Annotated in this window: 42 protein-coding genes and 1 pseudogene; 24 read left to right on the forward strand and 19 right to left on the reverse strand. The window is 70.7% G+C overall.

Features of this window, described 5'->3' with window-relative positions; genetic code table 11:
- The 3 genes from IG74_RS54475 to IG74_RS48225 all read left to right on the forward strand — a co-directional run.
- A partial coding sequence (locus IG74_RS54475) for an alpha/beta fold hydrolase (protein ID WP_030685547.1) occupies positions 1-1633 on the forward strand: 1633 nt, incomplete at its 5' end.
- Between the two features lie 74 nt (positions 1634-1707).
- Positions 1708-2946, forward strand: a complete 1239-nt coding sequence (locus IG74_RS0135055; protein WP_051856006.1) for an MFS transporter — start codon at positions 1708-1710, stop codon at positions 2944-2946.
- A 50-nt stretch (positions 2947-2996) separates the two neighbouring features.
- Positions 2997-3479: a hypothetical protein gene (locus tag IG74_RS48225; RefSeq protein ID WP_051856008.1), complete on the forward strand. Its 483-nt coding sequence runs from the start codon at positions 2997-2999 to the stop codon at positions 3477-3479.
- A 435-nt stretch (positions 3480-3914) separates the two neighbouring features.
- On the opposite strand, the gene IG74_RS0135070 is transcribed toward IG74_RS48225, so the two are convergent.
- Complete coding sequence (locus IG74_RS0135070) at positions 3915-5324, reverse strand: M1 family metallopeptidase (protein ID WP_051856009.1); 1410 nt, start codon at positions 5322-5324, stop codon at positions 3915-3917.
- A gap of 715 nt (positions 5325-6039) precedes the next feature.
- Between IG74_RS0135070 and IG74_RS0135075 the strand changes: the two genes are divergently transcribed.
- From IG74_RS0135075 to IG74_RS0135090, 3 genes are all read left to right on the forward strand, one after another.
- A complete protein-coding gene (locus tag IG74_RS0135075) occupies positions 6040-6945 on the forward strand; it encodes an alpha/beta fold hydrolase (RefSeq protein WP_030685556.1) in 906 nt (301 codons plus the stop codon).
- 526 nt (positions 6946-7471) lie between these two features.
- Positions 7472-7936: an NUDIX domain-containing protein gene (locus IG74_RS52340; protein ID WP_051856010.1), complete on the forward strand. Its 465-nt coding sequence runs from the start codon at positions 7472-7474 to the stop codon at positions 7934-7936.
- Between the two features lie 819 nt (positions 7937-8755).
- Complete coding sequence (locus IG74_RS0135090) at positions 8756-10738, forward strand: ABC transporter ATP-binding protein (RefSeq protein WP_030685561.1); 1983 nt, start codon at positions 8756-8758, stop codon at positions 10736-10738.
- Between the two features lie 1067 nt (positions 10739-11805).
- On the opposite strand, the gene IG74_RS0135100 is transcribed toward IG74_RS0135090, so the two are convergent.
- From IG74_RS0135100 to IG74_RS0135110, 3 genes are all read right to left on the reverse strand, one after another.
- Positions 11806-12528 carry a dienelactone hydrolase family protein gene (locus IG74_RS0135100; protein WP_030685564.1) on the reverse strand — a complete coding sequence of 241 codons (723 nt, stop codon included), beginning with the start codon at positions 12526-12528 and terminating at the stop codon, positions 11806-11808.
- Between the two features lie 431 nt (positions 12529-12959).
- A complete protein-coding gene (locus IG74_RS0135105) occupies positions 12960-14021 on the reverse strand; it encodes a hypothetical protein (RefSeq protein WP_030685565.1) in 1062 nt (353 codons plus the stop codon).
- 55 nt (positions 14022-14076) lie between these two features.
- Positions 14077-14748, reverse strand: a complete 672-nt coding sequence (locus IG74_RS0135110; RefSeq protein ID WP_078869301.1) for an alpha/beta hydrolase — start codon at positions 14746-14748, stop codon at positions 14077-14079.
- Positions 14749-15152: 404 nt separating this feature from the next.
- Between IG74_RS0135110 and IG74_RS0135115 the strand changes: the two genes are divergently transcribed.
- Together IG74_RS0135115 and IG74_RS46515 are read left to right on the forward strand one after the other, a co-directional pair.
- A complete protein-coding gene (locus IG74_RS0135115; RefSeq protein ID WP_030685569.1) occupies positions 15153-15989 on the forward strand; it encodes a hypothetical protein in 837 nt (278 codons plus the stop codon).
- Between the two features lie 318 nt (positions 15990-16307).
- Complete coding sequence (locus tag IG74_RS46515; RefSeq protein WP_051856012.1) at positions 16308-17369, forward strand: hypothetical protein; 1062 nt, start codon at positions 16308-16310, stop codon at positions 17367-17369.
- Positions 17370-17431: 62 nt separating this feature from the next.
- Here the strand turns inward: IG74_RS46515 and IG74_RS0135125 are convergent, their stop codons facing one another.
- Together IG74_RS0135125 and IG74_RS0135130 are read right to left on the reverse strand one after the other, a co-directional pair.
- Positions 17432-18850 (reverse strand): flotillin family protein, encoded by a 1419-nt coding sequence (locus tag IG74_RS0135125; RefSeq protein WP_030685575.1) that lies wholly within the window; start codon positions 18848-18850, stop codon positions 17432-17434.
- 57 nt (positions 18851-18907) lie between these two features.
- Positions 18908-19417, reverse strand: coding sequence for a hypothetical protein (locus tag IG74_RS0135130; RefSeq protein ID WP_030685577.1), 510 nt, complete (start codon positions 19415-19417; stop codon positions 18908-18910).
- Positions 19418-19683: 266 nt separating this feature from the next.
- On the opposite strand from IG74_RS0135130, the gene IG74_RS0135135 reads away from it, so the two are divergent.
- Positions 19684-20445, forward strand: a complete 762-nt coding sequence (locus tag IG74_RS0135135) for a MerR family transcriptional regulator (RefSeq protein ID WP_030685580.1) — start codon at positions 19684-19686, stop codon at positions 20443-20445.
- Between the two features lie 156 nt (positions 20446-20601).
- Positions 20602-21780: an acyl-CoA dehydrogenase family protein gene (locus tag IG74_RS0135140; protein ID WP_030685582.1), complete on the forward strand. Its 1179-nt coding sequence runs from the start codon at positions 20602-20604 to the stop codon at positions 21778-21780.
- 38 nt (positions 21781-21818) lie between these two features.
- Here IG74_RS0135140 and IG74_RS48230 read toward each other — a convergent pair whose 3' ends face one another.
- A complete protein-coding gene (locus IG74_RS48230) occupies positions 21819-22202 on the reverse strand; it encodes a potassium channel family protein (protein WP_199818933.1) in 384 nt (127 codons plus the stop codon).
- Positions 22203-22325: 123 nt separating this feature from the next.
- On the opposite strand from IG74_RS48230, the gene IG74_RS54275 reads away from it, so the two are divergent.
- The 5 genes from IG74_RS54275 to IG74_RS0135175 all read left to right on the forward strand — a co-directional run bounded on the left by IG74_RS54275 (position 22326) and on the right by IG74_RS0135175 (position 27917).
- Complete coding sequence (locus tag IG74_RS54275) at positions 22326-22457, forward strand: hypothetical protein (protein WP_267885628.1); 132 nt, start codon at positions 22326-22328, stop codon at positions 22455-22457.
- Positions 22450-23196 carry a phosphotransferase family protein gene (locus IG74_RS0135155; protein ID WP_030685587.1) on the forward strand — a complete coding sequence of 249 codons (747 nt, stop codon included), beginning with the start codon at positions 22450-22452 and terminating at the stop codon, positions 23194-23196. The genes IG74_RS54275 and IG74_RS0135155 overlap by 8 nt, the downstream gene beginning before the upstream one ends.
- 1145 nt (positions 23197-24341) lie before the next feature.
- The gene (locus IG74_RS0135165) at positions 24342-25358 is read left to right on the forward strand and encodes a hypothetical protein (RefSeq protein WP_030685590.1); all 1017 of its coding nucleotides are present in this window, start codon (positions 24342-24344) and stop codon (positions 25356-25358) included.
- A 103-nt stretch (positions 25359-25461) separates the two neighbouring features.
- Positions 25462-26988 carry an amino acid permease gene (locus tag IG74_RS0135170; protein WP_030685592.1) on the forward strand — a complete coding sequence of 509 codons (1527 nt, stop codon included), beginning with the start codon at positions 25462-25464 and terminating at the stop codon, positions 26986-26988.
- 128 nt (positions 26989-27116) lie between these two features.
- Complete coding sequence (locus IG74_RS0135175; protein WP_030685595.1) at positions 27117-27917, forward strand: GNAT family N-acetyltransferase; 801 nt, start codon at positions 27117-27119, stop codon at positions 27915-27917.
- 168 nt (positions 27918-28085) lie between these two features.
- On the opposite strand, the gene IG74_RS0135180 is transcribed toward IG74_RS0135175, so the two are convergent.
- From IG74_RS0135180 to IG74_RS0135190, 3 genes are all read right to left on the reverse strand, one after another.
- Positions 28086-28361 carry a hypothetical protein gene (locus IG74_RS0135180; RefSeq protein WP_030685598.1) on the reverse strand — a complete coding sequence of 92 codons (276 nt, stop codon included), beginning with the start codon at positions 28359-28361 and terminating at the stop codon, positions 28086-28088.
- A gap of 158 nt (positions 28362-28519) precedes the next feature.
- Positions 28520-29074 carry a hypothetical protein gene (locus tag IG74_RS0135185; RefSeq protein WP_030685601.1) on the reverse strand — a complete coding sequence of 185 codons (555 nt, stop codon included), beginning with the start codon at positions 29072-29074 and terminating at the stop codon, positions 28520-28522.
- Between the two features lie 133 nt (positions 29075-29207).
- Complete coding sequence (locus IG74_RS0135190; protein WP_030685603.1) at positions 29208-29543, reverse strand: hypothetical protein; 336 nt, start codon at positions 29541-29543, stop codon at positions 29208-29210.
- A gap of 121 nt (positions 29544-29664) precedes the next feature.
- Between IG74_RS0135190 and IG74_RS0135195 the strand changes: the two genes are divergently transcribed.
- Positions 29665-30780 carry an acyl-CoA/acyl-ACP dehydrogenase gene (locus IG74_RS0135195; protein ID WP_030685606.1) on the forward strand — a complete coding sequence of 372 codons (1116 nt, stop codon included), beginning with the start codon at positions 29665-29667 and terminating at the stop codon, positions 30778-30780.
- An 89-nt stretch (positions 30781-30869) separates the two neighbouring features.
- Here the strand turns inward: IG74_RS0135195 and IG74_RS0135200 are convergent, their stop codons facing one another.
- On the reverse strand, positions 30870-32342 hold the full coding sequence (locus tag IG74_RS0135200) for an FG-GAP-like repeat-containing protein (RefSeq protein ID WP_030685609.1): 1473 nt from the start codon (positions 32340-32342) through the stop codon (positions 30870-30872).
- An 89-nt stretch (positions 32343-32431) separates the two neighbouring features.
- Positions 32432-33058, reverse strand: coding sequence for a hypothetical protein (locus IG74_RS0135205; RefSeq protein WP_051856016.1), 627 nt, complete (start codon positions 33056-33058; stop codon positions 32432-32434).
- A gap of 358 nt (positions 33059-33416) precedes the next feature.
- Between IG74_RS0135205 and IG74_RS0135210 the strand changes: the two genes are divergently transcribed.
- From IG74_RS0135210 to IG74_RS0135230, 5 genes are all read left to right on the forward strand, one after another.
- On the forward strand, positions 33417-34766 hold the full coding sequence (locus tag IG74_RS0135210) for an MFS transporter (protein ID WP_078869303.1): 1350 nt from the start codon (positions 33417-33419) through the stop codon (positions 34764-34766).
- 156 nt (positions 34767-34922) lie between these two features.
- Positions 34923-35255 (forward strand): hypothetical protein, encoded by a 333-nt coding sequence (locus IG74_RS0135215; RefSeq protein WP_030685615.1) that lies wholly within the window; start codon positions 34923-34925, stop codon positions 35253-35255.
- 234 nt (positions 35256-35489) lie between these two features.
- On the forward strand, positions 35490-36017 hold the full coding sequence (locus IG74_RS0135220; RefSeq protein WP_030685617.1) for a hypothetical protein: 528 nt from the start codon (positions 35490-35492) through the stop codon (positions 36015-36017).
- Between the two features lie 333 nt (positions 36018-36350).
- Positions 36351-39449, forward strand: coding sequence for an AfsR/SARP family transcriptional regulator (locus IG74_RS54280; protein ID WP_158857879.1), 3099 nt, complete (start codon positions 36351-36353; stop codon positions 39447-39449).
- 71 nt (positions 39450-39520) lie between these two features.
- Positions 39521-42478: an AfsR/SARP family transcriptional regulator gene (locus IG74_RS0135230; protein WP_030685621.1), complete on the forward strand. Its 2958-nt coding sequence runs from the start codon at positions 39521-39523 to the stop codon at positions 42476-42478.
- Positions 42479-42639: 161 nt separating this feature from the next.
- On the opposite strand, the gene IG74_RS0135235 is transcribed toward IG74_RS0135230, so the two are convergent.
- The 7 genes and pseudogenes from IG74_RS0135235 to IG74_RS0135265 all read right to left on the reverse strand — a co-directional run bounded on the left by IG74_RS0135235 (position 42640) and on the right by IG74_RS0135265 (position 46751).
- The gene (locus IG74_RS0135235) at positions 42640-42903 is read right to left on the reverse strand and encodes an SH3 domain-containing protein (RefSeq protein ID WP_234334549.1); all 264 of its coding nucleotides are present in this window, start codon (positions 42901-42903) and stop codon (positions 42640-42642) included.
- Between the two features lie 268 nt (positions 42904-43171).
- Positions 43172-43282: pseudogene (locus IG74_RS52345) on the reverse strand (VOC family protein); the annotation flags it as partial.
- Between the two features lie 38 nt (positions 43283-43320).
- Positions 43321-43698, reverse strand: coding sequence for a hypothetical protein (locus IG74_RS0135245; protein WP_030685626.1), 378 nt, complete (start codon positions 43696-43698; stop codon positions 43321-43323).
- Positions 43698-43937, reverse strand: a complete 240-nt coding sequence (locus tag IG74_RS0135250) for a hypothetical protein (RefSeq protein ID WP_030685628.1) — start codon at positions 43935-43937, stop codon at positions 43698-43700. The genes IG74_RS0135245 and IG74_RS0135250 overlap by 1 nt, the downstream gene beginning before the upstream one ends.
- 236 nt (positions 43938-44173) lie before the next feature.
- Positions 44174-44590, reverse strand: coding sequence for a DUF6924 domain-containing protein (locus tag IG74_RS0135255; RefSeq protein WP_030685630.1), 417 nt, complete (start codon positions 44588-44590; stop codon positions 44174-44176).
- A 13-nt stretch (positions 44591-44603) separates the two neighbouring features.
- Positions 44604-45665 (reverse strand): DUF6461 domain-containing protein, encoded by a 1062-nt coding sequence (locus IG74_RS0135260; protein WP_030685632.1) that lies wholly within the window; start codon positions 45663-45665, stop codon positions 44604-44606.
- A gap of 504 nt (positions 45666-46169) precedes the next feature.
- Positions 46170-46751: a TetR/AcrR family transcriptional regulator gene (locus tag IG74_RS0135265; RefSeq protein WP_030685634.1), complete on the reverse strand. Its 582-nt coding sequence runs from the start codon at positions 46749-46751 to the stop codon at positions 46170-46172.
- Positions 46752-46952: 201 nt separating this feature from the next.
- Here IG74_RS0135265 and IG74_RS0135270 point away from each other — a divergent pair, with 201 nt between their 5' ends.
- From IG74_RS0135270 to IG74_RS0135285, 3 genes are all read left to right on the forward strand, one after another.
- On the forward strand, positions 46953-47531 hold the full coding sequence (locus IG74_RS0135270; RefSeq protein WP_030685636.1) for a TetR/AcrR family transcriptional regulator: 579 nt from the start codon (positions 46953-46955) through the stop codon (positions 47529-47531).
- A 535-nt stretch (positions 47532-48066) separates the two neighbouring features.
- Entirely contained in the window at positions 48067-48762 is a 696-nt protein-coding gene (gene ureA / locus IG74_RS0135280; RefSeq protein ID WP_030685638.1) for an urease subunit gamma, read from the forward strand.
- The coding region (locus IG74_RS0135285) for an urease subunit alpha (protein WP_051856024.1) at positions 48759-49975 on the forward strand (1217 nt) is incomplete at its 3' end. The genes ureA and IG74_RS0135285, both read left to right, overlap by 4 nt.

Genomic DNA, 49975 nt, shown 5'->3' on the forward strand with positions numbered 1-49975 from the left:
CACGGTCCCGATCGGCCGTCCGGTGTGGAACACGCGCCTGTACGTTCTGGACGCACATCTGCGCCTCGTCCCGCAGGGAGTCGTCGGCGAACTGTACGTATCCGGTGAGGCGTTGGCGCGCGGCTACCTCAAGCGCCCGGGTCTGACGGCCGAGCGTTTCGTGGCTGATCCGTTCACGATGGGTGAGCGGATGTACCGCACGGGCGACCTGGTGCGCTGGGGCGCCGACGGGCAGCTCGTGTTCGTCGGTCGTGGCGACGACCAGGTCAAGCTGCGCGGCTTCCGCATCGAACCCGGCGAGATCGAAGCCGTACTCCTGCGACACGAGAACGTGCGGCAAGCGGCCGTCGTCGTCCGCGAGGACCGGCCCGGGGACAAGCGCCTGGTGGCGTACGTCGTACCGGAGACGACCGACGCGGCGGACCCGGCCGGGCTGCGCGCGTACGCACTGGGCCTGCTGCCCGACTACATGGTGCCCTCGGCCTTCGTGACCCTCGACGCCCTGCCGACCACGCCCAACGGGAAGCTGGACAAGCGGGCCCTGCCCGCGCCCGTGCTCCCGGCCGGGGGTGGGCGCGGGGGCGCGGGGCGTGCTCCGAGCACCCCGCAGGAGCTGGTGCTCTGCTCGCTGTTCGCCGACGCGCTCGGCGTGCCGGAGGTCGGTCCCGACGACGACTTCTTCGTGCTCGGCGGGCACTCGCTGCTCGCCGTACGCCTGATGAGCACGGTGCGGAGGACGTTCGGCACCGAACTCGGTCTGCGGGCGCTGTTCGAGACCCCGACCGCCGCCGGAATCGGCGCACGGCTCGGCGAAGGAGCCGCCGACAACGCCCTGGACGCGCTCCTGCCGCTGCGCACCACGGGCAGCGCGGCACCCCTCTTCTGCGTGCACCCCGTCCTCGGCCTGAGCTGGAACTACGCGGCCCTGCTCGAACACCTGGACGCGGAGCGACCGGTGTACGGCCTACAGGCGCGCGGCATCACGGAGCCGGACGCCCGGCCCGCCTCCATCGAGGAGATGGCCGAGGACTACGTCGCCCGCGTACGGGCCGTGCAGCCCGAGGGCCCGTACCACCTGCTCGGCTGGTCGCTCGGCGGCACCGTCGCGCACGCCATGGCGCGGCTCCTGGAGAAGGACGGCGAGCAGGTCGCCTTCCTCGCGCTGCTCGACTCCTACCCAGTCGACGACGCCGCCAAGGACCCGGCCGTCCTGGACGCGGAGGCCGAGGACGAAGTGCTCGCCGCGCTGCTTCCCGGAGCCGGAAGCGCGGTGCGCGACCTGGTCGAGCGCGGCGCGGACCGCCGTGACGTCTTCGCGCTGCTGCGCGCGGAGCAGGCGCAGCGGCTCCACCTGGACGAGGGCACCGTGGCCGCCGTCCTCGACACGGCCGTGCACAGCAGCCGCCTGATCCGCGACCACACGCCCGGCAGCGTCGACTGCGACGTCCTGTTCGTCACCGCCGCGCGGAGCCGCCCGGCCGACGCGGTCACGGCACGGGAGGCCTGGCAGCCGTACGTGGCGGGCGCGATCGTCGAGCACCGCGTCGACTGCCGCCACGCCGACCTGCTCGGACCCGAGGGGACCGCCGCGTTCGGCCCGGCAGTCGCCGAGGCCCTCGACGGCGACGCATGACCCTCTAAGGGCTCTACTCAGGGCTCCGCGCGACCCTCAGCACCGCGCAACCCTTCAGAAAGGAAGCACACCGCATGGGACGGCTCCTGGCCGACCGCACTGTCCGATGGCTCATCCTGGGACAGCTCTGCGCGATCCTCGGCGACACGATGCTCTGGCTCGTGGCGGGCATCTGGGTCAAGGAGCTGACCGGCAGCAACTCCGCCGCCGCGGTCACCTTCTTCCTGGTGATCGTGGGAACGCTCTGCGGACCGGTCGGCGGCATGACCGCCGACCGGTACCGCAGACGCCCGCTCCTCATGGGCCTGTACCTCGGTACGGCCGCCGTGGTGGCGTCGCTGCTCCTGGTCCAGGACAGCGGGCAGATCTGGCTCATCTACGTGGTGATGCTGCTCTACGGTCTCTCGTACAGCTTCGTCGACCCGGCGCAGGCGGCCTTCCTGCGTGTGCTCGTGCCCGAGGACCGGCTCGCCGACGCCAACGCGCTGACGCAGACGGTCAAGCAGGGCCTGCGCCTGATCTCCCCGATCGCGGGCGCCGGCCTCTACGCGGCACTCGGCGCGCACGCCGTGGTCGCAGTGAACATCGCGCTGATGCTGGCCGCCGTCGCCTTCCTGACGTTGGTCCGTCACCAGGAGAGCAAGCCGGAGCGCAGCGGCGACAGCTGGCTGCGGGAGATGACCGAAGGGGTGCGGCACCTCGCGCGGACGGTCGTCCTCCGCCAGCTCGCCATCGCGAGCGCGCTCACGATGGTCGCCATGGGCCTGGCCGAGACGGTCGGACTCGCCGTCGTCGACGACGGCCTCGGACGGGCCCCGTCGTTCCTCGGCGTGCTGCTCGCCGGGCAGGGCGCGGGCGCCATCGCGGCCGGGCTCACGGCGGCCCGCATCGGGCGGCGCATCGGCGAGGGCAGGCTGGTCGCCCTCGGCATGACGGCCTTCGCCGCCGGGGCGCTCCTCCAGACCGTTCCCTCCGTGGCCGCCGTCGCCGCGGGCATGGTCCTGTGCGGCGCGAGCCTGCCCTGGATCGCGGTCGGCCTGACCACAGTCGGCCTGCGCCACACCGCGCCCGAACTCGTCGGCCGGGTCTACTCCGGGTTCAACCTCATGATGACCCTGCCGCAGCTGCTGGCCATGGCCTGCGGCGCCGCCCTCATCGCTGTGGTCAACTTCAAGGTGCTGCTCGTGGTGATGGCGGCGGTCGTCCTCACGGCGGCCGGATACCTCTTCACCCGCAAGGAGCAGCGGTGGACGGCCCCCGCCGCACCCGTCGACACCGCGCCCGAGCCGGTCCGCGAGGCCGACCCCGTGTGACCGGCGAGCCGTCTCCGGCCGCGGGCGGCGCCAAGAGGAGGAGTGACCACGTGCACCAGACGAGTGGCGAGCAGGCGCGGCGGCGCGCCGGGGGGCAACCCCCGGCGCGCCGCCGCGCGCCGCGCCTGCCCCGCGCCCTGCGCGCGCTGCCCCCCGCCCCCCGCGCCGCGATCGTCTTCATCGCCGCCGTCATGCTCTACGGCGCATGCGTACACGTCGTCGACCTCGCGCTGTGGGGCTTCCGCTCCCGTACCTGGGCGCCGACGTGGCTGAACGCCTTCTGGAACTCACTGATCGTCCTCGACTCCCTCTCCGGCGCCCTCCTCCTCAAGGCCCGCCGCAGCGGCCTCCACCTCACCTGCCTGACGATGCTCGCCGACCTGGCGTCCAACCTGTACGCGGTGTACGGCGTCCGCCACACCACCCTCGGCACGGGCGCGGCCGACGTCATCCTCCTCCTCGCCTTCGGCGCGTTCGTCCTCACCACAGCACCATGGCTGCACCGCCACCTGCCCGCGAGAACACGCCCGTGACGTCGAACGCTGCGCTCTGCGGTGCGCTCAGCCCTTACAGCGCTGAGGCCATGGGTAACCAATTTGCCTGGCGAACTCCCTTGATCCCCCAGAGAGTTCGGTCCTCCTGGCGCACCGAACCGCGCCAGCCAGTACGGCATCGACTACACCCCGACCTCGTACGCGGCAACGAGTGCTGACGACAGCTTCACGAAGTGCTGCACGGCATCTCGGGCCCGCGCGCCGAGTTCATCCAGTTCCGTCTCGCCGGATGCCTTGTGCACCCTGGCGGTCAGCCTCACGTGCGGCTGCTCTGCGTTGGAACAGATGCGTCATGGCGGCGCCGAGCAGCGTCCCCAGGACTGCGATCAAGGTGGCGAGAACAGTGTCCACGGGGGTAGGACACCACAAGGCCGTCCGCGCGCCCAGGTGGTTGACGGGCGCGCGGATCCGCTCTCAGGTGTCCTTGGGCTTCGACTCACCGAAGAGCCATGTGTCGAAGACCTTGGTGAGATCTTTCCCTGCCTTCGCTTCGCACAGGGCGATGAAGTCTTCCGTGTCAGCGTTCTTGTGTCGGTGGCGCTTGGTCCAGCTCCGGAGGATGTCGAAGAAGGTCTTGTCGCCGACGGCTTCGCGCACCTTGTGCAGTGTCATGGCGCCTCGGCCGTAGACCGGTGAGTCGGAGACCCGGTCGGGGCTGGGCGGGTCAGTCGGTGGGAAGTCCCAGATGCCTTCGCTCTCGGGGTGGGTGCCGTCGTAGAAGGACTCAAAGATCTCCTGGGCGCTCTCGCCCTCGTGGTCCTCCTGCCAGAGCCATTCCGCGTAGGTGGCGAAGCCTTCGTTCAGCCACATGTCCTTCCACCGGCGTGGAGTGACCGAGTTGCCGAACCACTGGTGTGCGAGCTCGTGGACCAGCAGCGTGTCCTCGGGAGCCGAGTCGAAGTACGGCTTGGTCTGGGTCTCCAGCGCGTAGCCGAGGTCGGGAAGGTGATCGACGACCGCACCGACGGAGGAGAACGGGTAGGGCCCGAAGCGCTCGTCGGCCCAGTCGGTGATCTCGGGCACCAGGTCCTTGACCTCTTCGGCGTCCTCGGACTCGTCAGGATCGACGGCGACGTAGACGGGCAGGTCGTCGGAGGTCCAGCCCTTGTGGATCTCGAAGTACCCGACGGCCACGTTGGCGAGGTAGCTCGCCATGGGCTCATCGCTGTGCCACCTTCTGGTGACGCGGCGGCCCGTGTCCTCTTCCTTCTTCAACTCCCCGTTGCTGACGACGTCGTACGGATCGCCGTCCTCGTCCTTGGGCACGCTGACCGTGATGTCGTACGTGGCCTTGTCGGAGGGGTGGTGGTTGCCCGGGAACCAGGTCATGGAGCCGGTGGGCTCGCCCAGGGCGGTCGCCCCGTCGTCCGTCTCGATCCAGCCCTCGGTGCCTCCGTCGGAGTGCTCGATCATCTTGGGCGTGCCGTCGTACGTGATGGTGGTCTTGAAGGTCTCGCCGTTCTTGATCGCCTTCGTCGGCGTCAGGGTCAGCTCGTTCTTCTCGCGCGTGAAGCGGGCGTCTGTGCCGTTCACGGTGGCGGTACGCACCTTGAGTCCGGCGAGGTCGAGGTTGAACCGGCTCAGTCCCTGGGTGGCGCGCGCGGTGAGGGTCGCGGTGCCTTGGAGGCGGTTGGTCTCGGGAACGTAGTCGAGGGTGAGGGCGTAGTGGGAGACGTCGTACCCTCCGTTGCCGAGGGTCGGGAAGAGGGCGTCGCCCACTCCGGCCGCCCCGGGCCTGGCAGTTGGCGAGGACGAGCCGGTGGTGTGGGGTGCGGAACCGGTGCAGGCCGTGGTCATGGCCGCGAGCAGCACAGAGGCCGCCATCCAGTACACGGGACGGGGGATGACGGAACGCTCCTTCACAGCGACTGGACGGCGATGCGCCGCTCTGGTCCATCGAGAACGACGTGCTGCCCTGGCGAGTCGGAGGCACGCTTCTCTGCTGACTTCGCTGTGCTGTCGCTGCCGCACGCCGAGTCGGCCGGCGTCCCCGCAGTCACAGCGGCGGCTGCGGCTGCGCATCGCCGCCCCCGCCTCCTGCCTCCACCTGGGTTCATTCCCGTGCTCTCCCATCGATCGTGCGGCACGAAGAGGTAGAGCCCCGTGGCCTCCACCAGGTTGTCTCACGGGACGTAAAGGAATCTTTACGCTCGATCACGTCGGTCAGGTCCTGAGTACTCACGGCTAGGCAGCACGACACGGGGACCCCGGTTGGTTCCCATCCTGCCGGGAGCCTCGCGCGATCCAATCCTTGGCCCGTGCCAGCGGGAGAGCCGGTGCGGAGGGCTCTGATCCGTTTCCCTGCCGCGGGGTAGCCGGCCCAGGCTCTCTACAACCATCGAGGCGTCCTCCTGCGTCTGTAGCCGTGTGCCCCCTCACCTGCGGCAGGGCATGACCTAGCAGGCCCCGCCGCACGGGGACGCGCCAGGTCACCACCGCCCGCAACCGGAAGCCGCGCTGCCGCATCAAGCCGTATCAAGCTGCATCGAGCTGCATCGAACCGCAGCAAGCCGTATCGAGCCGCATCAAGGAGACGTCCGTGCCCGAGACCCCCTGCACCTACGTCGGCCTGCCGCGGCCCGACGGCGCCCGCCTTGCCCTGGAGCTGCACGGGCCGTGCGACCCCGACCTGGTGCTCGTCCTGGCCCACGGCTGGCAGGCGACCTCCGCCATCTGGGACAAGACCGTGGCACAACTGGCCCGGCCCACCACCCTCGTCGTGCGCTACGACCAGCGCGGACACGGCCGCTCCACCACCGGTACCGCCAGGCCGACGATGTCGCTGCTGGCCGACGACCTCCAGGCCGTCATCGACGCCACCGCGCCCGAGGACGTGCCGGTCGTCCTCGTCGGTCACTCCATGGGCGGCGCCGCGGTCCTCGCGCTGGCCGAGGCCCGCCCGCACCTCATCGGGGACAAGGTCACCGGGGCCCTGCTGGTCGCCACCAGCAGCGGTGGCCTGGACCTCGCCGGCGCCGGGCACCCGCTGCGGTCGCGGCTGGTCGGCCTGTTGCGCCACGCCATGGCCGGCGTGTGCGTACGAGCCCCCGGCATGGCGTACCGCCTGCACAACCTCTGGCAGCCGCGGCTGAGTACACAGCCGCCCATGGATGTCGCCGCCCGCTGGTTCAAAGCACTGATGCGCCACAACGTCACTCAGCTGGAGGCCTTGCGGCGCGTCCCCGTACACATCCTGGTCGGGGAGAACGACCCCACCATTCCGCCCGCCCATTCGCACCGCTTGGCCGAGCAGATCCCCACCGCCCGGCTCCACGTCGTTCCGCGCGGCTGTCATCGTCTGCCCACCCGCCACTCGTCGTCCGTCGTCGAGGTCGTGGAGCTCGCCTGTTCCGAAGCGCTCCAGCACCTCCATGAGGCAGGCAGTGAGCCCGTCGACACCACGACCGGCTTGGGCCCGGCGGAAGTTCACACGCCGCTCGTATGACCGACCGGGGGAACGTGAGCCAAGGCCTCCGAGCCACCGCCGACCCGGCCGCCCTCGCCCCGGCAGCGCGGCCTCGTCGGGCTGCCCGGTCGGCCCCCGCGCGCGAGGCCTGACGCCGAAGAGCCGGGCCGCTCCGAGGACCGCACACGAGGCCGCGCAATCACTGATTCGTGTTCGGTTCACGGTCAAACACCCATCTGCGTGATCGAACATGTGCGACTGCCGCTCCATGTGGGCCCTGAACGCCAGAAGCGCACATTCACTCGAAAACTTCGCTCTCGCCGCCCCCGAACGTGCCCCGCCCGAGACCGTTAGTCCGAGCACCTGTCCGAGAGTGACGTCAATTGGGAGGCGCCATGCACCACGGCACGCACCGCACACGCGAGCAGCGGACCTTCGAACAGAGCTGTCCCATCGGACGGCCCGTGCGCCTCCTACCTCCCCCCGGAACACGAACGGCGAGCACCTCTGGAGCGCGTGGGAGCCGTACAGCGGGGACCTCCGAAACAGGGCTGGGGGCGCAGGCATGACCCCGACCACCACGCCGTACACGTGTGTCGTACAGGTCCTCGTCCTGCTCTACCGGCAGGACGGCCGCGTGCTTCTGCTGCGCCGGGCCGAGCCGTCCTACCGCGGACAGCTCACCCTGGTGGGAGGACACCTAGAAGACGGCGAGTGGTACGACCAGGCGGCCTGCCGGGAGGTACGCGAGGAGGTCGGCGTCCGCGTCGACCCCAAGCACCTCGAACTCGCCTGCACCGCCCACCTGCAGACCCCGGACGGCCAGCGGCGCCTGGCGCTCCTTCTGATGACGCAGTCCTGGTCGGGCGAGCCGCGCAACTGCGAACCGCTGCGGCACACCGCCCTGGTATGGGCCGATCCCGGTGAGCCGCCCGCACAGGCCCACCCGTTCACGCGCGCCCTCCTGCGGCAGTTCGTCACCGGGGCGCCGCGCGCCAACATCAGCCTCGCCAAGGAGGGTTGGACATGAGCGGTACCTCCGGCCCTTCCGGTCCGCCAACCCCCGCGGCACCAGCTGAGCCGGGGCCCGCCCGTGTTCTGACGGCACCCCCGGGTCCCACGACGTGGGCGAGTGCGCTCGTCTTCGACGACGCCGACCGGATCCTGGTCGTCGACCACCAACTGCCGGACGGCGATGGCGAGGGCGAACCCCTCGGAGTGGCGTACGTCTTCCACGCCGGTCCACTCACTGAGGAACCGGTCGCGCGCCTCCGCTCCGCCGGGGAAACAGGGCGGGCCGTGCGGTGGCCGACGCCCAGCCAGGCCGCCGGACGGTTGCCGCGGCAGGCTCGGTGCCGTATGCGCGCAGGCGTGGCGGCCCTGCGCGATGGGAGCGTGGCCCACTTGGAGGCGGGCGTACCGCACCGCGGCTCTCCCGTCGGGTTGCGGCCCGGCCCCAAGGCCCTGACCGCGGCGTCGAGGCGCCCGAGCTCGCCCCTCACAGGCAGCGAGAACCTGGCCGAACCGCTCAGCTGTTCGCCGCCCCGCGCGAGCCGGACGACGACCACCCGATGCCCCCGCACCTGCGGTCCGTCGTCGACCGATGGCTGCACTCCTGCGCACCCGCGGGCGCCACAGCGTGACGGGACCCGCCCGCGAACCCTCTCATTCCCGACCGTGAAGGAGCCCTGGTGGCCCGGCCCCTGGACCTGATCGCCCACCACCATCCGCCCACCTGCGACGGCCCACCCCGCCCCCTGCCCTCGTACGGAACGAGACCCGTCCCCACGGCGCAGCAACCGTCCGCCCCGACCACAACCATGGCCCCTGCCTCAGCCCGGAGGTTGCCATGAGCAAACGCACCACCCGGCCTGACAGCGAACAGCCATCGGTCTCGGAGTCCGAGCGACTGCTGTTCGGCGGGCAGCTGGAGTACGACATGGGCTGGAACACCCACCACGGATCCTGGCTGCGCCTCTCGCTGTGGGCGATGGCCCGCAGCCTCCCCCGACTGGTGATCACCGCGATGAGGCTGGCCCGCTGGGCGGACCGGCGCGCGCTGCGTACCGTGGCGGTGGCCGAGATCGCCCTGGGGATCCTGCAAGCGGTCTCCCTGGTGGCCGTCAACGCCGTGCTGGGCCGCATGCTGACCACCGGAGCGATCACCGACCGGATCACTCAGGCCCTGCCCGCCTTGGCCGTGGTCTCCGGGGCGGCGGTGGCGGGGGCGCTGTGCACGGCGGCGTCGACCGCCGCGACCGGCACGCTGGAGCCGAAAGTGCAGCGCGTGGCCACCGAGCGCTACCTCACCCTCGTCTCCCGCGTCGAACTCAAGGCGATCGAGGACGACGAGTTCCACCGCCTCCTCGACTCGGCCGCCTGGGGCGCGGAGTCCGCCCGCCGGATGGTCAAGTACACGACCAGCGTGGTCAACGCGCTCATCTCCCTCGTCGCCGCCGCGGGAGTCCTGACCGTCCTGCACCCGGCTCTGCTGCCGCTGCTGGTCGCGATGACGCTCCCCAGCGCCTGGGGAGCGATGACCAAGGCCCGCAGGAGGTACGTCAGCTTCCACCAGTTCGTCCAGCACGCCCGCGCCGCGCAGCTGCTGATCCGGCTCCTGATCGACCAGAACGCGGCTCCGGAGATCCGCCTGCACGCGATGGGCCCGTTCCTGCTGGAGCACTTCGAAGGAATGGCCGACACCAGCGAGCGCGAGCAGGCCAGACTGGCCCGGCTCGACGCACGCACCGGCCTGCTGGCCGCCGCCGCGACGGGGGCGGCGACCGCTGTCACCTACGGCATGCTCGGACTCCTGCTGTGGACCGGAGCGATGCGCCTGTCCGTGGCCGGGACCGCGGTCCTCGCCATCCGCACCGGCTCCGAGGCACTGCGCCGCTGCGTCCTGCAGATCTCCGACGTCCACCAGGAGAGCCTCTTCGTCGGCGACTACGAGCGGCTGTGCGAGGAGGCGGGCCGTCGGGCCATTCCCACCAGCGGGCAGAGCCTTCCCGAACGCGTACGGGAGATCCGCTTCGAGGACGTGTCCTTCACCTACCCCGGCAAGGACACTCCGGCGCTCACCGGGATCGACCTGGTGCTGCCCGCGGGCCGGACCATCGCCTTGGTGGGCAGCAACGGCTCAGGCAAGTCGACCCTCGTCAAGCTGCTGTGCGGACTCTACGCACCGGACGAGGGGCACATCTGGTGGGACGACGTGGACGCCGCCCAGGCCGACCGGGCGCAGATCTTCGACCGCGTCGCCGCCGTCAACCAGGACTTCTACCGCTGGCCCTTCACCGCCCGCGTGAACATCGGCATCGGCCGCCCCCGCCGCTCCTTCGACGACGGGCCCATCATGGCGGCCGCCCGCTACTCGGGAGCCGACGCCGTCATCGACGAACTGCCGTCCGGCCTCGGTACGTTGCTCCAGCGCGGGTACAAGGGCGGGCAGCAGATCTCCGGCGGCCAGTGGCAGAAGGTCGGCATCGCCCGCGGCCGCTTCCGCTCGGGCGAGGTCCTCGTGGTGGACGAGCCCACCAGCGCCCTCGACCCGGTCGCCGAACAGAAGATCTTCGACCAGATCCACGCCCTGGCCGAACAAGGCCAGACCGTCGTCCTGGTCACCCACCGCCTGCACAGCGTCCGGCACGCCGACACCATCGTCGTCCTCGACCACGGCCGCGTCATCGAACACGGCACCTTCGACCAACTCATGGACCCCCACACCTCGAAGGGCGCCTTCCGCACGTCCTACCTCCTGCAGTCCAGCGCCTTCGACCAGAGCCCAGCCCCACAACACGACCACCCACCAGCCGCCGCCCAGGACGGCTGACAGCCACAGATCCACCGCCCCGCCCGCGCCGCCACAGCGGCACGGGCGGGGCCCATCGCCATGTCTCGACGCCCGCGGTGACGGTTCCGCCCCCGCCCACCCAGTCACTGCGACCACCAATCCGGCGCACCTACGTGGTCACAGCACTAGCCAGCTCTTCCCGCTGCCTCCTCGCAGGCCTGGCTGTCCCGCAGAGCCAGCAGTGACAGGTAGTCGCCTCCCTCGTGCGTGCGGTGCGTTACTTGAAGGTTCCAGGACCCCTTGGTGAGCGACGTCAAGCCGGACTCCTTGGAGGTGTGGCGATCAGTGACCTTCCATCCGAGCTTGCGGAGAGTGCTCACGACCGCGTCGACCTGCGCATCCTTTGTAGGTGAGAACGTGGCCCAGTCCACTGCGCACCTCTTCATGGCGTCGTCCATGGGCACGTCTGTCTCCGGCCCTGCACCGGCGCCCTCGGCAGCAGCCCTCAGATCTGAGCGGACAGCCGACTGCCCCCACTTCCTTGAAGCCGAATCCGCCGGTGTGGCCTCGGCCTTGCCCCCAGCGCTTCGAGGCTGATCCTCACTGCACCCGGCCACCAGCAGTAGTACAGCGGCAGCCACCCCTAAGCCAGCAACCCGTCTGTGCGCTCGATCGCCCATCGTCTTCCCCACCCCTATCCGACACCCCGGCACCCCGACACGCTGCACGAGGCGCCATGGAGTGTCGCACGACCTTACGGAGGGCTCACTCGCCGCCTAGCCCTGCCTAGAGGCGACCTGGTCGAGCGTCTTCGCCACGAACATCCAGGACTGGCCTGGCGCTTGAGCCCTCATCCGACGCGAAGAGCGCTCCCCTACAACTACGGCCGAACCTGGCGGTTGTGTGCAGCAGGCATGAGCACATCGACGGTAACGAGCAACAGCAGCCCCAGCCCGCCCAGGACGATCAGCGCAAGCCTTGCTCATCCTGCCGCCTCGATTGTCGCCCCGATCGGCCTGTACCGCCGCGATCGGGGCGGCCGCGCATCCACCGGCCGCCGCCATCGAGGAAGGCCAGCACCTGCCCTCGATGGCGGCGGCCCGGTCTCACTTCAGGTGCCGGTCGTAGAACCGGTTCGCGTCCTCCCCCTCGAACCACGGCGTGCCGGTGTGCCCGCCCAGATTGGCGTGCAGCGTCTTCTCCTTGGTGCCGAAGGCGTCGAACAGGTCAAGGGCGCGCTGCCGGGGGTTTCCTTCGTCGTCCCACTGCAGCAGGAGGAGCAGCGGAACGGAGACTCGCCGGGCCTCCTCGCGCTGGGCGCGGGGTACGTAACCCCCGGCGAAGAACCCGGCGGCCGCGATGCGTGGCTCGGTCACCGCGAGCCGGATACCGAGGGCCATCCACCCCGAGTACCCCACTGGGCCGCCGATCTCGGGCAGCGCGAGGAGGGCGTCCAGGGTGGTCCGCCATTCCGGGGCCGCCTTTTCGACCAGCGGGCCGACGAGGGACTCGAAGATCTCGTCGACCGGCTCACCGGCCTGCATCGCCCGCCGCAGCTCGGCCCGTGCCTGCTCGTCGGCGGCGGAACGGGGCCGGTCACCGCACCCGGCGGCGTCGATGGTGGCCACCGCGTATCCGTACGCCGCGGTGTGCCGGCCCCGGGCCACCAGCCGGGCTTGGCTCTTGGGCAGACCGTTGTTGTGGGCCATCAGGATCAGCGGTGCCGGTGCGGCGGATTCCGGAGTCCACAGGGTGCCGGGGATCTCGCCGAGGGTGAATTCGCGCTCAACGACGCCGACGTCGAGGCGTTGCTCAGAAGTGAAGCGCATGGTCGTGCCTTTCGGGAGTGCGCAGAGCGGCGCTCCCGGACGACCTATCGCCCGACCGTGACCCCGGAGGGGAGCACCCATGTCAATGGTGTGTTCACGGGTACCACCTCCTCGTTCTCTCGCACGGCCTCCGGAAACGTAGCAGCGGTCGTCGCGGCCCGCCAACAGGTTTTCGCGGAGGCTCCGTGGCCGGGTGAAGCACCCCATTAGGAATCCGGCTCGCTCCGCGAGCCGTTGGGAGCTATCTGTCTCATTCCCGACCCCAGCCGCGAACCCGGAGTGGTCGGAGCGGCTGCCGACATGGTGTGCCACTCCGGGCCGGTCCCTGCGCTACCCCCTGATCCCGTACGGACGAAGCTGGCCGCCGCCGCACAAGCGTTGCGGACGCAGCGTACGTAGAGTTACTAGATCAGTACGGTGAACAGCGTTGGTCAGAAGGCTGCTTCGTGTGCCGACTTCGGCTGCTTCTGCCGGGGAATGGCCGAGGTTGTCCACCGCACCCTGCAGGCCGCGGCCAGATGGCCCGGGGCCAGTCCCAGCAGCAGGCCGTGGGATCCGGCGGCGGGAGGGCGCTGGTGGAGGCGAGCCAGCAGTTGGAGCACGGCCGCAGCGCCCGAGTCGCCGTCTTCGGCGATGCCGACGATGGAGGGTTCGAGCGCCTGCTGAGGCAGGGGCCCTGCCTGGGACAGGGAGTGCAGCGGGGCCGGGCCACCGGGGTGGACGAGCGCGAAGCCGGGCGGCGTCTGCCCTGGCCGCAGCCAGGGGAGCGCTGAGAAGCCCGGATGGTCCTTGACGAGACAACCGAGCTGCTCGGCCTGCGCGGAGACCTGGGTGTCACGATGGGCGTACTGCCAGGTCGCGTCGATGACCAGACCCCGTTCGGCGAGGGCCCCACCGCTGACGACGACGGCCGCTGCGCCGTCGCTGACCATGAGCTGACGGGCGAGCGCGGCGGGGGTGGCGGTGTCGGAGCCGATGGCGGTGAGCGGCTGGTGGATCCCGGCCGCCACCACCAGGACGGGCTTGCCGAGCCTCGCCATGTCCTCCGCCACGATCAGCGCGTGCACGGCGCCGGTGCTGGATAAGCCGGTCAACGGCACGCGTGCGGTGGTGGACGGCAGGCCGAGGGTGAGCACCACGTCGCTGTCGAGGAACGGATCGGACTCGGCGGATGGCGGATCCTGGACGACCACTAGCCCTCCCACGTCCTGGGCGGCCGTACCGGCGCTCGTCAGCGCGCGGCGGCATGCCTGCCCCATCAGCACGCGCAGATCGCCGTGGCGGTCTTCCGCCGCGTACGGCTCGTGCACTCGATCGTCGGGGCACGGCCGGATGCGTCTGCGGCGCCGCCCGGTCACCGCGCGGGCCGCGGTGAGGAAGTCCGGGTGTCCGGCGAGCTCGGGGTGGCGCCGGCACAGGACGGCGGCGACCTCGTCCGTGGTCATGTCGTACTGTCCGTGCGCGATGCCGGGCGGGCTGACGTGGATCTGCACGTTTTCTCCTGCTGGTCACTGAGGTGCGGTGGGCCGACGGGGGCGCACTGCCGGGCTACGTCGTCACAGCCGCGGGGAGGTGCTGCTCGTAAGTCCAGCGTGCGGCCTGCTCGGCGAGCTGGAGGACGCGCGGGGGTTTTCGGCCGTCGAGGTGAGCGTATTCGGCGCCGGTGATGATGACGACGCGCTCGGGGGCACCCATGTCCGGATAGAAGCCGCGGGCCAGGATGTCGGCGGCGGTGCGGTAGGACCCTTTCTCGGGTACGGCGTTGGCGAAGCCGTACCGGAACTGCGCCTTGTTCAGGGAGACGGCGCGCTTGGTGTTGCCGGGATTGCGCAGGAACGCGAACGTCGACTTCGCCTGGGCCGGGCCGACGGCTTTGACGCCCTTGATCTGGCCGGGGCAGATCGCGACCGCCGCCGCGCCCAGGCCCTGGCCGAGCAGATGCTGGGCGATGAAGCCGCCGACGGAGTGCCCGACGAGGACGGGCGGGGTGTCGAGGGTCCGGATGACTCGGGCGTGTGCTGCGGAGATCTCCGCGAGCCCGACGCCGGCCTGGTCCTCGGGGCGGCGTCGCGCCTCGGCGACGGTCGCCGGGACGCCGGGCCACTCAGGCATGATCGGCTCGTACCCGGCGTCACGGAACGTGTCCGCCCACCCCTGCCAGCTCGTCGAGTGGAGCCACAAACCGTGGATGAACATCACGGGAGTGCGATGCGTGGTCATGGTGGCCTCCTGGAAGGCGGCAACCGCTGGGCGGCATGACCTGGGGCCGTGAAGCACTGAGCGGCTACCGCTCTTGAGGAGCAGAGTCAGCGTCCGCTCTGCCCCACACGGACCATCTCATTCCATCCCATCAGGGGCCCAGCCGCACTTTCGCAGGCCCTTCGTGGCTCGCGTTCGGCTTTCCCGCAACCTGGTGTCCCAGGACCCCGCATCGAGGCCACCGCACGCCGGGCGGGGAGCCCTGCCCACAGATTGTTGACCGCATGCGCGAAGATCTCTGGCGCACAGCCGGTAGATTCTCCCGGAAGGGCGGGCTGCGCGACAGTGCAAACAATCTCACATGATTGAACATTGAATAGCTATCTGGGTCGGCTTCGGCCGCGGATGGCTCCTGGGGAGGGTTCATGGACAGCGAACGGGTCGGCCAGATATTGGGCAACGCGCGGGAGCGCACCGACGCGGCCCAGTACGCGGAACTGCCGGAACTGCGGCACAAGGCCGGTCTTGCCGCTGAGCGGGGACCGGGCGGACGCCGCCTGAGCTGCCTCTCCCAGGTGGAGGTGTCCCTGCTGCTGGGCTACGACCCCGCTCGCGGGGTCTACGCGCGACTGGAACGGGGCAAGATCGCCAACCCCGACCCCGGCCTGCTGCGCCGCGTCGCCACGATCCTGAACCTGCGGGAGCACCAGTGGCACGACCTCTACATCTCCCTCTTCGGTCACCGGGCCCCCAGCCCGCTGCGCCCGGCCACCTCGCTCGACTTCCGCGAGAAGTGGGAGTGGGTGGTCCGGAGCCAGCGGCACGCGGCGTACGTGAGCGACGGGGCCTGGAACGTCGTGGCCCACAACGAGGCCGCCAACGCCCTGTTCCACCCCATGCCGCAGAACGTCATGAGGTGGATGCTGTCGCTGCCCCCGCACCAGGACAGCCGCGCCGCCATGCCCGACTGGGCGGAGAACTGGGGGCCGGTGGCGCTCAGCCAGCTGTCCGCCGCGCTCAAGGAAAGGGACAACGAGGCGCACGAGGAACTGCGTCAGATCGAGCGCGAGGTGCTTGAGCAGCCCGAGCTGAAAGCGCTGTATGAGAGCCGTCTGGACTCCTACATCCACCCCGACGGCTCCCGCCGCCTCATGGTCCACGGCTCCCGTCAGGAGGTCGGGGTGATGAACGCCGCCGCCGCCACACCGATGGGTGCCATCCACGGGCGATTCATCGTCATGACATGGGTGCCGCTCGTCTAGCGGCGTTCTGCTGCGGCCAGGGACACATCGGATGCGGCTCACCCTGGCACGCACTCCTGAATTATCTAATCCGCTTCAGGTCCGGGGCAGTTCACGCAGATTGGCCGCAGAGTGCGCCGATCTGCCCCATGTAACCTGCGAGAACCCCGCCCCTTGCGACAACCTCCCGGTCGGGGACCTCGACCAGTCCGCTCCTGTGGACACGCGCCGCCTTCGTACCCTCCACGGCTGGAACACCGTCGGAACAGAAGGAACGGGCCCGCGTGCTGGGGGACGGCTACAGACCACATCCCCGCGCGTGCAGAACGGAGCACCCCCGTGGCCTACGTCACCCGGCCCTCAGTCGTCATCCCCGCTTTCGAGATACCCACGTCGGCCGTCGTCAGCGACATCATCGACTCCCTGCCCCCGGACCCCCAGCTGCCCTCTCCCGCCGTCATCAACCGCTGGGCCCGGAACCTCAAGATCGACACCCGGTACTTCGTCACGCCGCTGGAGGTCGTCGCCAAGGCCGGCACCGTGACCGAGCGCAACAACCACGCCCTCCCCGCCATGTACGAGATGGCCACGACGGCGGCGTACGACGCCCTCAAGGCCGCAGGCCTGGATCCCGCCGACATCGACTGCGTCATCACCAGCCACAGCACCACACCCGCGACCCCCGGGCTCGACGTCCACCTCGTCAACCAGCTCGACCTGCGGCCGGACGTCATGCGCATGCCCGCCACCCAACTGGGCTGCGTCGGCGGCGCCCACTCCCTGGCCTGGGCCGCCCGGCTCGTCGAGGCCATGCCCGGACTGCGCGTCCTGGTCGTGATCGGCGAGGCACTGAGCACCGTGTACCGGCGCGAGAAGAACGATCCGGCGGGGATCCTCTACCGGATGCTGTTCGGCGACGGGGCGGGCGCCTGCATCGTCTCCGGCGACCCGCACAACGCCTGCCTGGAAGTCCGCGGCAGCTGGCAGCACCTCGTGCCCCACACCATGGACTCCTACACGCTCGAGGTCGAACCGACCGGCATGCACTTCACCTCCGAGAAGTGGGCCCCCGACGGGATCAACCACTTGATGGGCCCGCTGTGGGAGTGGCTGCACACGACCGACCCGTACTGGACGCCCGAAGTCGTCATCGCGCACCCGGGCGGCCCCAGGATCCTGGAGGACGCCACCAAGGGCCTAGGGTGCGCCCCCGACCTCCTCCAGCACTCCTGGGAAAGCCTGCGGACCCGCGGAAACCTGGGCGGCGTCGCCGTCCTGGACATCCTCGCCCGCACGGCGGCCAGCGGCCCGCACCACGGAAGCCGCACCCTCCTGCTGGGCATCGGCCCCGGCCTCACCGGAGCCGCGGTCGAGGGCCGCTGGCACAATCCGACGGCCTAGCGCGAGTTCTGTGGAACGTAACGCTACGTTCTAGGTGCGAGCGCCGCAGACTGCGCAAGCCCTCATTTCGGGATCTCGTCAGGGCTTTCGCCACTGCCGTTCCCGGTGTCGGATGCCTGGCGAGTGATGCCGCGCAGCAGTTCGGCGAGGTCGACTCCAGTGGTGGAGTTGAGCAGCTCCATGCCCTGGACGACGTTGCCGGCGACCGTGCGGGTCAGGTGGGAGGCGCCGTCGGTGGAGATCACCGTCATCTTGTCCACGGCGCTGAGCGGCTCCGACGCCTTCGATACGACATGCGGCAACACCTCGACGAGCATCTGCAGCACCGCCGCGTCGCCGTACTGGGTGAAGGCGTCGGCCTTCTTCCGCATCACCTCGGCCTCCGCGGCGCCCCGCGCGTCGATGGCGGAGGCAGTGGCCTCGCCCTCGACGCGTACGGCGTCCGCAAGGGCGGCCCGGCGCTGCCTCTCGCCCTCACCGGTGAGCCGGGCCCGCTCGGCCTCCGCCTCGGCCTTCTTGACCCGGGCGACCCGGCGGGCCTCGGCCCGCTGCTCGGCCTGGTAGCGGGCGGCATCCGCCGGTTTGCGGACGCGGGAGTCCAACTCCCGGTCGGTGAGGGAGGCTTGCCGCTGTGCGACCTTCTCCTGCTCGGTGAGGATCTCCTGCCGACGGGCGGCCTCGGTGAGCGGCCCCGCGGCGGCGGCCGTCGCGGCGGCCTGGTCGGTCTCCGCCTTGATGGCGGCCTGCTTCAGGGCGTACGTCCGCTCGGCGATGGCGATCTCCTCGGCCGCCTTCAGCCGGGCCTGCTCCGAGGTCCGCTTGGCGACGGCCTCGGCGATGTCTGCCTCCTGCCGGGCGCGGGCGGCCTCGGGCCTGCCGAGGTCCTCCAGATAGGAGCCTTCCGTCGTGATGTCCTGGATCTGGAAGGCGTCGATGACCAGGCCCTGCCCGGAGAGACTGGCCTCCGCCTCCTCGGCGACCTGCCCTGCGAAGGCGGCGCGGTCGCGAATGACGTCCTCGACGGACATCCGTCCGACGATGGCGCGCAGCGCGCCGGACAGGACCTCCTGGGTGAAGCTGACGATCCCCTCCTGCTGCTTCAGGAAGCGCTGGGCGGCAGCCCTGATCGAGTCCTCGGTGCCGCCGACCTTGACGATCGCCACACCTTCCAGATTCGACTTCACTCCGCGCAGCGTGACCGCTCCGCGGACCGCTACCCGGATGTGCCGCGAGGACAGGTCCAGGGTGTATTTGTGCTGCACGAACGGCACGACGAACACACCGCCGCCGATGACGACCTTCTGGCGGCTGTTGTCGGTGAGGATCCGGCCGGTCTCCGGGTCGGCGGACCGTTTGCCGCGTCGGCCGGTGACGATGAATGCCTCGCTCGGTCCCGCCACTTTGTAGCGTGTGGTGACGGCGAGGGTCAGCAGCACCAGAAGAACGGCGGCTCCCACCACGGCAGTGATCACTGGACTCATTTCGAACTCCCCCCAGTCGCGTCCGTCCGTACGCACGTACCGTCGGCGACGTGCTGTCTAGCGCTCCACCGGCCGCACCGCGACCGCGGTCTCCGACAGCGACGCCTCCACCCAGACCTCGGTGCCGCGCGGCACCGGCAGCACACTCCTGGCCGAGAGCTTCACCCGCTGCCCGGCAAGCTGTAGCAACACCTCTCCGTACCCGTCGGCGGGGATCGCCGTCACCACGGAGCCCGCGCTGCCCACCAGGTCGCTGCCGCGCGGAGGCGGTGGGCTCTCGTCGCGCATCAGCACCCGGCTGCCCTGCCAGGCCAACCAGCCCGTGACGGCCCCGGCCCCCACTCCTACGGCTGCGCCCGCCCAGGCGCCGAGATCGGTCAGGCCCAGAGTGAGCGCGCCGCTGAAGCCGAACATCGCGACGAAGCCGGCGAGCACGGGCAGGGAGAACAACCCTCCGAAGAGGCCTTCCAAGACGGCGCCGAAGAGCCCTTCGAAGACTTGGCCGAGGGCCAGTGAGACCGCGAGGACGGAGACGCCCGCGATACCGAGATACAGGAACAGCGTCACAGGGTCCCCCTCCCTGCGCCCGCCGGAGCGTTTCAACTGCCCGGCCTTTAGCGCATGTTCCCATGTGATCATGGTGTACGTCAGTACAGGTATGGCCAGCACTTCCAGTGCGGCTGAGGCTCTCGTGATCACCATCCGGGCGGTCGCCGATCGGCGTGCGGCCTGGGAGCCTGAAAGCCGGGCTTGAACCTGCCGCAGCGGCAGCCTCTACCGTCCTGAACAGGGCCGGAGATTCCGGCCCTGTGAAGCAACCCGTGGGGGCGGCGATGGCCTGGCCGATCGCGGAGGTCGCCCGGATGTCGGGTGTGACGGCCCGGACACTGCGGCACTACGACGAGATCGGTCTGCTGCCGCCGGCCTGGATCGGCACCAACGGCCACCGCTACTACGAGGAACGCCAACTGCTGCGGCTGCAGCAGGTCCTCGTGCTGCGGGCGCTGGGTCTCGGGCTGCCCGAGATCGGCCGGATCCTGGCCGCGCAGGTCGAGGAGGTGGAGGCCCTGCGGGGTCACCACCGCCGGCTGCTCGCCGAGCGCGACCGGCTGGACACCCTGGCCGGCACTGTCGCCCGCACGATCACCGAACTGGAGCAGTCCAGGAAGGACGGCACAGACATGATCACCATCAGCCGACCGGAGAACCTGTTCGAGGGCATCGGGCCCGCCCGCTGCATGAAGGTCCTGCACGACTTCCCGGAGCTGGTCGGGGCCGTCGAGCGGCACACCTTGGCGTTGAGCCGGGCCGAGATCGAGGCCGACGAGCGCAAGCGCACGGCGCAGCTGGTCCGGCTGGCCGAGCTGATGGCCTCCGGCCTGCCCGCTGACGCCGACGCGGTGCAGGCCGAGATCGGCAGCCAGTACCGGACGCTGGCCCGGAGCCGGGCAGCCACCGCCGAGGAGTACCGCGCGATCGGGCGTTGCTGCGTGGAGAACGAGCACTGGCGCGCGGCGTACGAGTCGATCGCACCGGGCCTGGCCGCGTACCAGCGGCAGGCCATCGAGGCGTACGCCGCAACCCGGCTGCGCTGAGCCGGGACGGGGCCGCCACCGCGGGGGAGTGGCGGCCCCTGCGGGGCGGCGCCGAGGTCAACAGCCGGATGCGTAGGGCTGGTTGGGGCCTCCGGACCGGGCCGTCGGGCGGGTGCGTGAGACGATCGGGGAACAGGCCACAAGGAGAGGAAATTCATGGGAGGCAAGGGGCGGCTGCATGTCAGTGCGGAACTGGCGGGGGTGCTGGAGCGGATCGACGCGCTCGGCGGGATGCTCGACGAACGGGCCGATGCCGCCGAGGAGTTGGGGAAGCTGCCCGATGGCACGGCGCGGGCCCTCCTTGACACGGGGATCGTACGGGCCGAGCTCCCGCTGAGCCTCGGCGGATACGAGTTCGCGCCGCGGCAGCTGATCGAGACGGCGGAGCGGGCGAGCTATCACGACGCCTCGGCCGGGTGGACGATGTTCGCGCTGCAGACGATGACCGGGACCACCGCGGCGTACCTCGCGGGGGACGCGGCGGCCGAACTGTTCCCCGACGTGCCGAACGGGAAGTACGCGCTGCTCTCCGGGCACGGCACACGCCCCGGCCGGGCCGTCCCCGTGGAGGGCGGCTATCGGGTCAGCGGCCAGTGGCAGTTCGCCTCCGGGATGGCGCACGCCACCCACATCCACAGCGCGATCCAGGTCGAGGGCACCGACGAGGTGCGCGTCCTCGCCATGCCGAAGTCGCAGGTCACCCTGGACGGCAACTGGGACGTGCTCGGCCTTCGCGCGACCCACAGCATCGACTACCACTGCACCGATGTGTACGTACCGCACGAGTACACCTACGTCGCGACCACGGACACCCCGGTCAACGGCGGCGCCGTCTACCGCCTCGGCCTGGTCAACATGTCGGCGATCGGGCACACGGGCTGGGCCCTCGGCGTCGGCCGACGCCTCCTGGACGAGATGAAGCGGGTCGCCGCGGCGCGGAGTGGTTCGCGGGGCGCCGCGGTCGACACCTCCCAGTTCCACGCCGAGTACGCGACGGCGGAGGCCAGGCTCCGGGCGGCCCGGGCCTGGGCGAACGACGTCTGGCAGGACGTCGAAGAGACGCTGGACCAGGGCGAGTTGCCGAGCACGGAGCAGGACACCCTGATCCGTCTGGTGCTGAACCACACGACCTCGACCGTGTTCGAGGTGGGCCGCACCGTACACCGCTGGGCCGGCTCGGCGGCGATCCGCCGCGGCCCGATCGACCGCTTCCTGCGCGACCTCGGGACGGGCACGCAGCACATCACGTCGAGCCCGGTGGTACTCCAGAACTGCGGCAAGTGGCTGAGCGGCGCCCAGCCGGACGCCCGGTGGACCTTCCTCGACCTGACCTGACCTGACCTGACCTGACCGTCCGGGCTCGTGCCCTTGTGTCAGCTGCTGTCATGCCGCCGTTTCGCCTTCCCTTTTCGCGCCTTGAAACGGGCCGCCCGGTCGGCGTGAGTCGTGGTGAAGGCCTGCGCGAGTTGAGTGGCCAGCGCGGCGAACATGCCCACCGCGAGGAGCCCGTAAAGGATCGTGAAGACCTTTCCGAGATCCGTGGCGGGAGCCAGATCCCCGTAGCCGATCGTCAGCCCGGTGCACACCGCGAAGTAGAACGAATCCAGAACACCCCATCTCTCCTGAGCCGAGTAGAAGAATGTCGCTGAGGTCCACAGCAACGCCAGCGTCCAGGCCGTCCCGCGAAACGTGGGCCTTTCCCAAGCCGTACGCAGCGCACTCCCGATCCGCACAAACATGACCACAAGACCGAACACGCCCGCACCGTAGCCCTCGCCCCGCAGCGTTGGTCGCATTGGTGCGGCCACCGTGCGTGTCGCCCGGAGCCGCCGGGCAGCGGAACGCGGTCAGCCGCGTCGTCGCACGTGATGAAGCCGCACGTGATGAAGCCGCACGTGATGAAGCCGGACGTGATGAAGCCGGACGTGATGAAGCCGGACGTGATGAAGTCGCACGCGATAAATCCGGCGACGTCGGCGATCATCCCCGGGATACTGGTCGCCCATGGATGAGGTCAAAGTCGTCGTCGCCCATTCCGAGCGTGCGACTCTGCGCGTCGGTGACGTGTTCTTGAAGGTGGACGCCGATCAGGCGCGCATGGACGCCGAGGTCGAGGCGATGTCGCTCGCGCCGGTCCCGACCCCGGAGGTCCTGTGGCGCAAGCCGTCCGTGCTCGCGATCGCCGCGCTCCCGGGGACGACGCTCGGGCGTCTCGGCGGGCCGTCGACCGGGTCGCCGACGGCGTGGGCCGCGGCGGGCGCCGCCATCCGGAAGCTGCACGAAGCGCCCCTGCCGCCCCGCACCGGCCGGGCCGGGCGGAGCGTCGACGCGCTGGCGGCGGAACTCGACGACGAGTGCGGGCTGCTCGTGGCGAACGGCCTCCTGCCCGCTGACCTGGTCGCCCGCAACCGCCAAGTCGCCGAGGCCGCGCTGCGGCCGTGGACTCCGGCGTTCACGCACGGCGACCTGCAGATCGCGCACGTCTTCGTCGACGGCGACGAGGTCACCGGCATCATCGACTGGTCCGAGGCGGGCCAGGGCGATGCCCTGTACGACCTCGCCACCTTCACGCTCGGGCACGAGGAACACTTCGACGACGTCATCGCGGGCTACGGCACCGACATCGACCTCGACGTGATCCACGCGTGGTGGTCGTTGCGCAGCCTGCTGGCGGTTCGCTGGTTGGTCGAGCACGGCTTCGACCCCTTCGCGCCGGGCTGCGAGGTCGACGTGCTGAAGGCCCGGATGTGAGGCGAGCCGAGCTTGTCCGGGACGGCTGGTGCTACCCACCGAAATGGCCGGATGCCTCCGTGTCTGGGAGACCGTCACCGGGACCCATGAACGCCTGAAACGCAGTGCTCCTCACTGCCCTTGCGTACCATCGGCATGCCTCAACGTGCCTGCCCGGCAAGCAACGTGACAGCGCCTTTCGACCGGTCAGCGCCGTGCCGGTGCGGCACGGCGTCGACGAAGAAGATCGTCTCACGGCAGTCCGCCGACGTGACAGTGCCCATGCAAGATCTTGCTGCCAGGCCCACAGTTTCCGTCGGTGACCAGGAAGCGCTGTCCGGCCAGATTTGACGGGTCCCCGACGAGCTGGGCGGGCTCGTGGTGAGCGGTCGTGTGGTGCGTCGTCAGGTCGTGCGGCCGGTCCGGCTCGTGATCAACCGTCTGCCCGCGGCGCGAGCCGACCGGCGCCGCCTCTGATGTGCGGGCCGTCGTTCATTCCGTCGGACCGGAGTACGGCCAGGTCACCGGGGGTATGCCTGCTTCCGCTTAGGGCGGTGACCCTGTTTCACATGTCCGTGAGCGCGTGGCCGCGAGCTGCCGAGCCGCGATGGCGCGCCGTTTGAGCGTGGCGCCTCGCGGGTCCGGTCACGGATGGTGACGGTCGTTCGCTGCATGGCTGAAACCCGTCTCTGGGTAATCGATCAATTTCTGGGAATCGCTGGTCATGAGCCTCTCCAGGCACTTAAGTAACTGTCAGGCGTTCGCTACCAGCCATGAGCGACAGCCTCCGGCCGGGCGATGCGCCAGCGGCCGGCTCAGCCCTGCCCGCCAACCCGTGCCGTTGTCCCTCGTACGACCGTCCCAGCCCGTCCCAACTGCCCAAGGGGTCCTCCGCCTATGGCCGCCAGCGCACACCGTTCCGGTGTCGTGCTCACACCACCCGGCGAGCCGCAGCGCAAGCCCAGCGCAGCCGGGCTGCGGCGCGCTGCGTCACGGGGACGCGTACGAGGACACCAACGACCTGCCGCCCGTCGGGCGCGCCACCAGGTCTCGGCAGCGCCGTCTGATGCGGCCGGTTGCCGCGTGAAGGCGCCCGGACTGTCAAGCCGCCGCGCCCGGAAGAATCGGCCGACTGCCCCGTGCCGGGCCGGTCGAGAGGGGCGCTGATGGCGAGTTCGAACCCGGCCGGTCGCGACACGGACCTCGCCGCAGCGGTGCTGGACATACAGGCGGGCTACTGGATGCAGATGCGGCAGGTGCTTGCCCGGACGGGCAACTGGCCGCAGTGGACGTCCCGTACCCAGGTGCTGGGGGTCGTCGCAGCGCAGACCAACGTCGTGGAGCTGTGGCTGAAGGAGGAGCCGGGGAGCCTCGCCGCCCGGGTGATGTACGCCAGGGTCGCCACCGAACGCGTGCTGCAGGCCCACCGCAAGCACTGGGCGCAGGGCTCCCAGCAGGCACGGGACCTGGAGACGCTGGCAGACCGGGCCCGGCAGGCGTGCCACAAGGCGGGCGAGGGGAATCCCGACGACTCGGTGCCCTGGATCTGCCGTCTGGCCCTGGCCGAGACGGACACGACGGAACGCTATCCAGAGCATCACATGGCTCCGCCGCCCCATGAGTATCTGATGCCTCGCGGGCCCTGGGGCCTCCTTGGGGAAGTGCACCGACGGGATCCGTTCAACCGCGAGGCATGGCACCGCATGTCCCAGGCGCTCCAGGCCCGCCCGGGTCCGGCGGGCCGCCAGGCAGTCGCGACGGACTTCGCCCGCTGGACGGTCTCTTTCGCTCCGGCCGACTCGCCCCTGCTACTGCTGCCTCTCTACGCCCGCGTGCAGGAGTTCAGGGAGCGACGGGACAAAGGCGCCGAGGTCACGCTGAACCTGCTGTGGACCAGGGAGGACACCACCCGGGCCGTCACGCAGGCCTTCGAGGGCTGGTTCCGCAAGTGCGATCCGGCCACCAGTTCCCAGCTGGATCTCAACTACCTGGCCTACGCCCTGGCGAGGGGCGGCTTCGCGCAGTGGGCGACCGAAGTGTTCGACGCCATCGGCGACTTCGCCACGCCCGCCCCGTGGCAATACGACGCCCGGCACCCCAACGACCAGTGGCGCAAGGCGTTCGAAGAGGACCGCGTCGCCTGCCTGAGATCCCACCCGCGGAACACGGGAAAGCGCACATGACCGCCGACCAGGCCCCACGGCGGGCGCCGCCACGCCCCGGCCGACGGCCCAGCAGCCCCCCACCGGCACGCCCTCCCTTTCAGCTTTCCTGTGCGGAGAACCAATGACTTCGGTAAGACCACCGAACCAGCAGCCGAACCCGGTCCACGACGACGGGGAGGACGCGCGCATCCTCCAGTCGCTGGGCTACACCCAGCAACTGCACCGCCGGATGGGCGCTTTCGGTAATTTCTCGGCCTCCCTGTCGGTGATCTCGATCATGTCGGGGACCTTGCTCCTCTTCGGCTACGGCCTGAACTCGGGCGGCCCCGCGGTGATCACGTGGGGATGGCTCGCCATCGGGCCGCTGGTGCTGTGCCTGGCCGCGGCCCTGGCGGAGATAACCTCCCGCTACCCCACCAGCGGCGGCCTGTACTACATGGCCCGCCAGCTCGGCGGCGAGCGGTGGAGCTGGTACACCGGCTGGCTCAACCTCCTGGGCCTGCTCGGTGGCATCGCCGCCCAGGACTTCGGCATCGCGACGTTCACCGCCGCGTGGCTGAACCTGCAATTCGACTACACGGCGTCCTCGGGCTCCTTGCTGGTCATCTACGCGGTCATCCTCGCCCTGCACGCGATCCTGAACCTCTTCGGCACCCGGCTGATGAACATCCTGACGTCCGTGAGCGCGTGGTGGCACCTGGCAGGGGCCGTCGTCATCATCGGCTCCCTGGCGCTCGTGCCCTCCGACCACCAGTCGGCCGGCTTCGTCTTCTCCGAGTTCACGAACAACACCGGCTGGAGTTCCCCGGTGTACGTGATCCTGCTCGGCATGCTGCTGCCGGTCTTCGCCCTGGCCGGTTACGACACCTCAGCCCACCTGAGCGAGGAGACCAACCACGCCTCCGTCGCCGCGGCCCGCGGGATCTTCCGTTCGGTGGCGGTGTCCTGGATCGCCGGCGGCATCCTGCTGACCACCCTCCTCTTCGCCATCCAGGACTACGCCGGGACCCTGGGCAGCGAGACCGGCGTGCCCGTGGCGCAGATCCTCCTGGACGCGCTGGGCATGGCGGCGGCCAAGGCGCTGCTCCTCGTGATCATCGTGGCCCAGTTCCTGTGCGGCTACACCGTGACCGCGAGCGCCAGCCGGATGATCTACGCCTTCGCCCGGGACGGCGCCCTGCCCGGTTCGGAGCTCTGGAAGAAGGTCAGCCGCCGCACCGCCATCCCCGCCAACGCGGTCTGGCTCGCGGTCGCCGTGGCCTTCTTGCTCGCGCTGCCGTCCTTGTACTCCTCGACGGCGTTCGCGGCGGTGACCGCCATCTCGGCCGTGGGATTCACCTCGGCCTACGCCATCCCCGTGCTGCTGCGGCTGCTCCACCGCGACCGGTTCACCCCGGGGCCCTGGCACCTGGGCCGCTGGAGCCGTCCGATCGGCTGGGTGGCGGTGCTGTGGGCGGCCGCGGTCACGGTGCTGTTCCTGCTGCCGCAGAGCAGCCCGATCACCGCCAACACCTTCAACTACACGCCCGTGGCCGTGGTGGTGGCCTTCCTCATAGCCGCCGTGTGGCGGCGCTTCGGACGTGGCTCGTACCACGTGCCGCGCTCGCACACCTCCACCGAGGACAAGCAGTTCGAAGGCATCATCTGATGACAGCGGAACCGAGTGCCGCAGGTGCGGTTCCCCCCGGCCCTGAGGCTCTGGGGCCGCTCGCTCCAGGGTCCGGGGCTTCTGGGCCCTCCACGCCCTCCACGACCTCAACACCCCCTGGGAGTACGGTGACAGGCCTCACGGAGTCCATCGAATCGGCACAGCAGCTCACCGTGGCCTGGCGTGCCCTGGTGCTCGACCGCGACGCGGACGCGGATGTGCGCGACCTTCCCGGCATCGCCGTCCGCTGGGCCGACTGCCGATTCGGGTTCTACAACTGCATCACCCTGACCGAGCCAGGAGCAGGAGCCGATCTCGTCGCGCAGCGTCTGAGCCAGGCGGCGGACATCATGCGCGCGAAGAAGCACCCGGGCTTCCTGTGGCTCTTCGAGGGACTCCTCGACGACGAGGCCCGCACCGCGCTGCCCACGGCGGCCGAGCAGGCCGGCCTGCAGCACGCCTTTCCCGGTACGGGCATGGCCGGAGACCTGCTGCCCATCCCCGACCCGGTCCACCCCGACCTGACGTTCGTACGCGTGCGCACCGACGAGCACTTGCAGGCCTATGCGGACCTCCAATCACGCGCCTACGGGCTCCCCTTGGAGGACGGCCGCGACGGCCTGGTCGGCTCTGCCCACTGGAAGAGCGAGATGTACGCCTACCTGGGCATGCGGGGCGACGTCCCGGTGGCGAGCGCCGCTACGGTCGAAGCGGAAGGGCGCCTCTTCGTCGCCTTCGTCGCCACCGACCCGCAGTGGGAGCGCCGGGGCTACGGCGAGGCGGTCACGCGCAAGGCCCTGCACGAGGGCGCCCGGGCCACCGGCCTGACCCGCGCCACTTTGCACGCGACCGTCGCCGGGGCACCCGTATACCCGCGCATCGGATTCCTGCCGAACTCACCCATCCACTTCTACGCCCTGAAGGAGTGACCAACGAGGTCGGCGCGTATGGCGAAGGGGCGACTGGCTTCGCTCAGCGCCCGTAGGCGGATGCCTCGTCCTGCAACAGCCGGTTTCCCACCTGAAGGGCCCGAGGGCGGAGGCCGAGGGCGGGAAACCAGGTCCCGGCGGCATCCGCCACTCCGGCCCCGACCCCGGTCAGGAGGGCTCGGTGAGGACCCACAACTCCCAGACTCCGGCGGCCCGGCACTCGTAGGCGCGTACGCCGTTCTCCAAGTACCACCGGCCGCGCTCATGACAGCGGTTCTCCTCGGCCGGAGGGAAGTCCGCCACGTGGTGCCAGCCTGGCCCGGGTGTCGACGTGGACTGTACGGGCGTGGGTGCGGGCGCGGAGGCCGCGGCGGTTGCGCCGTGGCCCGCCACCAGCAGTGACGCGGCCGCAGCCGCGAGGAGGACGCGTTTCGTGGTTCGCATGGAACGCATCCTTCCGCAGCTGGCGGGCCCACATCGAAGGAGACCGCTCCGCCTTCCCCCGATCGGCCTAAAGGGTGATGCGTGCAGCCTGACCGCGGGCCATGACGCGGTTCTTGAGGGTGCGGCGGTCTGCGCGCCCGCCGATCGCCACTCTTGACTCATCGCGTTCTCAGCTTGCGACTACCGGCCCGGTCTTTCGCGATGTTTCGGATCTTCTTGCTGCACCCTGACCCGGCGAGCAGGGTGAGTACCTCCGGCGACGTCGACTGCTCGGCGAGGACGCGCTGCATCCAGTACGTGACCTTCGCCAACTCGACCGCTGTCGGCACGTGACCGTCCTCGACGGACAGATAGAACAGCCAGTCGTGGATGCGGCGGCGGATGAACTCGCGGTACGCCTCCGCTTCGAGCTGGTCGATCTCCGGCAGCAGTTCGGCCGACCACTGCCGGAACTCGGCAGGACCGGTCATCTGCATGACGATCCTGTCCACGAGGGCGACCACCGCCGTCTTGGACCCCATCTCGTGGGGGTCGCGCAGGATCGTGGCGACGATCGCGCGGTCCCGGTCGCGGCTCCGCGAGGAAGCGGTCACTGAGACGACGCGCTGGTACGCGGACGATCGGACGTGCTCGTCCGCGAGGGCCTCGTCGACGTCCACGTCGAGGATGCCGGCCCCCGCCAGCAACTCGGCCACATCGGAACGCAATGTCATCGCTTCGTCCCCTCTCGCAGGGCCGGACTCCCCACTGTGGGCACCATCCTCCGGCCCGTCCGCACGCCGAACCAAACGGAACGGGCCTGTGAGCCGGCCGAGGGCGAGCCCCGAGCGGGAGCCGGGCGGATGGTCAGTCGCCGACGAACCACAGATAGCTGCCTGGCGTCTGCGAGCAGGATCGCAGCAACTGCTGAAGGTCCAGGACGGCGGCCCTGTGGGATGGACCGGAGCAGTCTTCGAACAGCTCTGGCACCTCCCGCAGCGCGGCTTGCGCCTGCTGCTCGTTGAACAGCGTGTCTCCGTACGGATCCACCCGCCCAAGGCCGCCTCGGGTGGTCTCGTCGATGCCGAGCAACACCTCGGCAAGCGCGTCGCCATGCTCGTACGACCCATGAATCAGAGTCGTCCTGGACCGTTTCCAGTCCAGGACGGGTCGCTCGGCATGCAGTTCTATCTCGACGCCCACGGCGTACCCTGCCTTCCTGGAAGAGCCCGGGGGGATATGGCAACGTCCTTGTGCCTCCCGGGTGTTGAGAGCAAGTTTGGGCTATCGGCCGAGTCGTCGTCCCGGAGGGGTGGGGGAGGGCATGCGATTTCTGGAGCGGGAACGCGCCACGGTGGAGAAGCTGCTGCCGGGCCTTGACGAGAGCCTGCGGGCGGTATCCCTCATGGAGCTGGAGAGCCCGAGCGGCTCCGGCATTCAGCTCTTCCAAGACAGCGGCGGCCCCGGGCTGCTGGCGCCGGCGGCCGATCGCGGGCTGGGAGGCACCGCCCTGGACGCCTTGCGGGTGCAGCGGGCGCTGGGCAGCAGGTCACCGTCGTTGGCCATGGCCACCACCGTGCACCATTTCTCGATGGCCACCCTGGTCGCGCTGGCCGCTGTCCGCGATGACCTGGAGTGGATGCTGGTCGAGGGTGTGGCCGCCAGCAACCGCCTTGTGGCGTTCGGTTTCGCCGAGGAGAGCCCCGACGCCGGAATCCTCTCCCCATCGATGACCGCCACGGTGGAGCCCGACGGGGTGAGCGTCAACGGGGTGACACACCTGGGCAGGCTGGTTCGGTCGATGGACCTGCTCATGGTGAGTGTCATGGTCCCCCGCTCGGAAGGCCCGGGCGGGGAGTTGGCCATAGCGCTGGTGCCCGCGGAGAGCGAGGGCGTGAGCGTCAGTGAGGCAGGGGCGAAGGCGGGCAGCCAGCAGGTCACCCTCCAGGACGTACTGGTGGCGCCGGAGCTGCTGGTGCGGTCCTCGGACCTCGACGGGCAGCTGGGCGCACTGCTGACCGCGGGCTTCGCGTGGTTCCAGCTGCTGATGACCGGCAGCTGCCTCGGGGCCGCCAGCGCACTGATCGAGCGCGTGCTGCTCGACAACCGGGTGCCCGAGTCCGAGCGGGTCCAGCTGCTGGTGGAGGCCGAGGGCGCGATGTCGGCCGCGGAGGGCATCGCCCGCCGGATCGACGACGGCGCCCCGGACGAGTCGACGCTCGCCCAGTCGCTGTACGTCCGGTACGGCGTACAGGACACCCTCTCCCGTGTGGTCCCACGCGCGGTCGAACTGCTCGGCGACCACAAATCCACGGCCTCCGAAGAGGCCGACTACCTCGCCACCTGCGCCAACAAGCTGGCCCTGCACCCGCCGACCCGGTCCCGGATGACCGGACCACTGGCCGCGTACCTGGTCGACGGACCACTCACCCTCGCCTGACCCCAGGCGTCACCGCCGGGGCCACTATCTGTCTGTGCCCCCGGCGGGCGGCCGACAACAGCAGATGCTGACCGCCCGCTGGTGATGCGTCAGCCCGCGAGCATCGCGCCGAACCACGAGTACTTCTTGGACAGGCCGAGCTGCCCCGGCCGGAAGCCCGTCGAGTCCGTCGTGGAGTACGGGACGGCGCCCCGCGCGCCCGGCAGGTGCCAGATCGCGCCCTCGTCGGCGTTCGCCTGGGACGAGGCGATCGTGAGGTCGGCGCGGCCGTCCCCGTTCACGTCGGTGGCGAGCAGCGCCTCGCCGAAGCTGTTGGCCGTCTCCCGCGTACCGGGGACGCCCGCGCTGTCCTGGTGCACGGCCGTCGCGCCCGCCGTCGTCAGGCCGGATGCCGAGCCGCGCAGGTAGACCACGGCACCCGCGCTGTCGACATAGGGGTCCTTGCCGTACGTCTCACCGGGCACGCCGACCGCCAGGTCCGCGCGGCGGTCGCCGTCGAAGTCGCCGATCGCGACGGCCGAGCCGAAGTTGTCCCCGGTCTCCGACGTGCCGGGTACCCCCGCACTGTTCTGCGTGAGGGTCTTGCGACGGGTCTTGCTCGGCCCCGACTTCGTCCCGTAGATCACGCTGATCTCCCCGCCCTTGGAGCCGGACGGCTCCTCGTCCGGGTCGTCGGGGTTGCCGAGGGCGATGTCGCCGTAGCCGTCGCCGTTGAGGTCGCCGACCGCGGCCGTCCTGCCCGCGCGCAGCTTGGCGCCCTTGGCCAGGCCGGACGCGGTGCCCTTGTAGAAGACGGCGGCGCCCAGGACGTCCTTGCCGGTCTGCTGGCCGGTGACGATCAGGTCGGCCTTCTTGTCGCCGTTGATGTGCCCCGCGGTGAGGCCGGGCCGCTCCAGCGGGGCCTGGTAGGTGGTGACCTTCCCGGTCCGGCCCTGCTTGGTGAACGGGCCCCGGATCAGGCGGATCCGGTACGCGTTGCGGCCCGTGTCGCTCTGCGCGGCCACGGCCAGGTCCGGCTTGCCGTCACCGGTGAAGTCGGCGGCGGCCAGACCGATGCCGAAGGAGCTCCCCCAGAGGGGCTGGGGGTTCTTCACCGTCGTCGCGCCCGACAGGCCCGCGCGGGAACCCCACACGATCACCAGCGCCCCGGCGGCCTCTTTCCGGCCCGCCTTCTCCTTGGGGGCGGCCACGGCGAGGTCGCTGTAGCCGTCGCCGTTGAGGTCCGCGACGGCGATCTGCCGGCCGAACTCGTCGCCCTTCTCCGCCGCCCCAGGGACGCCGGGCGAGTTCTGACTGATGACACTCCGCTTCGACGTCGAAGCCAGGCCCTGACCCGTGCCGTACGTGACGACGACCTGCCCCGCCCACTTCTTGCCGCCGACGGTGGCCGCCGGGGCGGCGATGGCGACGTCCCGGTAGCCGTCGCCGTTGAAGTCGCCGCTGAGGCGGGAGGGGGAGGGGGCGGCCGCGGCCGTGGCCGGTACGGCGAGGAGGCCGGCCGTCAGGGCGGCGGCCACCGCTGTGGCGGCGGCGAGGCGCCTGGGGGTGGTGCGGGTGGTCATGCGGGAGGTCTCTCCTGAGGTATTGGTCTGGACCTAGGGGAGACCGGCGGGTGGGGGTGAGGGTTGCACCCGGGAGTCAGGGACGTGCGTCACATCCGGGGAGCGCCAGGAGCGGGGCGCGTCGTGGGATGACGCGCCACGGCGCACCGGCTCGCACCGGCCGCAGCGGCACCGGAGCGCCACCGGCCCCGGCCCCGGGCCCGGCGCAGGTGGTAGGCCCGTGTCACCACGGCCAGCAGCGGTCCCCAGGCGAGGATCGGGGCGTAGCAGGCCCACAGGGCCCACGCCCCCGGGCCGCTGGTGGGGAACGCCTCGCCTGTGTCGTTCAGCGGGGCGACGAAGTTGAACACGTAGTTCAGGGTGACGTACGCGGCCAGCGCGGTGACCAGGGCAGCGCCGATCGAGGCGGGGACGACGACCGCGCGGACCGGCACCGCGCGGCCGCCGACGAACGGCACCCAGGCGGGCAGGCGTTCGCCCCAGGGCCGGACCAGCCCCAGGGCGAGCAGCGCCAGGCACTCGGCGACCAGCGAGAGCGAGAGCACGTACGGCCGTTCCCCCGGCAGCCAGACGTGCCCTGCGTACCAGTCGGGCCAGCCGACGACGAGCGCGATGCGCCACAGCCCCGACGGCAGGGCGCACAAGGGGATGGCGTACGCCGCCCACTTGATGCGACGCGGCACGTCGAGGACGGTCTGGTGGTGGGTGGCGCTCATCGTGGTCTTCCTTTGCAGGGGAGTTACGGCATCCCCATGCTCGTTTCACCCCGGGCGGCCCCGCGTCCTTCGGCGGTGCGGAACGTCTCCTCCGCGTGGGGGAGACGCGGGGGCTACCTGAGGCCTGCCGGGCCCGGCCTCGCGTCGACAGCTAGAGTTCCGGCGTAGCGAGTCACCTACGAGGAGGCGGGACATGCCCGGTCTTCCGAGCGCGCGTTGACGTGTTGGCCGTGACCGGCCTGTCATCGCGTGCTGCCCTTGATGTTGCGGCACAGCGAGCCCTTTCCTGCCCGAACTGCCGGTGCGCCTTTCATGCGCTCGGTGGCGGGCCTCGTAGTCGGCAACCCAAGGGACCTCCGTGCCGTCCGCTTCTTCCTCTTCCTCTGCTGCATCCGATTCCGGTCGACCTGTTCCGTCAAGGCTGTGGCGGGACGCCGACTTCCGCGGACTCTGGGTGGGTCAGACGGCCTCCCAGTTCGGTGAACAGGCAAGTCTGGTGGTGCTGCCGCTCTTCGCCGTCCTGACGCTCAGCGCCGGCGCCGGCCAGGTGGGCGCCCTTCGCGCGGTGGGGCAGGCGCCGATCCTGTTGCTCTCGCTCTTCGTCGGCGCGTGGGTGGACAGGTGGCGTACGCGCACGACGATGGTGCTCACGGACGCCGGGCGGGCCCTGGTCCTGGTTGCTGCCGCCGTGGCCGGTCTCCTCGGCTGGCTCGCCCTGCCGGGCCTGCTCGCGCTGGCCTTCACCGTCGGGGCCCTGTCCGTGTTCTTCGACGTGGCGTACCAGACGTCTCTCGTACGGCTGGTGGCACGCGACCAACTGGTGCGAGGCAACAGCGCGCTGGAGGGCAGCAGATCCGCGGCGCAGGTCGGCGGTCCCGCTCTCGGCGGTGCGCTGGTGTCCCTGCTGTCGGCACCGATCGCTGCCGCCACCAGCGCGCTGTTCTTCGCGCTGTCGTTCCTGTCGATCCGGCGGATCCGCCGGGCCGAAGCGCTCCCCGAGCGCCCGGAATGCCCTCCTCGGGTCTGGCGGCGCATCCATGAGGGGCTGCGTTTCGTCGTCGGCGACACCACGCTTCGGGCCGTGTGTCTGGCCTCGGCCGCCTTCCAGTTCTTCTTCGCTGCCGTGATGACCGTCTACCTGCTCTTCCTGCCACGGGAACTGCACCTGTCGGGCACCGCCGTAGGACTGGCGCTCGCGGCGACGGGGCCGGGGGCGCTGGTGGGGTCGGTGCTGGCTGCCCGTCTGCCGGGCCGGTTCGGTTATGGCGCGGTGCTCGTGTGCGCGGCGGCCGTCGGCGACGGAGTGTTCTTGGGCGTGCCCGCGCTGCGCGGCTCCTCCGCCGTGACGGTTCCCTCGCTCCTTGCGGTCAGCTTCGTGTTCGGGATCGGCGGTCAGTTGGTGAATGTGGCGGTCATGGCGGTCCGGCAGGCCGTCACTCCGGATGAGATGCAGGGCCGCGCGGCCGCGACGATCACGTTCGTCGGCATGGGGCTCACCCCGCTCGGCTCCCTGCTCGGCGGGTTCCTCGCGGAGGAGTGGGGGCTGCGCCTCAGCCTGCTGGTGACGGCGGCAGGCATGATGCTGTCCCCGGTGGTGATGGCCTTCTCTCCGCTTGCGCGCCTGGGGCGAGAGCTCCCGGCCTCGCATGACGCGCCGCCGACGGCCGCGCGCTGTGAAGTCCAGAAGACGGCCATCCGTTGGTCCTGAACGTCATCCCGCGCGGCTTCTGTGCTGTTTCACCAGTGCGTATGTCGCCTGCCGGCATCAATTCCTCGCGCTCTCCCGGCCTTCCGTGCCGCGTGATGTGGCATGGTGGATCGACTCATGATCCGAATGTCTGAGCGTCTGCGTAGGGGGATCTGAATGCGCTTTCGTACCGTCGCGGCCTCTGCCGCACTCGTCTTGTGCGCTACGACGGCCGCGACTGCCTGCTCATCTTCCTCGGACGCCAAGGACACCACCCGGCCCGCAGGTCCTGCAGCCCCTGAAAAGCCCACCTCTGCCGAGGGCTTGAAGGGGCACATCGAGACGGGCAAGCGCCAGGCGGGCGCACCGAAGATCGGTGGGCAGGACGAGGCGGATGCTACGGAGTGCGCGACCTCCGCTGCTGAGATCCCGGAGAAGTGCGCCCTCGATCTCTCGTTCTCCGAGAGCACCGACGGCGAGCCGGGTGCCGGATCGCCTGATGAGCAGTAGGTTCCGTACGGCATGTCGCTCTGCGGTCATGACTGCCTGGAGTGAGTGAGTGAGTGAGCGAGCGACGCTAGCCGGTGATCTGCGCGAAGAGGCATAGGTCGCGAGACGGTGTGGAGGAGCGGCCCGGTGGCTGGGATTGCTTCCACCGAGTGTGAAGATCTATTAACCTCACGTCCTGTTCAGATTTGAATCAGTGGCCTCGAACCAGAGGTCAGGGGGCGGGGGTAGTGGATCGTGCGCGCGAACTGGTCTGTGAAGTTGAGCGTTCTCGCTGGTGCGTCAGCACTGGCACTCTCGGTCGTCGCTTCGGCGCCGGCCCTGGCTGAAGACTCGTCGGGGGGCCTTCAGGAAGTCCAGATGCCGGGAGACGTGGAGATAATCGAGGGCACCGCCCCGGCGCCTGGGACCGCGGATCCCCTCAGCGGAGGAACGTTCAAGACCGCCGCGGCATCCGGCGCGTGCCTCGGAACGACTTCCACCTACGGTGTCAAGGGTTGTTTCCAGCCCGGTGGCGACATCGTCTGGTCCCGCGACACGGAAAAGGACGGCATGTCCGCAGCCGTCGGGGTCTACACCGACTACGGTCGGCCCGCCGCGGTCTGCGTCAACAAGCTCGGCGCGGACACATGGGCGACATGCAACAAGGACTACCGCGAAGACGGGAACGTGCGCCTGCGGGTCATGCGCTACAACGGCGACAACGGCAAGTTCTACCAGCCCGAGGCATGGTCCGGCTGGATTCCGGTCGACGGGCAGTACTGAACTCACCATGGGTTCTGGCCCACATGTGAAGGGACCACACCTGGCTCCCGCTCCTCGGAGAGTGCGTACGCGGAGGTGGCACCCAGCACGGGGACGACAGCGGAGGCGTTGGTTTCCGCCAGGCGCGGTGGCGCCAGGGCACCCGCACGCAGGCCGGGCCCCGATGGCAGCCCGACGACGTTCTGAAGGACATCGCCCAGATAGGATTCAGGCCAGTGCACGCCGTGGGGACGACGGGGACGGTCGCGCGCCGAGTGCCCGTGGCAGGAAGACGGGGCCGGGTGCCGCCGCACGGCAGGTGTGCCTGAAAGCGTCAATGGGGTGGGGCGGAAGATGGTCACGGGGGACACCGGGCTGCGGTTCGCGCTGCTCGGCCGGTTGCGCGCGTGGCGCGGAGACACGGAGTTGGAGCTCGGCTCCCCGCAGCAGCAGGCGTTCCTCGCGGTGCTGCTGCTGCGCCAGGAGCGGGCCGCTTCGGTGGGCGACGTCGTGGAGGCCCTGTGGGGCGGAAACCCGCCACCCCGCGCCGTGGGGGCCCTGCGGACGTATGCTTCGCGGCTGCGGAAACTCCTTGAGCCGGAGCGGGCCGCGGGGGAGTCCCCCCGGGTCCTGGTGTCCGTCCCCGACGGCTACGCGCTGCACGTGCCGCGCGAGGCCGTCGACCTCGCCCGGTTCGAGGACCACGTCGCCGCGGCGGGCCGGGCCCGGGCGGCCGGGCAGCTCGCGGAGGCCCGTGCCCGGCTGCGCCTCGCGCTGGAATCCTGGCAGGACGACCCCCTGCCGGGCGTCCCCGGCGCGGCCCTGGACGCGTACCGCGCCCGGCTCGCCGACCAGCACGTGACGGCCCTCGAAGCCCGCCTGGAGCTCGACCTGGAACTGGACGGCCCGCAGTCGGTGCTCGCGGAGCTCGCCGTCCTGGCCGCCCGCCATCCGCTCCGGGAACGGCTGCGCGCCCTCCAGATGCGGGCGCTGCACCGTGACGGCCGGCCCGCCGAAGCGCTCGCGGTCTACGACGCGACCCGCCTGCTCCTTGACGAGGAACTCGGGCTCGAACCCGGCCGCGACCTCGCCGAGGCACGGGACCTGCTCACGGCACCCGACACCACCGGCAGCACCGGGCTCCCGGACCCGGCCGCGCCGCCGTTGCCCGCCCAGCTCCCCGGGGACCTCGCCGACTTCACCGGCCGCGCCACGCTCGTGGCGGACCTGTGCGCGTTGCTGACGTCCGAGCGCCCCGGCGTCGCCGCCATGGTGGCGGTCTCCGGAGTCGGCGGGGTGGGCAAGAGCGCCCTCGCCGTGCACGTCGCGCACCGGGTGCGGAAGCACTTCCCGCACGGACAGCTCTACGTGGACCTGCAGAGCGTCGGCGGCCACCCGGCCGACCCGGCCACCGTGCTGCGCTCGTTCCTGCGGGCCCTCGGTGTGGACGACTCCGCGATACCCGAGGGCCTGGCGGAACGCTCCGCGCTCTTCCGCGCCCGCCTCGACGGACGTCGCGTACTCGTACTCCTCGACAACGCCCACGGCCCCGAGCAGGTGCGGCCCTTCCTGCCCGTGCTGCCCTCGTGCGCCGTCCTGGTCACCAGCCGCACCAAGCTCGCGGCGGTGGCGTCCGCGCGCCTGGTCGACCTCGACGTCATGACCCCGGGTGAGGCACTCGAACTCCTCGCCAAGGTCCTGGGCGGGGACCGCGTCGCCGCCGAGCCGGACGACGCCGCCCGGCTGGTGTCGGCCTGCGGCCACCTGCCGCTGGCCGTACGGATCGTGGCGGCCCGCCTTGCCACGCGCCCCGCGTGGCCGCTCGGCGCGCTGCACGGCCGACTCGCCGACGAACAACGCCGGCTGGCGGAGCTGCGCGTCGCCGACCTGACCGTCGAGGCCGCCTTCGCACTCGGCCACGCCCACCTCCGTCCGGCCCAGCAGCGCGCCTTCCGGCTGCTCGCCCTGCCCGACGGCCCGCACGTCTCGTCCGCCGCCGCGGCCGCCGTCCTCGGCCTGCCGGAACCGGAGGCCGAGGCGCTGTGTGAGTCCCTGGTCGACGTCAGCCTGCTGGAATCCCCTGCTCCCGGCCGCTACCGCTACCACGACCTGCTCCGCCTCTACGCGCGTGGACGCGCGAGCGCGGAGGAGTGCCCGGAGGGACGGGCCGCCAGCCTGCGCCGCCTGCTGGACTTCCTGCTGGCCACGGTGCGCGCCTCGCACCCCGGCGCCCTCGGCAGAGCCGAACGCCTGGGGGTGACCGCGACGGCCCCCGGCCTCTCGTTCGCCACGGCAGAGGACGCCGGTGCCTGGCTGACCGAGGAGGCACCGTGCCTGTTCGCGGCCGTACGCCAAGCGGCCGAAGCCCCCGCCCACGCCGTCGCCCCGGCGGCCGATCTGCTGCTCATGATGGAGGAGCTGCTCGAACGCGGGGGCCCCGGGCCGGAGTTCGAGCAGGCGGCCCACGCGGTGGTCTCCACGGCGCTCCGCCTGGGCGACCGGCGCAGCGCGGGACGCGCCTACCTCGCCCTCGGCCACGGCTACTACTACACGGCCCGCCTTCGTGAACTGGTCGCCGTCTGCCACCAGGCGGTGGCGGCGAGCCGCGCGGCAGGCGACGCGCTCGTCATGGCCGACGCCCTGGTGCTGCTTGCGCGCTGCTCGTACCACCTGCGCCGCTACGACGAGGCCCGCGCCCTCCTCACCGAGGCGTCGGAGGTCTTCCAGACGTACGCCGACCGGTTCGGCGAGGCGAACTTCCTCGGAGCGCGCTGTCGGCTGCGCCAGTCGGCGGGCGAGACGGACCTGGCGGTCGCGGACGCCGAGGAGGCCCTGGCGGTCCATCAGCGGATGAGCGACGGCAGCCGGATGGGGTTCACCCTGTACGACCTGGGCGTCGTCCTCGACGCCGCCGGGCGGAGCGCCGAGTCCGCCGAACGTCTCACCGGGGCGTTGGCCCTCTTCCGCGACCGCCGCAATCGGCTGTGGGAAGGGCTCACTCTCTTCCGGCTCGCGGAGAACCGGCTCGGGGAGAACTGGCTCATGGAGAACCCGCTTGCGGCGAATCGGCCCGGGGAGGACCGGCCCGGGGGGAACCGGCTCGCCACCGGCCGTGCCGAGGAGGCCGAGCAGCTGGCCCGGACCGCGGCCGCGACGCTGGAAGAGGTCAGGAACGACTGGGGCCGCGCACACGCGCTGGCCGTGCTCGGCTCCGCCCTCGGCCGGCTCGGCGACCACGACGGCGCCCGGGCGCACCGGCGTACCGCGTACGACATCTGCGCCCGCCTGGGCATGCCGGAGGCCGACGACCTCCTCGCCCTGCTCGGCGACGAGCCCGGACGCCAGGACGGGTCCGAACCGGCACGGGACTCCTCGGCGAGAGCGGTCTTGCCCTCCTCGCGCGCCGAACCCGGCACGGCGTCACCGGCATCACGGGTGAGCCCCCTCCCGTGACCCCCCTCCCGTGACCTCTCGTCACAAGGCCCCCACGCCACCTGGTCCGTACGTCATTCGGAGACACCCCCATGCCCCCCACTGCCTCGCCCGGCCATTCCTCCGGCGACGAATCCGGACGAGCAGCCGCCTGCCGCTTCACCGTTCTCGGCCCCCTTCGCGTGCACAACGGGTCGGCCGCAGTGCCCGTCGGCGCGCCTCAGTTGCAGGCGGTGCTCGCGGTGCTGCTGCTGCGGGCGCGTACCCACGTGTCCGCCTGGGACCTGATCGCCGCGGTCTGGGGCGACGAGGCCCCGCCCGGGGCGATGGGGTCGTTGCGCACCCACGCCTTCACCCTGCGTCGACTCCTCGAACCCGACCGGGCACCCCGCGCCGCCGCGCGCACGCTGCTGACGACGGGCGACGGCTACACCCTGCACATCGCCCCGGAGGACGTCGACCTGACGGTCTTCGAACTCCGCACGGCCGAGGCACGGCGGGCCCGGGCCGCCGGCCATCTTGAACGGGCCCGGTCACTGTTCGTCTCCGCCCTTGACCTGTGGCACGGCAGGCCGCTCGCCGGTGTGCCCGGACCCTTCGCCGAGGCCCAGCGCACCCGGCTCGAGGAGCTGCGCCTTTCGGCGGTCGAGGCCCGCTGGGAGGCCGAGATCGCGCTGGGCGGGAACGATTCCGCGATCGGTCCGCTACGCGCCCTTGCCGCCGAACACCCGTGGCGCGAGCGGGTCCACGAACTGCTGATGACAGCGCTGCACCACGCCGGGCGGCAGGCAGAGGCACTCGACGTCCACGCGCACGTACGCCGTACGCTCGCCGAGGAACTGGGCATCCGCCCGGGGCCCGGCCTGGACCGCATCCAGCAGAAGATCCTCACCGACGGACCCGGTCGGCAGCCGCGCGAAGCGGCCGGACTCAGAGCTTCGGACGGGCCCCACGGACCGGCTCAACTGCCGCAGAACGTCGCTGACTTCACAGGCAGGCAAGACGAGGTCGACCGGCTGTGCGCCGCGCTGGAGAAGGGCGGGATCGTCGCCCTCAGCGCCATCAGCGGGATGGGCGGCATCGGCAAGACCGCCCTGGCCGTCCACGTGGCCCAGCGGATGCGCCACCGCTTCCCGGGCGGGCAGCTCTACGCGGACCTGCGGGGAACCGACCCCCGGCCCGCGGAACCCATGGAGGTCCTCGGTCGTTTCCTGTGCGTCCTCGGCGTCCGCGCGGGACACCTCCCGAGACTGCCCGGGGAGCGGGCCGCCCTCTACCGCTCCCTGCTCGCCACCCGGCAGACGCTCGTCGTACTGGACAACGTCCGCGACCCGGCCCAGGTACGCGACCTGCTGCCCGGCGCGCCCGGCAGCGCGGTGCTGCTCACCAGCCGCTCCCGGCTCGTCGGTCTGACCGGGGCCACCCTGGTGGACCTGCGGCCCATGGTGCGGGCAGAGGCCCTGGAACTGCTGACCCGGATCATCGGCGAACCGAGCGTGTCCGCCGAGCCGGAGGCGGCCGCCGAGGTGCTCGACGCCTGCGGCCATCTGCCGCTCGCCATCCGCATCGTGGCCTCCCGGCTCGTCGCCCGGCCGGACCACACGCTCGCCGAGACCGCCGCGCTCCTTGCGGACGAGCGCCGCCGCCTCGGCGCGCTGAGGGCGGAGGACACCGCCGTGGAGACGACCTTCCGGCTCGGCATGGAACTGCTGGACGCCGAGCAGGTCCGCGCCTTCCGACTCCTTGCGCTGCCCGAGACGCCCGAACTGGGCGTGCCCGTCGCCGCCGCGCTGCTCGCCCGGCCGGAGCGGGAGGCGGAGGAGCTGTGTGAGTCGCTGGTCGACCTGAGCCTGCTCGAGTCGGTCGCCCCCGGCCGCTACCGCTACCACGACCTGCTCCGGCTCTTCGCCCGCCAGACCGCGTTCGCCGAGGTGCCGGACCACGAGCGCACCGCCGCGCTCACCCGCCTGCTGGAGTTCTCCCTGGCTACCGCCCTCGGCGCCCACCGGGCGTCGCTGCCCGACGACGTGTTCCCCGGGCACGTGGCCGCGCTGCGCTACGAAGGCCTGGGCTTCGCAGGTCGGCAAGAGGCCGTGGCCTGGCTGCTCGACGAGCAGACGTCGCTCCTGGGGCTCGTCGAGCAGGCGGTGGGCGACGCCTCCGTATCGCTGACCGTCTGCGCGGACCTGCTCCTTGCCGCGGACCCGCTCGGCCGCCTCGGCGCGCAGCCCTACGGCATCGAACGCGCCGCCCGGACCCTCGCCGAGGCCGCGCGCGCCGCCGGTCACCGCACCGCGGAAGCACGCGCCCTGTACATGCTGGGCAGCTCCGTGCAGCACCGCTTCGCCATGCGGCTCGGCGCCCCCTCCCTGGACCGGGCCATCGAGCTGTGCCGGGAGACCGGCGACCGGACGCTGCTCGCCCACGTCCTGATCACCCGGGGCGGAGGCGCCCTTGCCCTGCGCGACTTCACCGCCGCGCACGCCATGCTGGCCGAGGCGCTGACCCATGGCAGGGCCCTGGCCAGCCGCAGCGTCGAGGCGTACGCGCTCGGCTTCCTCGGCCTGGCCCTGCTGGCCACCGGCCGGCCCGAGGAGGCCCTTGCGCACTGCCGCGAGGCCGTCGCCGTCACCTCGGCGAACGGAGACGTCGCGGGCCAGGCCAACGCGCTGCACAACCTCGGCCAGGTCTGCCTGCGCACTGGGCGGACGCCCGAGGCCTTCGACAGCCTGCACGAGAGCCTGCGCCTGTGGCGCGAGACGGGCTCCCGCTTCCGCGAGGGCCTCCTGCTCGGCGCGATCGCCCAGGCCCACAACCTCTCGGGACGACCCGCGGATGCCGCCGAACACGCCGCCCGGGCCCGCGACATCGCCGAGGCCCGCGGCGACGCGGGCATCCTCGCCCGAGCCCTCGCCCAACTCGGCCACGCCCACCGGGCCCAGGGCGACACCGCCGGGGCTCAGGAGCACTACCACCGCGCGCAGAGCATCTTCCACGAACTCGGCCTGCCCGACGCGGACGACATCGCACAGCACCTCGGGGAGCTCTGAAAGAGCGATTCGCCCTGTGCGAACTTGCCTGGAACGGTGCACGTCAGGTGGCGGTCGGGCAGCGGGCGACGGATGTCAGCAAGCCGCTGCGGCGCCCTGTTGGCGGTCGGTGCCCTCGCAGCGCCCGGCTGTCGACTGCCAGTGCCTTGTCTTCTCTTCCGCTACCCCGCCGTATCCCCTTCCGCTGCCGCACCCTCGCCCCCGGCGGCCACGTCCTTGCACAACCTCACGTTGCCGGTGTTGTCCACGTACCGGGCCGCGACCCATCCCGCGCGGTCGCGCAGCAGGTACCAAACGTCGTTGCCGTCGACGACCTGGGCCCTCACTTTGCATCGCAGGCCGACCGTGGACCTGTACGGCAACCTGGCGACGACGGACGAATCCGTGCTGGGGAACTCCCGTACGTTGATGCCCGATTCGTTCACGACGGTTCCGTAGGGCTCTCTGGGTGTAGAAGCCATCACTTCCTCGCCTTTCCTGCCTCGCCGAAACACGGACTGGCCGCACCGCACTGTTCACAACAGGTGACTGTGACGGCCTACCTGCGTGCCGCGGGCCTAAGAGAGTGATCGGCACAACCGACCCCTTTGACACCGTCTCGGTAACCTGTTCGCGCAGATCAAGCCAGATGTGGTGGCCCGCTGAACGGCAGGAATCGCACGGCGCTCAGTCGATGCGGAACTCGTTGCCCTCGCGCGCGCATTCGGCCCCAATCGCGGCGAGGCGTTCCTCGCCCACGAGACCGGTGCCGACCCGCACATCGAGGTGCACCCGGTTCTTCAGGGCCTTCCCCCTGGTTCCGCGCAGTCAAAGGTGACTTGGAACTTCTTCGAGGCCCAGTATCAGATCTTCCAGGACCGCAGCGCGTCGGCGACCGTGTTGATCCTCATGCGCTCGTCCCGCACCTTCCGCACCAAGTCCGACAGGGCTCCGTAGGGCGGGTCGATGCCCTCGCCTGACTGGGCCATGTACTGGGCGGCGACGAACGCGGCGAAGAGGCTGTTGCGATACGGCAGCGGCTCCAGGCGCGCGATGGTGTGCAAGAGCGCGGCGGCTCGCCATGCCGCGTCGGGGTCGGCGGTCTCCAGGGTGGGCAGCCGTGTCTTGTGCCGTGCGACGGCTGCCACCAGTGCCGAGTAGTCGGAGACGGTCACGTCTTCGTGCTCGAGCGCGGCCTCCTGGACGTCGAGGAGCCAGGAGACGTGGATGTACGTCACCATCAGGCGGCCGCGGCCCCGTCACTCCCGTTGCCGCGTGGTTTCTCCTCGGGGAACGCCTCGTCGAACTCCTCCCGCAGGCGGTCCGCCCACGCTCCGCAGCCCGCGACGAACTGCTTGCGGTGCAGCTCGCGCACGCCGAGGTCGTGGAGGTACTGCTTGAGGCTCTTGCCCTCCGCGGCGGCGGCCGCGCGGACGGCCTCCATCTCCTCGTCCGTGAAGGACACATTCAGTGACGGCATAGTTCGATGGTACCTAATAGGTACCAAGGGTGCCCCGGCCGCGGCGGAAAACGGCCCTATGGCGACCTCGGAAGCCAACAGGCAGCCGAATCCGCCGCCCACGCGTGGTCGACGGGTTCGAGGCGTTCTGTCCTTCTTGTAAGTGATCGACTGATGTGCGGTGGTGGCTGAGCATGGGGGTGGGCCTCGTGGCGAGGCCCTTGGCTTCCTGCTCAACGAGGAGTGGCTGTGTGGTGTCAGAAGGTGGTTCTGCGCCTCGCGCTCGGCTGCGTGCTCGCCGCCTGCCGGGACAGTCCGACATCCCTGGTCCCGCCAGGCTTCTCCTGGAACGACCCGACCCAGCCGTACTTCTCGTACATGCCCATCCGCTGAGCGGCTTGCCGTCGGCGAAGGACGGCAAGGGGGAGCTGATGGCGGTGTGCCCGGGCCCGTACGTGGTGGATCTGCTGGCCTTCCGTGGCGGCAGCCTCCTCCTCGACCGGCGACTGGACACCGGCCGGGGCGAACCGTGGATCGCTCACGTAGGTGCCGTGGACGGAAAGGTCGGGGTCGGCGGCGTCGAGTGCGGCCTGGGCCTGTTCCCAGGCAGGGGCGTCGCCGAAGTGAGTACGCAGGACGAGCGACAGCTCATCACCGGGGTCCGGCAAGGGCATGGCAGTGCTCCTTTCAGCGGGTTGCCCGTTGTGCCGCGTCGTGCAGGTGGGCGAGCATCCAGAACTCCTCGACGCGTTCGCCCTCGCCGGTCATCGCTGTGGTCAGCGAGCTGAGGATGTCCGGAAGACGGTCCGTTGGAGTGGGCAGCTGCGCTGCGGTGCACCGTGCGAGGACGCCGAAGACGATGGCCTGCTGGAAGACACGGTGGGAGGGGCGCTCCCACTCGGGTTCGAAGTCGTCGGCCTCCTCGGCCCGTAGGGCGCGGGACTCGGTGAGTGCCTGGTCGTGTGCGGCGGTGAGGTCGTCGCGCAGCCGTTCTCTCGCGGTGGCCGGGATCGCTTCCGCTGTGAGGGCGGCGAGGGCCAGGGAGTGGTGGCGTAGGTCGGTGTGTGCAAGGGCCAGGTCCAGGGCGTGGCGGCGCATCCGCCCCAGCAGGGCGGGTCCGAGGTCGGCCAGGTAGCTCACGAAGGGCTCTCGCTTGAGCAGGGGGGAGTCGACGATCCCTTGCCCAAGGAGGTACTCCGGTACCGGCTTGATCGCGACAGCGCGGTGGGTGCCTCGGACCCACGCGTTGTCGAACTGTGCGCCTGTCGCGCGCTCAACAGCCGTGAGGCCCTCGCCCCAACCAGGGCTCACCCCAAAGGCCAGGCCCTCCAGCAGGGGATCCCAGGCGTCGGGGCGCGCGCCGAACGGGTCCTCGGGGACGACCATGTCGAGCGCGGACTGGATCAGTCCGTCCTCGGCCAGGCTCAGACGCGATACCGCGTTGACGTTCCAGTAGGCGCTGGCGGTGCGGCCCAGGCGGGAGAGAGGGCGCAGCACCTCCTCGCGTGAGCCCTGGTAGTTGTTGTTCTCCACGACGACGACCGTCGGCCCTGACCGGGAGACCAGGATGAGGTCCCCGTCGTAGTGGTCGCGCAGTTCCTCAAGTCTCATGGGGCGGGCCTGGTCGGGGTCGCCGCCGAAGTGACGGATCACAGCGTCCTCGTCGGCGCCGCGCACGGCCGTGAACGTGGCGGCCTCCGCGAGGCCTAAGCCGGTGAGGAGCTCGTCGAGGTGTTGGGGTGAGGTCATACGTGGATTGTTGCCTGTGCCACTGACAACGGGCCTGAGCTGGGCGGATGCGTCGAGGACGACCATGTGGCGGTCAAGGGCCGCGGTGCCGACCGGGTTCGGCTGTGGTGCCTGGAGTCCGCCGAGCCCAGAGCGGCCCCACCGCCGAGAAGGCGATACGGGGCCAGATGGCCAGGAGCCTTGAGCAGGCGAGAGCCCGGCGTGGTCCCGCACCGCCGAGCGCGGACCGGCCGCGGCGGATTCGGTCAGCACCGACTATCTCGTCCCCGGTGGGGTGGGACTGCCTGTGCCCCCAGACGTCTGCTTGATCAGCGGGGTCTGGGTGCGGCAGGAGGCCCGCAGCCACTGGCCGGGATTCGTTCGCCGGTCCAGGAGCTGGAACAGGCCGTCCTCGGGGTCGCGGTGGGGCCACCACGCGCGCTTGAAGGCCCCGCGCGGCGACTGCTCGCCGCCCACCTGGCCATTGCCCTGCTGCCGGTGCGCCCGCACGCCGTGCGCTCGCCGTCAGCGAGCCAGGTGCTGAATCTCGACGGACACCGCCTCCCGCACCAGTTCACGGACGTGGGACAGCGGGAGTGCACCGCTCAACCAGCGCGTACTGAGTCCTTCCAGGAGCCCGGTGAGTCTCTCGGCGGATGCGGTGAGAGCCGGTGCGGCAGCTGTCGGCTGGATGCGGCCGAGGAGCGCCGCGACCTCGTGAATCCAGGCCAGCGTGGCGCTGGCCAGATCGCCGCGCAGCTCGGGCTCGAAGACCGCGCTGGCGCGCAGCTCGCCCCACGCCGTGCTGTTCTCGCGGACTTCGGGAGCGTCCTGGAATTCCAGGAGGAGGGACTGTTCGAGTTCGTGGCGGGCGTTGTGCGGTTCGGCGGTGGAGTCCCCATCGGACGTGTAGCGTCCGGCTCGGTCGCTGATGAACTCCAGCGTGTGACGCAGGGTGCCGGTCCGGTCCTTGAAGTGGTAGTAGATCAGCGCGGTCGACACCCCTGCTTCGGCTGCCAACTCCTCCATGCGAAGTCCCCGGACTCCTCGCCGGGCTATGACTCGGGCGGCGCTTTCCAGGATGGCCCTTCGACGGTCCGTCGCCACGTGATCCCCTCATGAGTGGTCTGAACCAACAGTGTTGCATACTGACTGAATTGTTAGTCTGTTGTTGTGAGAGGGCCGCATCAGGGATCGGCGGCCACAGCTCGGTATCGGGCGGGTAGCCCCGTATCGGGTCGGCAGAGCCGTATCAGGTCGCCAGAGTCGTAATTCCGCAGATGGGAGGTGCCGGATAGGGTTCAGGTCATGGCATCTCGCAGCACTCAGATCCTCGAAGCTGCCGCCAGGGTGATCGCCCGGCGGGGAGTCCGGGGACTCCGCGTGGAGGAGCTGGCCGAAGAGGCGGGCGTCTCCACCGCGCTGATCTACTACCACTTCAAGGATCGCACCGGGATCCTGCGCAAGACGCTGGAGTTCATCAGCGACCGCGCCGAGCGCTACACGACCCACGTCGATCCGGATGCCGAACCGCTCAGCCCGCGGGATGAACTGGACCAGACGCTTCTGCTGGAACTCCAGGACACGACCGAAGTCAGAGAGAACAGCAGCGCCTGGGGCGAGTTGCGGGCCAGCGCCGTATTCGACGACGCCCTGCGGGAAGACCTGGCGCGAGCCACGCTGGTGTGGGTCCAGGACGTGGCGGCCCTGCTGGGCCAGGTCCGGCCCATGGCCCCGGCGGCGGCCCTCGCCGCGTCCGCCGAGCGGCTCACCGCCCTTCTGGAGGGTCTGAGCATGCGCTGGCTCAGCGGCATGCTCCAGATCGCCCACGCGCGGACGTTGATGAGCGAGGCCATCGAGGCCGAGGTCGCACGACTGGGTCGCTAATGGAGGCCCCGGGTCAAGGCGCGTCTGGGCCCGGACGGCACTGCGGCCACCGTTTGCCTGCGGGCCCACTCCGAGCGCGTCCCGGACGCGCAGGACGTGGCCGGGGCCACCGCGAACCCGGCCACCCCGGGTGTGGTCGCCATCAGTCGGCCCTCCCGGCCTCCTCACGACACGGGGCGAAGCCGGGGGCGTGCTCACCGGCCTGACCCTCTCCCTCGCCGGGGTCGCCCTGCTCGTCGGTGATGTCGGGATCATCGACACCGTGATGGTCGGCGGCTCTGCCGTCTACGGCTCCGCCCTGGCGTAAGGGGCGCCCATGTTCGTTCCCCTGCGCACGATCGGCACCGGTCTCGCGGTCTCGGTCTGTCACGGTGGCCGTCACCGCACACGCCTGCCCCCGCCCTGCATGCGCGTCGGCACACGTCCTTGACTGGAATTTCAGTCAGTGTCACTGTGAGCCGCACGTTCCACGTCCGACACTCCTGAGAAGGGATGGGCCCATGCGTGTGACCAGGTCCGTGAGTCAGGGGGCGGCATGCCCTTGACGCCCACCGAGCGGGATCGGCTGCTGCTCTTCACGGCCGCCGAGCTCGCACGGACACGGCTCGGGCGCGGACTGCGTCTCAATGTGCCGGAGGCGACCGCGCTGATCGCCGACACGGTGTGCGAGGCAGCGCGTGACGGCCTGCGTCTGGCTGACGCCCTCAAGCGCGGCCGCAGCGTGCTCGGCCCCGACGACGTGCTGCCCGGCGTCACCGACGTCGTGACGGAGATCCAGGTCGAGGCGGTGTTCGACGACGGCACCCGCCTGGCCGTGATCAGTGCTCCGTTCGGTGCTGTGGAGCACCAGGACGGCGCACCCGGCGCCGTCCTGCCGCACGCGGACGCCCTTCCGCGGCCGGAACCGGTCATCGCCCTGGAGGTCCGCAACACGGCTACGGTCCCGGTGAGTGTGACCTCGCACTTCCACTTCTTCGAGGCGAACCCCCGCCTGGACTTCGACCGCGAGGCCGCTTACGGCATGCGGCTCGCGGCCCCGGCCGGGTCGTCCACACGGTTCGACCCCGGCGCCGTCGTCCAGGTCGGGCTCGTACCGATGGGCGGAGAGCGGATCGCGATCGGTTTCGCGGGCCTGGTCGACGGGGAGCTGGACGCGCCCGGCGCGAAAGAGGAGGCCCTGCACCGCGCCGCCACCTGCGGCTACCTGGGAGCGGAAGGAGCAGGGCGATGAGCAGGCCCAGCAGGCACAGTGACCACTGCGCGCCGGGCAGCAGCCGATACATCGACCCGCACGAGTACGCCACCGTGCACGGCCCTCGCGCCGGGGACCGGGTCCGGCTCGGCGACTCCGGGCTCGTCGTCCGCGTGGAGTCGGACTCGCAGGCGTACGGTAACGAGTTCCTGGCCGGATTCGGCAAGACCGCCCGTGACGGCATGCATCTGAAGGCCGCGGCGGTCCGTGACACCTGCGACGTCGTCATCACCAATGTCCTGGTGATCGACGCTGTGCTCGGTATCCGGAAGGTGTCGATCGGCATTCGCGAGGGCCGGATCGCAGCGATCGGGCGGGCCGGGAACCCGGACACCCTCGACGGCGTGGACGTCGTCGTCGGCACCGGTACCACGATGATTCCCGGTGAAGGGCTGATCGCCACCGCTGGTGCGATCGACACGCATGTCCACCTGCTCTCCCCGCGGATCATGGAGGCGTCGCTGGCCTCCGGCGTCACGACGATCATCGGCCAGGAGATCGGGCCTGCTTGGGGCGTGGGCGTCAACTCGCCCTGGGCGCTCAAGCTCGGGTTCAACGCCTTCGACGCCTGGCCCGTCAACATCGGCTTCCTGGCCCGGGGCTCCGCCTCCCACGAAGCGCCCCTGGTCGAGGCCCTGGCTGAGGGCGGCGCGAGCGGCTTCAAGGTGCACGAGGACATGGGCGCGCACACCCGCGCCCTCGACACCGCGCTGCGCGTCGCCGAGGAGCACGACGTCCAAGTGGCCTTGCACAGCGACGGGTTGAACGAGTGCCTGTCGGTGGAGGACACCCTGAAGGTTCTGGAGGGGCGGACCATCCACGCGTTCCACATCGAGGGGTGTGGCGGTGGTCACGTGCCGAACGTGCTGAAGATGGCGGGCGTGCCGAACGTCATCGGGTCCTCCACCAACCCCACGCTGCCCTTCGGCCGGGACGCGGTGGCCGGCATCACCTCGTCCGACGCGCAGGGCATGGGCCGCGCGGGCGAGACCGTGCGGCGCACCTTCGCCATGGCGGGGAAGATGAAGGCCGAGCTCGGCCCGATGGACGGCGACGGCCCCGGCGACGACAACGCCCGCGTGCTGCGCTACATCGCCAAGCTCACCCTCAACCCCGCCATCGCGCACGGCCTCGCGCACGAGGTCGGCTCGATCGAGACCGGCAAGCTCGCCGACATCGTGCTGTGGCGGCC

This window comes from Streptomyces sp. NRRL B-1347, assembly GCF_000720325.1.
Taxonomy (GTDB): Bacteria; Actinomycetota; Actinomycetes; order Streptomycetales; family Streptomycetaceae; genus Streptomyces.

Coding starts and splice junctions, on each gene's coding strand:
- IG74_RS0135135 (WP_030685580.1), top strand. CDS start 19,684: ATGGCCTGGCCGATCGCGGAGGTCGCCCGGATGTCGGGTGTGACGGCC.
- IG74_RS0135180 (WP_030685598.1), bottom strand. CDS start 28,361: ATGCGAACCACGAAACGCGTCCTCCTCGCGGCTGCGGCCGCGTCACTG.
- IG74_RS0135070 (WP_051856009.1), bottom strand. CDS start 5,324: ATGGCGGCCTCTGTGCTGCTCGCGGCCATGACCACGGCCTGCACCGGT.
- IG74_RS0135230 (WP_030685621.1), top strand. CDS start 39,521: ATGCCCCCCACTGCCTCGCCCGGCCATTCCTCCGGCGACGAATCCGGA.
- IG74_RS0135250 (WP_030685628.1), bottom strand. CDS start 43,937: ATGCCGTCACTGAATGTGTCCTTCACGGACGAGGAGATGGAGGCCGTC.
- IG74_RS0135140 (WP_030685582.1), top strand. CDS start 20,602: ATGGGAGGCAAGGGGCGGCTGCATGTCAGTGCGGAACTGGCGGGGGTG.
- IG74_RS0135245 (WP_030685626.1), bottom strand. CDS start 43,698: ATGGTGACGTACATCCACGTCTCCTGGCTCCTCGACGTCCAGGAGGCC.
- IG74_RS0135110 (WP_078869301.1), bottom strand. CDS start 14,748: ATGACCACGCATCGCACTCCCGTGATGTTCATCCACGGTTTGTGGCTC.
- ureA (WP_030685638.1), top strand. CDS start 48,067: ATGCCCTTGACGCCCACCGAGCGGGATCGGCTGCTGCTCTTCACGGCC.
- IG74_RS52340 (WP_051856010.1), top strand. CDS start 7,472: ATGACCCCGACCACCACGCCGTACACGTGTGTCGTACAGGTCCTCGTC.
- IG74_RS54280 (WP_158857879.1), top strand. CDS start 36,351: ATGGTCACGGGGGACACCGGGCTGCGGTTCGCGCTGCTCGGCCGGTTG.
- IG74_RS0135270 (WP_030685636.1), top strand. CDS start 46,953: ATGGCATCTCGCAGCACTCAGATCCTCGAAGCTGCCGCCAGGGTGATC.
- IG74_RS0135260 (WP_030685632.1), bottom strand. CDS start 45,665: ATGACCTCACCCCAACACCTCGACGAGCTCCTCACCGGCTTAGGCCTC.
- IG74_RS0135195 (WP_030685606.1), top strand. CDS start 29,665: ATGCGATTTCTGGAGCGGGAACGCGCCACGGTGGAGAAGCTGCTGCCG.
- IG74_RS0135115 (WP_030685569.1), top strand. CDS start 15,153: ATGGACAGCGAACGGGTCGGCCAGATATTGGGCAACGCGCGGGAGCGC.
- IG74_RS0135165 (WP_030685590.1), top strand. CDS start 24,342: ATGGCGAGTTCGAACCCGGCCGGTCGCGACACGGACCTCGCCGCAGCG.
- IG74_RS0135090 (WP_030685561.1), top strand. CDS start 8,756: ATGAGCAAACGCACCACCCGGCCTGACAGCGAACAGCCATCGGTCTCG.
- IG74_RS0135200 (WP_030685609.1), bottom strand. CDS start 32,342: ATGACCACCCGCACCACCCCCAGGCGCCTCGCCGCCGCCACAGCGGTG.
- IG74_RS0135155 (WP_030685587.1), top strand. CDS start 22,450: ATGGATGAGGTCAAAGTCGTCGTCGCCCATTCCGAGCGTGCGACTCTG.
- IG74_RS0135100 (WP_030685564.1), bottom strand. CDS start 12,528: ATGCGCTTCACTTCTGAGCAACGCCTCGACGTCGGCGTCGTTGAGCGC.
- IG74_RS0135205 (WP_051856016.1), bottom strand. CDS start 33,058: ATGAGCGCCACCCACCACCAGACCGTCCTCGACGTGCCGCGTCGCATC.
- IG74_RS0135055 (WP_051856006.1), top strand. CDS start 1,708: ATGGGACGGCTCCTGGCCGACCGCACTGTCCGATGGCTCATCCTGGGA.
- IG74_RS0135170 (WP_030685592.1), top strand. CDS start 25,462: ATGACTTCGGTAAGACCACCGAACCAGCAGCCGAACCCGGTCCACGAC.
- IG74_RS0135185 (WP_030685601.1), bottom strand. CDS start 29,074: ATGACATTGCGTTCCGATGTGGCCGAGTTGCTGGCGGGGGCCGGCATC.
- IG74_RS0135125 (WP_030685575.1), bottom strand. CDS start 18,850: ATGAGTCCAGTGATCACTGCCGTGGTGGGAGCCGCCGTTCTTCTGGTG.
- IG74_RS0135215 (WP_030685615.1), top strand. CDS start 34,923: ATGCGCTTTCGTACCGTCGCGGCCTCTGCCGCACTCGTCTTGTGCGCT.
- IG74_RS0135255 (WP_030685630.1), bottom strand. CDS start 44,590: ATGCCCTTGCCGGACCCCGGTGATGAGCTGTCGCTCGTCCTGCGTACT.